We start from the raw sequence: 57,671 nt of genomic DNA, 5'->3' as shown, positions 1-57,671 counted from the left end.
TTTGTCCAGTGGATATCACTCCATTTTTCTGTCGCAAATCCAACCCCATTAAGCATGATGCCCCCCAGAATGAGCTGCATCGTCACCGCCCAAATGGAGTCCAGCTGCTTGCTTTTTTTCTTCATATAAATCGTTCCCAGCGCCCAGCACAATCCTGAGGCCAGACCCAACACAATGCCCAATACAGACAAATGACCTGCCATCCCGCCAGAGCTAATCACGATCACCCCGCCAAATCCAAGAACCAGCCCGATCACCTTCATAGGAAACATACGCTCACCCAACCATAGCCATGAGAATAACCCCAACAAGATCGGCTGGAGGAATACTAAAGTGGAAAATAGCCCGGCAGGCAAATAACGCAGTCCCACCGTCTGCAAACCGTAGTATCCTGCAATATTAAATATGGCCAGCACAAGATAAGTCCACCCATTCTGTCTAAGGCGCAAGGTTTCCCGGTGACGCAAAGCGAATAACAGCAAAATCAAGCCGCCCAGCAAGGTGCGAATTCCCGAAAAGAATAGCGGCGGTGTATCTGGCAAAGCCAGCTTGGTCAACGGCCAGTTGATCCCCCATACCATCACTAATATCAATACAAGCCACAGTGTAGCTTTGGGTGTTAACTTTTTCATAGATGTCTTCTCTCCTCTGGCATTTTCATCATTCTTTGCAAACACTATAAGCATCAGGCCTGTTTGCAAAGCTTTACTTTACTAGCGTATACTGTGAGCACTAATAAATAAAATGAATGTTTCCGATAAGGGAGATAACTTTTCGCTTATGACCATTACCCAAATCATGATCTTTGTCCGCGTAGCTGAAACACTAAATTTCACCCAAACTGCTCACGAGCTGCATATGACGCAGCCCGCAGTTAGCCATGCTATCGCCAGTATCGAAAATGAGCTGGAAGTTCAGCTATTGCTGCGTGATCGCAAAAAAGGCGTACTCCTAACCAATATCGGGCACAAGGTACTGCTGCAATTCCGCATGATGCTGCAAAGCATGGAAAAGGTACAGCAGCAGGTGGCTGCTGAAAAAGGGCTGGACGTTGGCACGATCACCATCGGCGCCTTTCCCTCGGCCTCAGCCTATTTTCTGCCTCCCATTATCCAGCATATTCGCCAGCACTATCCCAACCTTGTTTTTGATCTGCACGAAGGCTCCACGAATGAGGTCAAAGAATGGGTGCATACCCGAGAAATCGAAGCCGGGATCATCCTGCTACCAGATCCACAAGTAGATATAATCCCTTTATGCCAGGATAATATGGTCATCCTCCTGCCGGACGGTCACCCCTTGCAAGCACATGACAAAATAGCTATTCGAGACTTGAATCAGCAGGATATGATCTTTTGCAAGGGCGGACATGAGGTTGCCATTATGGAGGGGTTTGAACGTGAACAAAGCCAGTTACAGGCACAATTCATTACTCACAATGTCAGCACCTTGGTCAGCATGGTCCGACAAGGACTAGGTATGGGTATTGTCTCTTCACTCGCCTTGTCCACGTTCCCTCATGATCTGACCGTCAAGGAAACCACGCCATTGATTACACGCGAGATTGGTATCGCTGTGCCATCTCTGTCTAATGCTTCTTTGGCCGTACAGTTATTTGTGCGCACTGCGCAGGAGCTATTTACGGATTGATACTTAAAACCTTACGAAAAAAATAATTTTTAGGAGGTCACTTTTTATGTGCAGAACAATCAAATCATTGAATACGAGGAAAAACTGCGTAAGGCCACGTTGGCTAGTGATGTGAAGTGCTGGATGGAACCGCCGTAACTATAATTGCGTGTTTCTCTACAAGGAACAGTGGGTAGCGAACCATTGAAGCTGAAATGTGTTATACCCGTGTTTGGCACGAATTTGATGGAGCGGGCTTATCCATTTGTAGATATAGGAATAGCGCTATGCTATACTATAAACAGAAGTTGTACCACGTATCACGTGTCATATAACATATGATACGTGGGTAAAATGAGAATAGCCGCGATGGTTGCACATCGCGACTTTCTGACAAAGGCCGGTGGGCGACCACGGCGAGAATTTCATACTAGGTACGAAAAACCACCGGATAGCTAGGCGCCTAACCTATTCCCGGTGGTTTTTCTTGTCTTTACGTGATTGCTTCCAGGCCTGAACCAAAGTCTTTAGGCCAGTAGTTATACTGACCAACTTTAGCACAACGTCAAGAATCTTCACGATTAGATCAAATGACACGGCGTCACCCCCTCTCGGGCTAGCTTCGCCGCATCTTCCCACCGGTTATTTTGTCCAAATCATTATAGCATAAATGGGAAAATTGGAATATAGAGTAGGAATAGCGAAGAAATACTAGTCGTGAAGTGTCACTTTGTTTTAATAAGGTCAAGTTCAATGTGACTTCGATCGTGCAACCATAGCAGTTCATCCAGTAAAAACGTTAATCCATCCTTTCTGCGTAAACGCTCGATCAACTCTGTAACGACTTCCATAATCTCACGTTGTACATTCTTCGCCAGTTGGAGCCCCCCGCTTTCCCCATCCACATAAAGATGCGGATGATCCTCCTGTTCTACCTTGCGTACATGCCGCAGACACAATATCCCTTTTTCAAGATAAAAGAAATAGCTACGTCCATACAGGACTCCCTCAAATAATTCATACATATGAGGATCATCATCAGGTCCATAGACCATGGTAGCTCTTTTCAATTTAACCGATTCGTTCATAAATAATTACTCTCCTTCCCTTTGCAGCACAGATTTATTTATGTATTGATTATCACAAATTTATACTCTAATTCGTATATACGTTTATTAGTAATAACATATACGACTTTTAGTATAGAGTCAAGATTTATTTTACGGATATTCGTATATTGGATATAATGGATTGGAGGGTGGTGTACATATGAGAACGATTCGGGTTAAATTGAACGAAGTTATGACACAACGGGGACTTACGCAAACCCAACTTTCCGAACTATCGGGTGTTCGTCAGGCTGCTATCTCTGAAATGTCACGTAACATTCGCGAACAAATAAATCTTAAAACGCTTGTGAAAATTGCGGATGCACTGGAAATTGATGATATATCAGAATTATTAGCATTGGAAAACAACAAAAAGGACCATTAATGTTATCGGTCCTTTTCGTTAATTTTTCCTAGAGTTCAATTTGTACAGATACATCAACCTAAGACCTGGAACTTTTTCAAGTCCATAACTTCCCAAGTTTTTCCTGTTGTATCTACAACACCAGTAATTTTAACCTGTTTTTCATTTTTATGAGCATCACATGCACGTTTATAATCATCTTCGATCAATTCTACTTTTACACTATGCTTTTTATTATCATACATGGTTGAAATATTTATAGTTCCGTAGGCTGATCCAGAATTAGATGATAATTTAGAAATAAAACCTTCAATTTCAACGTCTTCTGGTTTCTTCTCCCTCAGTGCCTCAGCTATTGCTTTAATAATATGATAATCAGAAGAATCTAAAGTAATAACATCTGGTAGTTTCTCAGAATTTTCAATCATTTTTGAATATCTTATCTTAGACTCCAGTTTTATCGGCTCATCTTCGGCATAAAGCGATAGTAGTGCTTCACATATATTTGCATTTAAACCTTCATTATAGCCTCTTTCGACTAAATCGTCGAGCTTGTTCTCAGTATCATTAAAACTTTCGATTTGGTGAATTGATTTATGAATTCTTTTCATTACTCTTCTTGAAAAGGGCTCTGTAATTGCTGTATTCTCTTCTATAATGATTTCAACGTCATCGTTAATTAACGATCCTGATTCTACAGTTACAATGTAACTTCCATGGGCAGTTTGGCCTAATTTAAAAAAGTTACTATAACCAATCGCTTTTTGGGAAGCTCTCTTAAAAGCCCTTTGAGGATATTCTTCAGTATAAGCAGCCGAGACGATTAAATTCTTTAGCCCTTTTATTAAATTAGAAGCATAACTTAAAGGTATAGAACCATCCGAAGCAAATGAAGAAATGACCCTAATTTCTAGTTTATCAGCGTCCGATTCGTAGCTATTTATATCCTTTATTATTAATTCGCTACTCCTATTTTCTATAGTACTTAAAGTATTTAAAGCCGAGTAAATACGTTGTTGAAAATCTACAAAAGATTCTTTTGCAGGTAATAAAAGAGTGATGGGTTCAGAATTTTGAATTTCACGAGAGAAGACAAAAACATTGGGATTAGGAAACTCTTCATTAAGACTCCATCCTTTTCTATCCAAATAATTCATAATATTCCTCAATTTAATTAGGCTAGGTTTCATATATCTTCACCCGTTTTTACTTTATTCATTATTTGCCTCAAAGATACCTCTGTTAGCAATTGTTCTTTGGGAATACTCACCCTGACAGTGTTTGCATTTTTAGTTGGTTCCAAACCCTTTAAAGAATACCACCAAGCACAATTCTTCAAAATAGTTCCGTCTTCGGTTATATTTAACCACTGATCTTGATCCTTAGGAAGTACAAAAAGCACTAACATTCTAGGAGCACCCACTTCAGTAGCAACAAGATCATTATAGTTTTTAGCTTCCAAGTCATATTTAATGTAATCTTTTTCATATAGAACGTTTATTGTGGCTTTAAGCTGAATATCAATGCTCCAACCATTGTCGCAATATCTTCCGTTAACATTTTGGATATCTCTAAATATACCATCAAAACCGTAGTCAAAATCAGGACGCGCAAAATTCATTCCGGCTTTATGGGCTACCGCGATTGCATAAGCCTTACTAAGCCCTTCTTTAATGTGGCTTTCAATCATATGTATCTGCACCTCTGTAAATGATAAGTAAATAGTCCTAGGTTTAGGATACCACTCTATAAATCTTAATGGAATACTTTTCTTGAAAAATCATATTTTTAGTCTTCCCGCAGAAATACTTCCAAGTTTTTTATATACTGAACTATAAAATCCTATGCGCTCCTAAAGTCAGCCTGACGGCTATATCTATATCCGCTTTTCAAACTTCTTTAACTCATAAAAAAAACTCCATAACGTTATAGTAGAAACTATATCGTTTATGGAGGGAAAAATTAGCAATCCTGAAACACAGATTCTTGGATTATTGATGCTCATTATTTTTCGACTAACAAGGCTCTTCGCTTGGCTTCCCTGCATCATCACGTGTACGGAAGCTTGAACCACAGCCACATGTAGCTACGGCATTCGGGTTATGAATCGTGAAGCCGCCAGACATCCCGGATTCTTCAAAGTCGATTTCCAGTCCGTCCAGGTAGCGAATGCTTTCTTTTTCCACTACTACTTTCATATCCTGTACGTTCATATATATATCCTGATCTGTCTCATTGTCGTCAAAGCCCATGGCGTACGAAAATCCGGTACATCCACCTGGCGTAACACCCAGACGCAAAAACATATTCGGCGTTTCCTGCTGCTCCAGCATTTCCTTCAAGCGTTCAGCAGCGGAATCGGTGATGTTAATCATGGCTCCATCCTCCTCTTTTACTTCATATTCTCCTTCAGTATACTCCACTATTTGCAGGTGCTCAAGTCATGGAATGTCCTTCCCCTACGGGATAAAAGACCTGTTTTTATACTCATTTGTATTGATCACCTGTGTGGTGAGGTTTATAATAGGTGAAGAGTGTGTAAAAGAAACTGTCGGAAATTTGTCATTTCAATGGCGATGTTTTGAGACATTCATCATTGTAGCCTGGCATTGTAACATTTTTCACATATCATATATCCGCGCTGCCGGGTTCGTACCGACGGAACGGGACATCCTGTGTGCATCAAGCGCTTACGCCGCTGATCAAAGCGGACAGCCTCGCACAGAGCAACTTGAAGGAGGAATGGGCATGTCCACATTAGTTACACCCTTTACAGACCGCAGAATGGCGGAGATTGTAGAAAAGGTACAGAACGGGATTCGTTTGAACCTTGAAGACGGTATATATTTGTATGAAACTGACGATATTCTCACACTGGGTCAGTTGGCTAACGAAGCGAATTTACGCAAAAACGGAAAAAAGGTTTATTTTATTGAAAACATGAGCCTGTACTTCACCAATGTATGCGAAGCGCGCTGCGCGTTCTGCAATTTCCGCAAGGATCAGGGGGAGGACGGCTCTTATACGTTGTCCGGGCAGGAAATGATTGATTATGTAGAGCAGCATATTCATCCGGGTGTAAGAGAATTCCATATCGTCGGCGGTCATAATAATCATGTGCCTTTCCAATACTATGTAGACTCATTGAAGGCGCTAAATGAAAAATATCCTAACGTTACACTGAAAGCCTATACTGCGGCAGAAATTGATTTTTTCACACGTATTAGCGGCTTGAGTATCAAAGAGGTGCTTCAGGAACTGCAAAAGGCTGGGCTTAAAACGCTGACAGGCGGTGGCGCAGAAATTTTGTCCGACGAATATCGCAAGAAAATGCATGTTTCCAAGGCCAACGTGGACCGCTATCTGGAAGTACATCGCACGGCTCACAATCTCGGCATGAGAACCCATACGACCATGCTGTACGGTTCGGTCGAATCGTATCAGGATCGTATTGAGCATATGCTGCAAATTCGTGAATTGCAGGACGAAACGAACGGATTCATGGTATTCATTCCACTATCTATGCAGCCGAAAAGCAAAAATGCCAACATCATGCGCCGCAATTCCGCTTATGAGGATCTCAAAACCATTGCGATCAGCCGCCTGATGCTGGACAATATCGATCATGTTAAAGCCTACTTCATTAATATTGGCCCGCAATTGACGCAGGTCGCGCTTACGTTCGGCGCCTCGGACGTCCATGGCACGATTGTGCGCGAGCAAATCAGCCATGCCGCTGGTGCATTGACTCCAGCCGGTTTGACCCGTAAAGAGCTGATTTGGCTGGTCAAAGGTGCAGGACGCATCCCGGTTGAACGGGATACCTTCTATAACGAAATTGAAGTTTTCGATTAGAAATTCTCAATTACATGTATTTTTGGATTCAAATTTCCCGCGAGCATTTCATCCCCACTACTCACACCATGCAGCGTCAAGCTGTCTCGGAATACTCTGGTTTGCCTGCCACAGGCGGACCAGACTCCGGGTTTTACAACAATAATAAACTCGTGTCTGATCGGAGTGTTGAATTCGTATGTCGCCGGAGTAAGACGTTAATTAACTTTTACGTAACAAATCTTGATACGGCGAGAAGACGAACTTGCTTTTCTGATGAGGCTCCAGACCATTTGCCGGGGACACGGCAGCGAAAGGACGGCGGATTTTGATGAAAAATTTCGTTATTCTGGGGGGCGGCTACGGCGGCCTTACCATTGCCAAAGAATTGCTGGACAAACACATTCCCGACGATGTTCAACTTATTTTAGTGGACCGGATGCCCTTTCAGGGGTTGAAAACAGAATACTACGCTCTCGCGGCGGGTACGGTATCTGATTTTGATTTGCGAGTGCATTTTCCCGATGAGCAGCGTCTGATTCGCAAATATGGGGAAGTCACCTCAATGGATTTGGAGAATAAAATCGTCCATTTTCAGGATGGCGAGCCTTTGCTCTATGATCAGCTTGTGATTGCGCTGGGCTGTACGGACCGTTTTCACAATACACCAGGGGCTGAAGAGTATAGCTGCACGATCCAGTCTTTTAACCATACCCGTCAAACGTATCTGCGCTTGAATGAAATCAAGCCTTATGGACATGTTCATATTGTAGGCGGCGGTCTGAGCGGTGTTGAAATTGCTGCGGAATTACGTGAAAGCCGTTCAGATTTAAATATTACCATTATGGATCGGGGCGAGCGGGTGCTGTCGGCATTTCCGCAACGTTTGTCTGCCTACGTACACGCGTGGTTCAAGGAGCACCAAGTAAATGCACTCAACCATGTTGCGGTTTCCCGTATTGAACCGGGGGCTATTTACAACCATGACGAGCAGATTGTAACCGATGCAGTTGTATGGACCGCCGGGATTCAACCGGTAAAAATGGTGCAGGATTTGGCCGTTCCTAAAGACCCACAGGGCCGCATCGTGCTCAACGAATATTATCAGATACCGGATCATCCCGAGGTGTACGTGGTTGGGGATTGTGCCAGTCTTCCCTACTCGCCAAGCGCCCAGGCGGCAGAGGTGCAGGGCGAGCAGATTGCACACATTGTACGCGACCTGTGGAAGGGCCAAACGCCTCACCCTCATCCTCTGAAGCTGCGCGGCACATTAGGCGCACTTGGCAAGAAGGCGGGGTTCGGCTATGGCTTTATGGGTAGCACCTCATTGCGTGGGCGTGTACCGCGCCTGCTTAAGAGCGGTGTGCTCTGGAAGTCCAAACGCCATTTTGGCTGACCCAATGTCTATATAATCACAAGAAGACCCGCTCTCGGAGCAGGTCTTCTTGCATTTCAATCCAAATCAAGCTGATCCCATGCTTCGGCTTCCTTGATCTTGTTTATAATCACTTCATACAGCAGCTCTGCTGAATCTGCGGAAACAATCTCGCCGTTGACCATCGCATAGGGTTCAGCATTACACTGACCACAATTGCTAAGACAGCCGTATTCGATTACATCATAATCTGGATTTTGCTCCAGCCTGGACATAATTTCATCGGTGCCAAAATGCATATTACTGGTGCAAAATTCGATGATAGGTCTTAACATTTTTTCACCTGCTTTGGCTGACGGGCATTTTAATTTGGCCCGCTTTGTAATATAATAAATAAGGTATAGGAAAGGAGTTGAATTCTAATGAGCGAAACACAAAGCGTTCAAATGTATGACGAAGTAGCAGATGTACTGGATAAGCTCCGTCCGTTCCTGCAACGCGATGGCGGTGACGTTGAGCTGGTTGACGTTGAAGACGGCATCGTTAAGCTGAAGCTGGTAGGCGCTTGCGGTAGTTGCCCAAGTTCCACAATCACGCTGAAAGCAGGGATTGAGCGCGCTCTTCTCGAAGAAGTCGACGGCGTCCAAGAAGTGGTACAAGTATTCTAATGCTTGTTGCATAATGATCATGAGAGTCTTGACTTCGGTAACGAAGCTCAAGACTCTTTTTTGTGTACTGCATCTACCGAATCCAACTCTTAAATGGTCGGCCGAATCGGGTCCAGCCCTCCCGACACATCCATAATATTGCCTGTTATAAAATCCGAGTGTTCCTGACACAAATAGGCGATCACTCGTGCAATGTCCTCTCCACTCCCCGGACGTCCACGTGGTGTCTCTTTATCCTGCATGCCGATGACGTCGGCGATAGACATTTCCTTATTCGCTCCCCGGATATCCCCGGGACAAATCATATTTACCGTAATGCCATACGGAGCTTCCTCCACAGCCAGTGACTTTGTGAAAGACACCAGCCCCACCTTGGCGGCTGCATAGGCAGCACGATGCGGCCAAGCCCTCGCTTCTCCAGCATGACCAAAGCCAAAATGAATAATACGTCCCCATTGCCGGCTACGCATATGAGGCAATACCAGATGATCCAGCAGCATGGTACCGACCAGATTTCCCTGTATCATGGCATGAATCTCGGCTACACTGTAATCCGCAAACAGACGGCGTTCCCGGATGAACGGTCCGGCATTGTTCACCATAATATCTACACCGCCCAGCCGATCCTCGACCTCGCTGATCAGCCTCGTGATATCCTCCTGAATGGAGATATCTCCTTGTAAAGAAAGGCAGCGTACTCCTTTAGACTGGATCACCCGCTTTAGCTCATCGGCTTCAGCTTGACTATGCACATAATTCAGTGCAATATCACAGCCTTCATCAGCCAGACGCAGAGCGGTCATCTTACCTAAACCTTTGGCACTGCCTGTTATGAGTGCGACTTTGTCTCTCAACAGTTTTCCTCCTCTTCACAGAGAACGGTCACCCCCAAGTATAAAATATTTAGGCTTCGCCTACAACTCCAGGAAAAAAGAAACCCCAGTCCTCTTGTTCAAGAGATCTGGGGTTTGCGTTGTTCAACGCGCTTACACTCCCTACTTAAAATGCCGGGATAATCGCGCCTTGATATTTATCTTCAATGAATTTTTTAACTTCCGCTGATTGCAAAGCTTTCATCAGCTTTTGAATCGCTTCGGAATCTTTATTATCAGGACGTGCAACCAAAACGTTCGCATATGGAGAATCCTTGTCTTCCAGTGCCAATGCATCCTTGGTTGGATTCAGATTTGCTTCCAGAGCATAGTTCGTGTTGATCAGTGCAATGTCCACTTCAGGCAACTGACGTGGCAGCATTGCCGCTTCCAAAGTTTTGAAATCCAATTTTTTCGGGTTTTCAGTAATATCATTTACTGTAGCTTCGATATTGCTTTCGTCTTTCAGCTTGATCAGACCTTGTTTGGCTAACAGCAGCAATGCACGACCTTCATTGGTTGCATCGTTCGGAATAGCTACGGTTGCGCCATCTGGAATTTCATCAAGTTTTTTATATTTTTGGGAGTAGATACCGAATGGCTCCAGATGAACGGCACCTACAGACACCAGATTCATTTTACGCTCTTTGTTCATTACATTCAGGTAAGGTACATGTTGATAGAAGTTAGCATCCAGCTGCTTGTCGAACAACTGTACGTTGGGTTGTACGTAATCGTTAAACTGAACGACTTGAAGACGAATGCCCTCTTTTTCCAGCTGAGGTTTGATCGATTCCAAAATTTCCGCATGCGGCACAGGAGAAGCGCCTACTTTCAGCTCAACTTCGCGTGGTGCACCGCCCGTATTTCCAGTTGTTTTTGATGCATCAGATGTCGTGCTCTTCGTGCCGCAAGCAGCCAGCACCGCAATTAATGCCAAGCTTAATACGGCCAATACCCATTTCTTCATGTTATTACCCCTCCAATAGTTTGTAATGTTCAGGATTCAGATGCCTGATCAATAAGGATATCTATATGGTTTCCCTATTTTCGAGTATAATGCCGTACCAGACGATCCCCTGCCATTTGCAGCAGTTGTACCAGTACGACCATCAGCACGACGGCAACGATCATTACAGCCGTTTCATAACGGTAATAACCGTAGTTGATAGCCAGCGTACCCAGACCACCGCCCCCGATCATACCGGACATCGCCGTATAGGATACGAGTGTAACGACGGTAATAGTTAATGCGGCGAGCAATCCCGGCAGTGCCTCACGCAACAGCACCCGGCGGATGATTTGCCCAGTTGAGGCGCCCATAGCTTGCGCGGCCTCAATGACGCCCTTGTCCACTTCACGCAGCGATGTTTCGACAAGACGTGCGAAGAAAGGGGCAGCCCCGATGACCAATGGCGGAATGGTACCCAGCACCCCGGTCGAGGTACCTACCAACGATCGTGTAAAAGGAATAAGTGCAACGATCAAAATGATAAATGGTACAGAACGCAGAATGTTAACGATAAATGATAGTACAATGTATACCACCTTCATCAGAGTCAACGAAGAGCGGCTCGCCAGAAACAATAGTATACCAAGCGGCAAGCCAATAATAAAAGTGAACAGCGCGGATGCCCCAAGCATCTGAAGGGTCTCCACCGTAGAATTCCACAGTTCTTCCCAACTCACTTGCGAAAAATCGAGTTCGCTCATTGTCCGATCACCTCCACATCAAGTCCTTGCCCGGACACTTCACGCAGCGTATGCTCAATATCCTCCTGATTTCCTTCAAAACGAACGATGAGCTGTCCATAGGGTACGTTTTTGATGGTGGAGATGGTTCCCTGCAAAATCGCAAAATCAACGCCGGTCTTACGGGCCGTACGCGAAAGAATCGCATCGTACGTTTTGCTGCCCAAGAAGGAAATTCGTACTACCTGTGCCGATTCGCCGCCACCCGCGGCCGCAATTGCTGCTTGCAATTCCTCGGCATGCTCAGACTCCCGTTGGATAAAGTCCTTGGTAACCTGATGCTGTGGCTTCAAGAATACTTCCGCCACCGGCCCCTGCTCCACAATGTCGCCCTGATGAATCACGCCGACTCGATCACATATGCTTTGAATGACATGCATTTCATGCGTAATCAGCACGATAGTTAAATTAAAGCGCTGGTTAATATCCAATAGCAATTTCAGAATCGACCCTGTCGTCTGCGGATCAAGCGCTGAGGTAGCCTCGTCACACAGCAGCACATGAGGATCACTGGCAAGCGCCCGCGCAATACCTACCCGCTGCTTCTGTCCCCCTGAAAGCTGTGAAGGGTATTTTCCACTGTGTTCCTCCAGCCCAACGAGTTCCAGCAATTCTCGAACTTTCTTGTCCACCTGCTGCTTGGGCGTGTTCACCAGACGCAACGGAAATGCAATATTGTCATATACCGTCGCCGATGATAATAAATTAAAATGCTGAAAAATCATTCCGATTTTTCGGCGCTGCTTCTGTAACTGGGCTTGACTCACAGTGGTGAGATTGACATCATCCACCCATACTTCACCTGAAGTGGGCCGTTCCAATAAATTAATACAGCGAATCAGCGTGCTTTTCCCTGCTCCGGAGTGACCAATAACTCCAAATATTTCTCCACGCTTTATAGAAAGGTTCAACCCGGACAGCGCACTAACGCGTCGGTTCCCTTTGCCATAATGCTTGGTTAATTGCTTAAGCTCTATCAACGTGCTGCGACCCCCTCTACTCTTCCTTATCCTTTTAATCAGCTTTCATCTCTAGGATGTATAATCGCTCAATTTGTGTACACAAATTAAGCGATTTATACAAAAAGAGCCCCTTTCACAGAATGAAAAGGGCCCCGCTATGCGAACCTTTTCTCATCTGTCAAAAACGCTATAACTCTAGCGGTTTTGTAGGAATTAGCACCATCATGTTCCCTCCCGGTGTGTTATACCGGGAAAAAACGGGTTGCCGGGCTTCATCGGGCCAGTCCCTCCACCTCTCTGGATAAGAAAAATATGTTAAACTCCAGCCTTAGCTGTTCGTTAAGTTTGTATTTAGAATCATAATTCAAGCATTTTTCTGAAACTAGATTTCAGTATAGATAGTTTACATAGCTTTGTCAAAGGATATTTTCTAACATAATTATGGACGCACTGCCCGGTTCTCCCATTGTTTCGCTGTATAAGAAAAAACGTTTGTTAACGACCGGCACACCATATCCAAGCCCTGCTGCAAATCCTCCAGATGATGATCCAGATCTTCCAGTTGTATTTTGCCGTACAAAGCACGATGCCGTTGCCAGAGATCATCCTGCATTTCCGTATTCATATAGTGTATCTCCGTATTTCGCCGCTTACGCAGGCGATTGATGGCATCGGTGTATGTGTCCTTAATATCAATCAAATTATCGGTCAATACAGGATGCATTTTGAGGTACTTGAGCTGCCGCAGCACGGTAAAATACGAATAATGCGCCTTATACTGCCCCGTTTTTAAATCATACAGATCATTCATCCAGTTACCCAGCTTATCCAGAATGGAGAATACTCGCACAAACCCATCCTTGTAAAAGAAAACATACAATGCATAATCGGATTTTTCATCCTCGCTCATATCTTCAGCGTATCCGGCCTTCACTTTCATACGGAAAAAGGCGGCAGCATGATGGCTCTGCTCCAGCTCGTCCAGAGAGGACATCAGACCGCGTGTCAAAATATCTGCTTTACGAAAATCGTGGGTCGGATCACCACTGGCCTGAATTTGCCGCTCCAGCAGGTTTAACATGTCTGACATGCTATTCATGGCATCCAGCAGGACGCCCTTGCTCACACGTGGCGGCTCGCCCAGCAGCTTGCGTATCATGCTCACGCCTCCTTATGAATGTAAAATCCGGTTGTTCAATGAATTAGGGCGTCAAGCGAAATAACTCGTCCACCGTTGATCTACAAGCTTAACAATATCCTCACGTGGCAACACTTCATCAGGGTAGCCTGGCTTCATACGCGCATCCACTACAATCGGCAGCTTATAGTTCAGGTGATGCAAACGCACTTCGCTGTCGGCGTACATATCCGTAGCCGGGTTAAAGCGTGTGAATACCGTCCACAGGAACGAGGCTTGGGAGCGAACCACTTCTTTGGCATCGTCCACGATAAAGACGAGCGGCCATTCTTGCTCACCCGCAGCTAATCGCTCCAATACACGCGCTGCCAATTCTGGCTCTTGCTCAAAGGACGCACCTGATACAACAAGGCAGCCTCCGCAGTACGGCTTAATTTCACGAATACCCGGCAGGTCTCCTCCCTCATAGGTACGAGGCAATTCACGTATCGGCTCGCCTACGCCCATCAGAATCGCTTTACTGCCGTGATTCAGCTTGCGGCCCGTATAATCAAGTGTATCGTGGGACGTATGATTGAAAATGAACAAATCCCTTGCTGGATTAAATCGCTCCAGAATCGTTTCCAGCAGCAGGTTAAAATCGGATAAATCAATAACCCGATCTGTCAGCATCAGGAATTTGGTTAATGACAATTGGCCTTGGCCCAAAATGGTAAAGCCAGATACCAGCGCTTCACGGGAGTAGCTTTCACGCACAACGGCCGCTGCCAGCGCATGTACGCCCGTTTCGGCATAAGCCCACAAGGACTTGACTGAGGGCATCACAAGCGGATAGGCAGGCGACAACAGACGCTGTAAAAATTCGCCGAGATAGTAATCCTCCTGACGTGGTTTACCTACAATGGTTGCCGGATATATAGCATCCTTGCGGTGATACATATGCTTGACATGAAATACAGGGAAATCATGCTGTAATGAGTAGTAGCCAAAATGATCGCCAAACGGTCCTTCCGGACGGCGTTCATGAGGCGGTACATAGCCACTGATCGCAAATTCGGCCTCTGCCGGAATCCGGTGACCACCAAGCGGGTCTTCTGTCATCGGCAGCTTGCCTCCCATGATAAGCGAGGCCAGCAACAGCTCAGGCAGGTTCTCCGGTGCCGGAGCAATCGCAGATGCAATCAGAGCAGGCGGTCCACCGATGATTATCGTTGTAGGCAATGGCTCATTACGCAGCTCGGCTTCATGATAATGAAAGCCGCCGCCTTTATGAATTTGCCAGTGAATTCCTGTCGTCTGATCATCATAAATCTGAATACGGTACATACCGAGATTATGATCCTTGGAATGCCCCGGCTTTTCGGTATATACGAGCGGAAGCGTAATGAACGGTCCTCCATCCTCATGCCAACTCGTGACTCTAGGCAGTGGAGCCAGCGGAGCCTCTGTCCGCCGAACTCCCAATATAGGAGCCTCGCTATGGGATACCGTTTTCAGTCCTACTTTTAGCATGTCCTTAATGAGGCCACGTTCATTCCATAAAGCTTTGGGGGTAGGTGGAAGCAGGGTTTTGGTCGCTCCAACAATCGCATCCATCAATTGCTCCGGACGAGGACCAAAAGCCATGTCTACACGACGATTCGTACCAAACAGATTACTAGCTACCGGAAAAGGAGTTCCTTTTACATTCGTGAACAGTAGTGCCGGTCCTTCTTCCTCAATCACTCTCCGATGGATCTCGGCCAGCTCCAAATAAGGATCGACAGGCGCTTCTATAATTTTAAGATGATTTTCTTTACGCAGCGCTTCAATGAATTGGCGCAAATTCTGGTAGATCAACTGACGACTCCTCCTAAGCAAATCAAGCCCTCGAGAAACTCGTGGGCCTGGTTTGTTTCTTATATGCTATTATACGTGTTTAAACGCCCCTTGGGCAAAATATCCGTTTGACTATCCAAGAAATGCTTAGGTACGTTGGATTTGCGCCGGAACAAGGTTGCGATCCGGCGACAATTGCCATACACGATAACTCAGATAAACCAAAATGGAGAACAACGATGCAATCACCAGCATATGTCCTAGCACGACAAACATGTAAATTTCAGGTCTGGTAACGTACAGCAAGCTAATTCCAATAATGACCTGGAGTGTTATTAGCAGTACCGAAACAGCTCCCAATGTACGAATGTCCCGGTGATTCGGGTGATAGCGGTATGAGTAGTGACCCACGGCCAAGATAATGACGAACAGCAGACCGGCTGATATCTGATGAAGCAGCAGTGGAGATATAAAGCCCCCGATATTTATAACCTTCTGGATGACCGAGTGACTGAGCAACGCCCCTGAATAGATAGCAATATAGGTATAAATCGTCGATAGCCATATAAAGTTACGAAAGCCCCGACTGACAGACCCAGGAATCAGACGCGGGGTGTAGCGTGAATCCGCATGCTCCTGCCAGGCCCCCAGCGTCATCATGGTCGCACTGGCAAATGCAATAAGCGCAAAGCCAAAATGAAGTCCCATGACTGCCGCCGATTGGGAGAAGACGACAGCCAACGCCCCCATCGCACCTTGTATGATGACAAACATGAGCGTTAACAGCGAGAATAGCTGCAAATCCTTCCGGTGCTTCATAAACAGCAAAAAGCCGACAAATGAGGCGATAGAAAGAATCCCGGCCATGGCACTTACGGAGCGATGAGAGAACTCAATAAGGGATGCGATCGTATGTGCCGGAACCAGCTTACCATTGCAAAGCGGGAAGTCCCGTCCACAGCCCAGTCCCGAATCGGTCCGCGTCACAACACCTCCACCGAAGGTAGCCAAAAACATGACAATACATGTTACGAGTGCCAGCCACTTTAATATTCTGATTTTGTTATTCAAAGAACTCACCCGTATCCTTCCAAATATAATATTTATTCACTATATATGTTGTGAAATGATCACTTAAAGTAATTATAACTGATATATCGTTCCTTGACATACGCGTTTTGTTGACAAAATGTGAACGTGTCCGTAAGAAAACCGCCTCCTTTATCAGGAGGCGGTTTTCTGATTGTCTTGATGATTATGGTTCCCTTCGGAGTCATGCATATACTGCATCCATTATTTGGCCAGGTTAGCGTGAACTTCAACAGCCCGATCCAAAAATTGCTCGATTTCTTCACGGGATTTACGCAGTCTGTTGACCAGACGTACCAGCTCGCGCCCTTCGCTGTAAGCGATAAAGCTGGGAATACCCAACACATTTTGCTCTTGGCTGACGCTTTCGGCCTGCTCTACATCAATTTCAATTAATGTAAGCTTGTCTGCATATTGTTGCTCTACATCAGGCATAAACGGATCAATAAAATGGCAATCCCCACACCAGTCCGCCTTAAACACAGCCACGGTTACGCCAGAAGTTGATATTGCCTTATTAAAGTCTTCATGAGAGACGATTTTTTGCATACATTTTTCCTCCTTAGATTCGGTTGTAAAAAAGAGCTTACTCCTCTATTGTAACGCTAAACAACGCTTTTGATAAGACAAGTACGGTTTTGGGCATACTAATGCATATACCGGAGTGAATCTGAATACCGTGAAAGGAGGTTATCAAGACATGTCTCTCACCGAATGGTTCCATGTAGCAACAAAGCAGCTTCAAGGCGGGCTAAAGCTACTCGGTTCTGTTCCGCGTGTTGCGGAGGAGGCTTGGGAGGGCAAACGGGCGGCCTGGACTGAATCCCGCAAGTTGCGTTATCCACTGCGTGAGCTGCCATGGGATTATCATGCCGCACAGGCCGCAATGGATGAAGCTGAAGCGCTAATGATGACGAACGGACCAGCTACGCGCCCCTCTTCTCTGAATATGCCCTTATGCGAAACAGACTGTGAGCTGCTGGAGCAGATCAAGAACGCTACTGCGCACGAGAACCGCAGCAACATCACACGAACTGCAGCTTACCTCGAATGCTATCGTGGCTATCCGGAATTGCATTGGGCACTATTGGCTCATCTCGTTTCTCGTAATGGCGGTTATAATATGACCGATCTCAAAGGCAGCCTGATCGGCAATCTGTTCAACGAGCAGGAAAAGGAGTGGCTATATCGGCTACTGGAGCGCTGCAACGCCCTTATTTTTCAGGATGCTTATCCGCAGCTGCAACTTTACATGCACAGCCGTCATTTGGGGCGAAGCTGCTTTCATTTATTGCCCTATTTTCACGTATCGCCATTCATGAGACCCTTTTGGGAACGCTTCTGGGCTTGGCGGGATAGCTCTCTATTGACCGTTGCTCTCATTATTAACGAACAAAACTATATTGAGGGGCGCGTTGTAAAAGATCCTTATTTTCAAAAATTTGTAATGCACAAGCCTGGCTTTTATTTGCATGATTGGCTTCAGCTCAACCAGGTGATATTCCCACTTGGGTTGAACGGCGGACTCGCAGGACTTGTGATGGAGCGTTTTGGCCATCTGGACGAGCGAATTGGCTTTGGGAAAAGTCTTTATGCCATCCTGTTCGGTCACCAGCAGGTGCTGGATCAAGTGTCAGCATTCGTTGCCAGCGTGCCGCATACGGGTTCTCGTAGCGACTATTGGCCCGGACTGTTTACCCCGAACGAACAAAAAGCGTTGCATTCTCCGAAAGAGAGCGCAACGCTTTTAGCCCATGAATGGCTACTGCCAGGACAACGTCTGTACAGCCCGGAATTGAACGCCGTCTGGTCGGATACGGCTTATGATCCAATTCCCCGTTACGACTGGTTTCAGGCAGGCTCCACGCTCGGGCATCTGAGCGAGCCAAGACGACCACTGTTATTTGCTATGCGGCATGAGCATCGCCATAGCATCCAAAAAACAGCAATGGCCCACGACACCCATGCCAGCCTGCGGCCTTTCCACTAACAAAGCCGAAAGCTATCTATGCTTCTTAGCCTTGTTGTCCTGAAGACTCACGCTGAAGACGCATCAGCGGACGCAGTACCTTTTGCAATATACGTGGATAATTGCCGAGCTCGTCTCTGCGAAGCACACCCAGCACAACCAGCAGGATCAGGTAACATACCAGTACAACCGCTCCGGCAATACAGCATGCGATTAAGAAGGCCACGCGTGCAGGCAAAAGATGAACCAGCAAAATGCAAGCTTCATTCACACCGTATCCGATGGCTCCCGAGACTACGACTGTCACCAAAAAACCTGCCCAGCGTCGGCCCATGATGGAGAAGGAAACGATCCCTTTGAGCACTCTCAAGTTCAACAGCGTTATCACGAGGAAACATAATCCGGTCGCAGCAAGGATGCCATAAATTCCAAGCCAGCTAGCCAGCAGCCAGCTTGCCACAGATTTAACCAAGATACCAAACATAACATTAACCATTGAAATACGCGGCTTGCCCATACCAATTAAAATTGAGTTGGACGTCATCATTGTAATCTGGAATATCGTCCCAAGTGTTAAAACAGCGATAATCCCGCTTCCTCCAAGCGAGCTGAACAGTAAGCCATTAATGGAATAGGCGGTTACACATAAAGCCAGCACAATCGGCATTCCGGTCAAAATAGAGATACGCAAGGCCAGCGTCATCTGATTTTGCAAATGGCGTTCATCCTTGCGGGCAAAAGCCGCCGAAATGATCGGAATGAGCGATGTGCTAAGCGCAATGGCTAAAATCGGCGGAATTCCCGCCACACTTTGTGCCCGCGACCCTAGATAACCCAATTGGGTAGTGGCCTGATCCAATCCAATCTGACCAGACAGCAGTCTAACCACAATCGACGTATCAATAAAATAGACCGCCGGAACCGTCAGGGATGACAATACGATGGGAATAGACAGGGTGAAAATGTCTTTGTAAATGCGCAGCATCGGCAGCGCGGAGCTTTCCTCCTGGAATTGCTCCTGTCGATCCTTGTGATCCTGGCGACGCAATTTCACCGTGTAGTACAACATAACCGCCAGTGCGGCGATGCTCCCCATGACACCCCCAAAGGATGCCCCGGCCGCAACCTCACGGTCTCCATAACCCAGCTTCAAAATAATAAAAGCGAGTATAATAGCGGTCGCCACCCGTGCAACCTGCTCCACAATTTGTGAAATTCCGCCTGCGGTCATATTGCCTCGTCCTTGGAAGTACCCGCGCATCATGGCAATGGCGGGAAACAACAGCAAGGCTGGTGCCAAAGCCTGAATAGCCAAAGCGGACTGTGGAACCCCTGCTACATGCTTAGCAAAATAAGGCGCTCCAAAATACAGCACCGCAGTGATGACAATGCCTGCCACGGCCGCAAATAACAAAGCCGCATGATACACACGTCGCGCCTCCGAAGGCCGGTTCAGCGCATAGCGCTCCGAAACCATTTTGCTTAATGTACTAGGAATGCCGGCTGTAGCCACAGTTAGCAGCATCAAATAAGCATTGTTCGCAATGGTAAACGAGGCGTTCCCCACGGAACCGAGCAAATGCTCCAATGGAACACGCTGTACCAGGCCAAGCACTCTGGCCACCAAGGCGGCGGCAGCTAAAATAAGCGTGCCTTTAAGGAATGTTTCTTTATTGGACAAAATGCGTTCCCTTCTTTCTTGCTGTTCACATGCATGCAAAAGCCCCGCGAAAGCAGTCATGGCCTGAGCCATCACCGGTGCGGAGCCGCATGTCGATTCTGTCTCTGCAAATCATAATAACGAGTTCTCCGTTATAACACCCAAATCAAGAATACTAAAATCATAGCAAGCTGCAAAATCACTTTCATCACAGTGCTGGTAAACAGGCCCAATACGGAGCCGAAGCCTACTTTTATGGCTCGATCCAGCGGAGCTTTGCCAATCAGCTCACCCAGCACAGCACCGATAAATGGCCCCAAAATCAGGCCGAATGCCGGAATAACGAAGGGCCCAATAATAATCCCGACCGTGCTGAGGATCGCCGACAGACGCGAACCGCCAAATCGCTTGACTCCCCACGCATTAACAGCATAGTCCGCAACAAAAAGTGCAACCACGATTAGTGTTTGTATAATCCAAAATAACTTACTATATGAAGAAAACGAGAAAAACCAACCGTACACAAAAAAAGCAAAATAGATAGCGAGCGCCCCCGGCAATACGGGATATACCGCCCCGGCCATGCCAACAATGAACAGCACGACAATAACAATCCAGCCTACAACGTCCATGGGCCCCCTCCTTCTTGTCCATTCATCCCATATGCAGCCTCATGCGTTCTATTAAAACGTTCTAGTAAGCCGTTCTTTTAAACAAGTATATAATCACGGATGACTTCTACGATACCGTCGTCATTGTTGGACGCCACGACCAGATCAGCCGCTTCTTTTACCGTGTCCTGAGCATTGCCCATCGCTACACCTAGTCCAGCCGCTTGAATGACGGCCAGGTCATTCAGACTGTCGCCAACCGCAACCACCTGGTCCATTGTAATTCCCAACAGATCGCACACTTCAGCGATTCCACTTGCTTTTGATATGCCAGCCGGGTTAATTTCCAGATTCGTCATTGAGGAGTTGGAAATTTCAAGTCCTCCCATATCCTGAAGCTGGAGTAAAATTTGATGGCGAATTTCGTCATTTTCCGTATTATAACCAAATTTGAGCCATTCCTGTGTGTCTAATGTATCAGGCCAACGGTCTTTGTTATATAATTCCTCTGTTGAGTAAGCCCAAAACCAGGAGTCTGTTTCAACAGCAATCTGGTGCATCTTGCGAACAAGCTCCCGATCAAGCAAATAACGGCGCCACAGCTCATGAGGTGATTTCCATACCTCACTGCCGTTTACCGTTACCATTGGCGTTTCCAAGCCGAGCTGCTGGCCATAGGGCAGAGCATACATCGCTGCCCGTCCGGTAGACAGGCATACATGAATTCCCTCATGAATCGCCTTGTTAATCCAGTTAATCGTATCTAGGGTAATCTCCTGATTGTCGTTCAGCAGAGTTCCATCCATATCGAGCGCCAGCAGTTTGTATTTATATTGGTTCTCTCCCATAGTTTCTCTTCCTCCTGTAATGTCCCATATGTCCAACGACATTTTACCATGAAAAAGAGAAGCCCACAAAAGAATTCAAGTCCTTACTTCGATGTCTGCGGCTTTTTTGGGGTACCATCCAGCCCGTATACCTCGTCATACGCATCAAATATTTTACGTGCCACCGGCCCGGCGCTCGTCGCGCCAAAGCCCCCTTCGGGAATAATAACCGCTACGGCCAGCTTCGGATTTTGCCGCGGTGCAAAAGCGATGAACACCCCGTTATCTTTAACAGCACGTCCCACCACCTGCTCAGAAGTCCCTGTTTTACGTGCATAATCATACGGAAATCCGTTAAAAGCTTTGACATCTGTAGCCATACCGCGAATGATCGTATTCCAGTACGTTTCGGGAAAAGCGACCACATTCAGCACCTTTGGCTTCAATTCACGCACGAGATTCCCTTGATCATCCACAATCTTGCTGGCCAAATGAGGCTGCATACGCTTGCCCTTTGTTGCCAGTACAGTCGTATATTGAGCCAGCTGCATCGTCGTGTATTTCCCTTGTTGGCCGAAGGATGCCTGCACCAAGCGCGTCAGCGCACTTTCCTGCTTGCTCATATACTCAAGTCTGCCCGCCCATTCGCCCGGCAAATCTACTTCAGTCGGCACGCCTAATCCAAATTCCTTCATATACTTGTCCCATACATCAATCCCCTGATGCATCCCTACATTACTTCCGTATTTGTCATACAGCGGCTTGCCGATCATATCCACCATAAACGTATTGGATGAAAATTCAATGGCTTTGTCTGGGGTCAAACTACCGTACACATGTCCGCCCGAATTACCGACACGGCTGGATTGATTTTTTCCGTAATACGCGCTCCCTGTATCCAAATAAGTTTGTCCAGGTGAAAACAAGTTTTCCTCCAACCCGATCAGCACCGTCAACGGTTTAATAGTTGAACCCAGCAGCACGGAGGACTCCGGGTGCGGACCCGATTTTCCACTCGGTACAGATTTAATCGTTCCGTTCCCCATTTTATGCTGAATTTCACTATATACCGAAGGCGAAGTACTTCCAGTTTTCCATACATTAGGGTCATAATCCGGCATACTGGCCATCGCTACGACATTTCCTGTCTCGACCTCCATCGCTACAGCAAAGCCCGTGGTGGCATCTTGGTGGAGCTTTCCGGATACCGGATGAGTATGAAGCCAGCGAAGCTGATCCATAATCGCCTGCTCGGTTTTTTGCTGAATTTCCTTGTTGATGGTGGAATAGAGATGATGTCCTTTTTGCGGAGGAGTCATCGATTCAACGCCCTCCGGCATGCTGCTCGGATTGACTTCTACCGTTTTATAGCCGTTTTTTCCTCTCAGCTCGTCCTGGTACTGCAGCTCCAGACCATCATATCCGACCGTTTCACTTTCCAGGTAAACCTGTTCTGGTCTTAGAACCTCCGAATTGGCTTGGTGCAGCTCTTTATATTTGGTTCGATTCGCACGTGCTCCTTTGAACTTATACATATATCCAATCGCTTGGACCGCTACCCGATCCGGGTCATAATGGCGGACACTTTCTTCTACTACCTCCACACCGGGAAATTCCTTTTTGTGCTCCAGAAAATATGCAATCTCCTCCCGGCTCAAGTCGGATTTGACCAAACGCGGGGTAAATCCCCTATATTGATTATAGTCCGGGTCCAGGCGTTTCTTAATTTCCGCTGCATCAAGCTTTTCCCCATCTTTATGTCCCAATTTATTTAGTTTGGCAGCGAGCTTATCTGCAAAAACATTAAGCTCAGGAAGCAGCCTTTCCCCAGGCTTACGGACCTTCTCTGCACGCTTGCTATAATCCTTGGACAAGGTTACATACAGGGATTGTACCGGAGCTGAATACGCCAGTTTCACCTTACCCGTAGAGTCATAAATCGTGCCACGACTCGGAGCTAACGGGACATTTTTGGTATTCACGGACTGCTGCAGCCCCTTTAGCTCCTCGGATTGTACAAACTGCAGTACAGCTAGTCTGGTAATGATAAGGGCAAACAGCACAAAAGCACTGAAAAAAATAAGGTTCATTCGAAAGGTCGTCCGTTTTTTGTATGTCTCCTCGTTCTCTTCATTATTTTTCTTTTTGAATGAAAATTTTTTATCCAAACCACTTTTGTCCATACAGTCTGATCAATACTCCTTTCACTGGATCTCATATTCCTGATCCTACCATAAGTAGCGCAAATAACGATGAATTTAACGATGACAATTTTGTAAGAAATCATACAAAAAAAAAGCTTCCCTCAGCATAAGCTAAGAGAAGCTTTATAAAATGAAATTATTGTATGAATTGATTATGGCTGTTTGACTGTATTAGGGTCGGTTGTCGTGGCATCCTTTTTCTTCGGAACACCGTCCAGACCATATACTTCATCATAAGCATCAAAGATTTTACGTGCCACAGGTCCGGCGCTAAAAGCCCCGAAGCCTCCTTCAGGAATGACAACGGCTACGGCCAGCTTCGGATTCTTTCGAGGTGCAAAGGCGATAAATACCCCGTTATCCTTCAGCTTGCCGCCTACGCTTTGCTGCGATGTACCTGTTTTGCGGGCAAAGTCATAAGGGAAACCATTAAATGCACTGACGTCGGTCGACATCCCACGTATAACCTCATTCCAATAGGCATCCGGGAAATCCACTTCATTCAGCACTTTAGGCTTAATAGTTTGAACCACATTGCCGTTGGTATCTTTAATTTGGCTGACCAGATGCGGCTCCATCCGTTTGCCCTTGTTTGCAATCATCGCTGCATATTGCGCAAGTTGCATAGGTGTATATTTACCTTGTTGCCCAAAAGATGCATAAACCAATTTGGAAAGTGCTGATTCTGTTTTGCTCCTCGCGTACTCCCGATACCCCAGGAACTCACCAGGCAAGTCTACTCCAGTAGGAACGCCTAGTCCAAACTCCTTCATGTAACGGTCCCATACGTTGACGCCCTGGTCTTCTGAGGTGTTATTAATATATTTGTTGTATAAGCGCTTGCCAACCATGTCGACCATAAATACATTGGAGGAATGGCGAATCGCGGAAGCTGGGTCTAACGAGCCGTATACATGACCAGATGAGTTTCGCACCCGCGAAGAGTTGTTACGTCCGAAATAAGCCGCACCTGTATCTTGGTAATACGTATTTGTTGTAAACAGTCCTTCTTCCAATCCAATAAGAACAGACAACGGTTTAATAGTTGATCCAAGAAGTACAGTAGAATCAGGATGCTGTCCAGATTGACCAGATCCAACGTTCTTAATTGTACCGTTTTGATAAACATGTTCAATCTCTTTATATTTTTCTGTCGAAATATTACCGGTTTGCCAATAGTTAGCATCATAATCCGGCATGCTCGCCATGGCTACAACATTACCAGTATCCACTTCCATAGCAACCGCAAAGCCGGTTTTGGCATAAGGGTGTGTACTACCAGATACAGCATGGGTATGCAACCATCTCAATTGATCCATAATAGCATTTTCCGTCTTAACCTGAATCTCTTTGTTAATCGTTGAATAGATATTATCTCCTTTTTCCGGAGGAGTAACGGAATCTACACCTTCCGCCATATTGCGCGGATCTATCGGGACGGTTTTATAGCCATTTTTTCCTCGTAGCTGTTCTTGGTATTGCAGCTCCAGTCCATCAAAGCCGACAGATTCATTATCCATATATATGAGGCCAGGATCACTATCAGCGGAGAGAGACTTCTGAATTTCTTTATATTTAGGCAACGTTTCACGCGCACTTTTATAGCTTTTAATGTAGCCGACCGTTTGGACAGCCACCGTATCAGGATCATAATGGCGTACCGTTTCCTCTACGACGTCTACCCCTGGAAATTCGCTCTTATGCTGCATGAAATAAGCGACTTCTTCTTTACTGAGATTCGTTTTAATCAGACGGGGCGTAAAACCGCTAAACCGTTGATAGTTTCGATCCATCGCATCCATAATTTGTGCAGCCGTCATTTTCGGTTCGTCTTTATTCCCATATTCAGCAAAGCGATTCGCCAGCCTTTGCGTCATATTCTCCAGCTCAGGCAACAGCTTTTTATCAGGATCACGCTTTTCTTCCACGCCGTCACTATAATTCTTGGAGAGTGTGATATACAGCGATTGTACAGGTGTAGAATACGCCAGCCTGTTCTGCCCGGTTGCATCGTAAATCGTTCCGCGAATCGGCGTAAGCGGTACATTTTTAGTAACATTACTGGCCTCCTGCTGCTTAAGCTGAGGTCCCTCTACAAATTGAAGTATCGCCAGTCTTACAATGATCACTGTAAATATAATGAACGAGCTGAAAAAAAACAGATTGATCCTGAAGCTGAATCTTTTTCGGTCGGACGACTCGTTGTCTTTTCCCTGCTCGTTGTCCATCTTTCTCATGTGCCCTTCTCCACTCCTTTTAAATCACTTTATCCTTGACATGGGTCTGGGCAAAACCAGGCGGATTAAACCAATCTCCGCTTTGCGCCCAGGTCGGGTCTAGCGGTACCCACTGATGCGAGCCGCTTAAATATACTTCATTCCAGGCATGTGGTCCATAGCCTCCCTGTCCGTTATACCCGAGCCCGGTTACAACCTTGACCTGAAGCCCCTGAGATCGGGCCATCACCGCGTACAAGCGAGCATAATCAATGCAGACTCCCTTACGTGTATCAAATGTATCCCTTGGGGTCTGCTCATGCCATTCGCCCCTTTGCTCATAATCTTCTACCTTGCCATAGTCATAGCTGATGCGGGTGCCTACCCACTCATACAACGCTCTGGCTTTTTGCTCATCACTGTTAGCCCCTTGTGTAATTTTGGCCGCAGCCTGACTAATATCGTTCGGAATATCCCGGTCGATCATTTCATATTTACGCTGCAAAATGCCGTTCAATTCCTTGGTGACGGCCCGCGTAAATACGGGCAGCTTATCCTTAATCAGCGTACCGGATAACGGTTCAATGACCGACTGCGCTCCCTGCTTATAGATGGGTGAAGCCTGAACATAGCTACTAAACGCGCTGTCCGGGTATAAGCTTACACCTATGAACAACAAGGCTATCACCATGATGGCGCGTGCTCCGCCGATCACCGTACCAATCCCGGCCCCGGCCATCCTGCTGAAAAAGCCTGATTTTTTTTGCTGCTCACGAACAGGGGAATCCGACCTGCCACCTGCTACCAGCACATAAATCGCACGTAGTACAAATTGAGCGATCGCATAGCTGAGCATAAATAATACGGCAAACCGCAGTAGCGGAAAGCCCTCTAGCCCAGCAACAAGCGTATAATAAAATTGCTCGATCCCACTCAGTCCTCGCTGCGGCAAGTGCTCCATGTAAGCCGCCAGCCATTGCTGCACCTTCGGTGAAAGCCACATGGCTAACCCGAGCGAGCACAAAATGCCCGCCACGGTGAGTATGCCATCCACAATGAGACTAAACAGCGCACCTACAGATCTGGAAGCTCCTCGCCTCCACCCCTGTATCAACGACAACAGTACGATGGCGATCAAAAACACCGTCACGCCATTCCAATGAAGAATAGACTCCAGCCAGGATGGATTCATCGTGTTCCTCCTTTCTTACGGCGACTGCGGCGACTGTGTAATAGCCGAGCCTTTCGCACTTTCGATATATTTCTTGACAGTATCACTCATACTCCACTCGCCCAGCGACATTCCCTGAAACCATACCTTGACCTTGTCACCTTCAAACGGTCCTTTTACTTCCAGATTAGAGCTGGTTACTGAAAATGTACCATCCCCGTTGGAGGTGTATTTGGCATGTTGGGCCTCTTTTATCATCATGTTCAAAGCTTCGCTCTGAACCTTGTTAATCGCATCATCCTTTGCCTGAGTAACTACCTTGCCGACCTGTTCAAAGGAAATACCGCTGTAGATTAGCAAGCCTGCAATCACCACAATGACGATCAGCCATTTTACAAGAACTCTTACAACCTTCAATATAACAAGCAATAGGACAAGCCCAATCAATATATACAGCCAGTTATCCTGAACGATCTGCCAATTATGTTCCAAAAACTCTGTCCAGACGTTTTTATCCATTTTCGCTACACTCCCGTTTTCAACTACATGATTCAAATTGCAAAATTGTCTCTGTAATTATACATGATTCCATGATGTCCTGTCAGCTTAGCTCTTTTCCACTGCATGTTCATTCAAATCTTGTCCGAATAAAATGGTCTATGTTCGTCCACTCCCGCGTACAACTTAGGAAGGGCAAATACGCAGCAGCATGAAAGTTTACATTATTAGGGAAAGGGGGTCATCCACTTGAAAACAGCACTCTGGCTGTATCTCTTTTTGTTTATTGCCTTTTTTGACCTGCATGCACAATATCCTATTCTGACACCATTCGCTATTTCCCTGGGTGCAGCACCTACCTTTATCGGCTGGATGATGGGGATTTACTCCCTGACTCACCTGCCTGGTAATTTGATGGCCGGTCCCATGGTCGACAAGAACGGCAGCCGTCGATATATTATGTTCAGTCTGACAGCCGCAGGCATTATCCTTATCATTCAATCGTACATCCACACCCCGTGGGAATTACTTTTTCTGCGTGCGATTAGCGGTTTTGTGCTGGCCTTTTTGTCCCCGGCCTGTCTGGCTATGTTAGCACAGCTATCCGATCATCCAGTTACACAGGGCAAATATATGTCGGGACACGGCGTCGTCCACACGCTGGCCTCTGTCCTGTCTCCAGCGGCGGGAGCGTTCATCGTAGCCAGCTTCGGCTTTAGCGAGACATTCAGCTCGCTGGGCATCATTCTCGTAATCACGGGACTGATGGCGTATTTCTCTCTGCCTAAAGCAACCCCTGCTCCACAGGCCCAATTATCTGATGGACAAACGATATCTGCTCCATCGTCCGGGTCACAGCCGCTTGTACCATTCAATTGGCGTTATCTGTTCCTGCCTTTTGTTTTGGCGTGTGCACAAGGCATTTTATTTTATGAGATTCCATTGAGGAATAACGGTTCTGCGTCCATGATGTCCACCGGACTGCTCTTTTCTATTATCAGCTTGGGAGCGCTCTGTACGCTCAGCCTGCTTTTTTTAAACAAATATTCACCAATGATTCGGCTGATTTGCGGCATTATTCTGATGTCCCTAAGCTTCTACGCACTCGCCATCGTACCCGAAGCAACAATCGGCATTATACTTTTTATTTTGGGGACCGCCAAAGGTGTGATTTTCCCTGCACTGGCTTCCCTCTTTATACGGCTTGGAGGTACACGTCTGGGGAAAACCTTTGCACTGCAATCTATTGCGACATCCATTGGTTCCTTTGCCGGGCCTGTCCTGGCAGGTCAGCTGCCGGAGCATCTTTCTCCGTTTTTTGTCGCATTCTTAATTCTAATGCTCGGTTTGCTACTTATTCCTGTTAAGCGCTTATTTTCGGCACCGCCATTATCTACCCCAGGGCCTTATCAGTCCAGCTAATCTCCAAAATATAGCTATCTTTACAGCCCAAAATGCTGCTCCAGAGGGCAAGCGCACAGTACCTGATGTCCCTACACACATAGACTAATTTGACTAACCATTAATTAAAAAAGGGAGGTGCAGCCTGTGAGCCACTGTCATCCTTGCCCTATTTTTGGAACTTCAACCGGCACCATTCTTGTTCTCTATGTTCTTCTTGTGATCATTCTCCGTACTTGCTGGATTTAATACCTGAATTGCCCTAACATGCCGTCCTTGTACTCATGCCTGCCACTTCTGGCAGGCTGTTTTATTGTTTTTTGCATGAGAACCTCGTTTAGAGCTACACTATACACATATTTATTCATTTCCCGGGGAATTTCGAGCACATGCATCAAGCAGGGGGTGGGCAAGATGGCAATTACCATCATTGTCGAAGGAAAAAATGACCGCAGTAAACTTCGCCGATTACTTGACCCGGAGGTCCACATTTTGTGCACCTTCGGCACGTTAAACTCTACAAAACTGGAATCCCTCCGCAAGCGTGCAAAGCATGAGGAAATATACTTATTTATGGACAACGATAACTCTGGGAAGAAAATACGAGGGGTGCTTGCAGACACGTTCCCGGATGCACATCATATGTATACCCGCAAAGGGTATGCCGGCGTGGAAGGTACTCCGGATGAATACTTGATCGCTCAATTGGAGAAAGCAGGGCTGGAGGAATATATTATATATCCGCCCGTTCTTTAGTCTAAAAAAACAAAAAAGCTGTCCGCAGGCTACTTTCATGCCTGATAGACAGCTATAGGATACATCTAACAAATGGTACTAACGATCATGTTAGAACTTATGAACCGTATCAACGATCATCAGCAGGAAGCTGAGTGTTAGATGATTGATGGAAAAGAAAAATACTTTTTTAGCCCAGGAATCCGTTTCTTCTTCCTTAATCGTAAAACCTTTAAAGGCATAAAATGCCCAAAGCACAGACAGTAACACGGACACAATCATGAAAATCATACCGGCATATCCATAAGCATACATCAGAATGGGTACCGGAATGAGCAGCACAATATAAGGAATCATTTGAATCTTTGTCCGATGAATGCCCTTCACGACCGGCAATAATGGAAATCCTGCCGCACGATATTCCTCAACTCTGCGGATCGCAAGTGCCCAGAAGTGAGGCGGTTGCCATAAAAACAATAGTGCGAATAAGAGCCAAGCGCCCATGTCAATACGACCGGAAGCAGCCACATAACCGATCACAGGAGGCATCGCCCCAGAAATACCGCCGATGGACGTACTCCATGTAGATGATCGTTTTAACCAAAGTGTATAAATACCGACGTAAACCAACATGCCAAGTATACCCAGTAGCCCTGCCTTGATGCCTGAGAAGGAGAACAGAGCAGCCAACCCGGCAATACCCAAAATAATAGCGTAAGACAACACCGTTGTAGGAGTCAGGCGCCCTGTTGGCAGTGAGCGATTACGTGTACGTTCCATCTTCATGTCCAACTCACGATCAAAATAGTTGTTAAAGACACAAGAAGAGGCCATAATCAACACCGTACCTAAAAGTGTAAGAATTAACTTTATATAGTCAACGTCCCACTGTGAAGCCAACCAGAAACCACCAAAGGCTGCAACCAGATTTGTACGAAGAATGCCTGGCTTGGTGACTGTAATAAAATCTTTCCATGTGCCCGCTTTACCGGGTGGTTTAGATTTTACAGAGTAAGTAGCTGCATCCGAAGAAGTCTTATAACTAATATTATCCATTGTGAGTAACTCCCCCTTAGAGATGTATGAATTCGGGAGTAAGTTGAACTCCGATATAAATTTTATCATACACTCCCCCTAAAAAGTTTGACAGAAAACGCACAAAACGTTCACAAATGAATGGCAAATCGACCCTGCTGATCGTTTACAGTAAATTTGGGTAGTAATAATCACAGGATAAATTCAAAGGAGCGACAGATATGGATACAGCCACACACTTTGTCATGGGAGTCGGATTGGCCGGGCTGGCATACACTGATCCTGCCGTCGCCGGAGATCCAAAGCTGGCGGCAGTTGTTCTGCTCGCTACGGTCGTAGGTTCACAAGCTCCGGATTTTGACACCTTGCTACGATTAAAGAACAATGCAGCCTACATTCGCAATCACCGTGGACTGTCGCATTCCATTCCCTTCTGGTTGATATGGATTTTGTCCATAACGGGACTGATTTGCCTTATTTTCAGGGATGTGCCCCCTGGTCATGTGGCCCTATGGGTAACGATTGCCGTTTGCCTGCATGTATTCACCGATTTATTTAATACGTATGGGACACAGGCATTTCGGCCGTTTACGAACAAGTGGATATCCTGGAATATCATCCACATCTTTGATCCCTTTATTTTTGGCACCCACGTTGCTGCGATTATGCTATGGATCACCGGGTTGATTTCACCCGCTCCCTTGTTTATTACGCTGTACGTCATGATCGGCGTGTATTACATTTGGCGGACCTGGAGTCATTTTCGGATCAAAAATGCAGTACGTGATATGGACAATGAGCGCCAGCAAGGAGACACCTATTATATCATTCCCACCGTTTCTTGGAAGCGGTGGCATGTGGTAAAAGCACATCAGGATGGAAGCTATGACATTGGCGGACTAAACGGTAAGCATTTGTTTTGGACGAAGCATGCGGTTCCATCCACACATCCGGCTGCAGAAGCATCCAAATCCTATCGTGATGTGCAGGCATTTCGTTATTTTTCTTCCTTTGCCGTTGCCGAGGTAGAAGAATTGGAATGGGGCTACATTGTGCGATGGGCAGACGTAAGATACCGCCACCGTAAACAATATCCATTTGTCGCCGTCGTCGCGATGGATAAACAGTTCGGGCTGATCAACAGTTACATCGGCTGGCTCAGTCATGAAAAGATGCAAAAACGTCTCTCTCTGCATACAAATTAATAATGCTGGCAAACAGCAAGCCTTATAAACGACAAACAGCAAGTCTCCTGTGATCTCGGAGCTTGCTGTTTTTTTCGAAAAAATCACACCTTCATAAAGACCTAGATGAAAGCGCCCTCTTGACGAAGCGGACTTGCGTGATTCACAATGGTTATAAGTCATGCGCACAAAAAATCCGGAGCATGATCGCTCCGGATTTTCTTCATCACAGTTGCTCATAATACAGCTTCCAAGATGGAGTGCTTATGTGTATTACTGCAAGCGGCTGCTGCCAGACAAGGATTGTTCTGCTTGTTGGACCAGCTTTTTCGTGATGTAGCCCCCAAGTGATCCCGTTTCGCGGGAAACGACATTACCAAAGTAACCGTCCTGAGGGATGGTGATGCCCAGTTCTTGAGCGGCCTCATATTTTAATTGTTGTAAAGCGGCGTTGGCCTGCGGTACTTGCAGGTTGTTTGAACGACGTCTGCTCATATTTGAATCTCCTTTCAGTTCTTTGTGAGTGAGGTTCATTGCAAGCTTGCAAGATTATTATGGCTCGCTTACACCTACTTATTCCTGAAATTCATCATTCAAAGCTGGAGGTTTTTACCATGAGCAAAGGTTTATCCCTGTGGTTCGCCGTTTCATCCATTGCCCTGCTGACAGCAGCCGCTATATCAATCAGTTATTCCGCATGGCTTGCCATTTTACTTGGATTTCTTTCTGTAGGCAACATCGGCTGGGGTTTCGTGATCAAGGCCCGCCTTCGCCGCTCCTAGCCCGCCCTATCACATCACCTGATTGTCCGTTGGCTGCCTGATGCGTTGACTATGTGTGCTTTTAGCGTAGTTGGGGCAGAAAGCCCATGCGCTCTTTGACCGCAGTCAGCGTGACTTCAGCGGCTTCTCGTGCACGTTCTGCGGATTGAGCCAAAATACGTCCAATTTCACCGGATTCCCGGATATCGTGGTATCGCTGCTGAATTGGCTCAAGCGTAGCTACAACAGCCTCTGCCAGTTCTTTTTTGAACGTGCCGTACATCTGACCTTCAAAGCGATCCTGTACTTCCTGAAGCGACAAGCCGGAGCATTGGCTATAAATGCCCATCAGATTGCTAATTTCCGGTTTACCTGCCGGATCATATCTAACCTCACTACCAGAGTCGGTAGTAGCTCGGCTGATTTTTTTGCGTATGACTTTCGGTTCGTCCAACATAGCAATATAGCTCCCGGCATTCGGGTTGCTTTTGCTCATTTTTTTGGATGCATCATCCAGGGACATAATTCTCGCCCCTACTTCAGGAATGTAAGGTTCGGGAACCGTAAAATAATCTCCATAGCGGTGATTAAAGCGGCCTGCCAAATCACGTGTCAGCTCCAAATGCTGTTTCTGGTCTTCACCTACAGGGACAAGATCTGCATTGTAGATTAAAATGTCTGCTGCCATCAGCGATGGATATACGAACAGTCCTGCTCCTACGGAATCCTTGCCAGCGGCTTTATCCTTGAACTGGGTCATACGCTCCAGCTCGCCCATATTCGTCAGTGTTGTCATCAACCATCCCAATTCAGCATGCTGAGGAACATGGGATTGTAAGAAGACGTTGGATTTCTCCGGATTAATACCTGCCGCGATAAATAATGCTGCCACTGCCTCTGACTGCTCGCGCAATTGAGCCGGTTCCTGCGGTACGGTAATCGCATGAAGGTCTACAACCATGAAGTAACATTGGTGATCCTCTTGCAATTTTACAAAATTTTTCATAGCACCGATATAATTGCCCAATGTAAGTTGTCCGCTGGGCTGAATGCCTGAAAGTACAGTTTTCACGTTCATCATTCCTCCTAAGGTTTAATTTATTTTGAATGCAAAAAGGCCCCGCATCCTCAAGGGACGCGAGACCGTGGTACCACCCTTATTCATTGCCGCCAGCCCAAATACTTGTTGGGACTATGCCCATTGGCCGTCTGCAATCTTAAAGCTCCGTTAACGGGGAGTAATCGGCCGTCATACTTAGGATGATCAAATCCTGTTCTGTGCGGCACTCCAAGGTCCATTCAGCAATACAGGCTCACCGGTTCTCATCCACCACCAGCTTTCTGAAGAGCTTGTGCAAAGCTTACTTGTCCTCATCATCGTGTTATCCATGTCATTACTTTCTAAATTACATTTAATGATAATTCCGTATAATGTTATTGTCAAATGACGATTGTGCCCTGCGATCAAAAATCTGTTATCATAATGACACAAAGCTTCAACCGATTATAGTGGACAAAGGAGCATGGAATATGAAACAAGTGACCAAAGAACACTGGAATGGTTACGACACGTATGTTTTACATAGCCCTGAACTGGAAGTTACGATGATCCCTCGCCTTGGAAATAATATTATTTCAGTGCGTGATCTGAAGCTGAACCGGGATGTCGTGCGGCGTCCGGGCGAGGAAGAATTGGCTTTTTATTTGCAGAAGCCTTATCATTTTGGCTTGCCAATTTTGATCCCACCAGGCAGAATTCGCAAAGGACAATTTGAGTTTGACGGTGTTTCATACCAGTTTGACCGTAACACGGCCAATGACAATCATATACACGGCCTGCACCGAAATCAATCCTGGCGCTGCAGTGATATTGAAGAGGATGAGGAAGGCTGCAGCGTAACTACCGAGCTTCTGACAGAAAGTGATCCGCACTGGATCGAACAGTTTCCCATTCCTTTGCGCCTGGAGATGACCTACCGCTTGCAGGGACCAGTATTAAGTCAAACGCTGCAAGTAACGAATCTGGGAGAAAAAGCAGCGCCCTTTGGCTTGGGTTATCACACCTGGTTTATGGTGGACGGTGAACCTGAACGGTGGCGCCTGAAGCTGCCTGTGAACGGAGTATATGAGCAGGATGTTGAACAGCTCCCTACGGGTATAATTTCTTCTTTAGGTGAATTGGAACACCTCTCTTCAGGGCTTTCCCTGAAAGGAACGAATCTGGATACTCTGCTGCGGGCATCGGAGGGTCCTGCCGAAGCTCGATTGACTCGTGATGACGGTTATCAGATTCGCTACACAGCAGATGAGCAATACTTTAAGTATTGGGTGTTGTACACCAAAGGTGAATGCGATCAATATCTCTGTATTGAACCTTATACCTGGCTGTCTGATGCACCCAATTTATCAGACCCTGTCGGAGAAGGCGGATTGATACGTCTGGAGCCTCAGCAAGCGATCAGCCTCAAAACTCAGATTCATATTCACCAACCATAATTCCCCTTTTTCAACTTTCCTTCCTTCGGCGCATATTTTCATAACACTGTCGCATACTAACCTCATCACAGCCGAAGGAGGTGACTACACATGTATGAAGCTAATCAAGGCAATCAAGGCAGAGGCCGTCGCAGCAATACGCTAATCGTTCCTCAAGCCAACAACGCACTGCAACAATTGAAATATGAAGCTGCGCAAGAACTGGGCATCACCATTCCGGCAGACGGTTACTATGGTGATATGCCATCCCGTGAAGCTGGTTCTCTGGGAGGCTATATCACTAAACGCTTAGTACAGCTGGCCGAACAGCAATTATCAGGTCGTTCAGGTCAATAAGCGTCATTATTCCACATGAGCATTCCGTTCATTGTAATTTAACAAAATGCGCGTTATGACGGGCATATAATAAAGGCGGTCTTCCTAGGAAGACCGCCTTTCCTTTTACTCCTTTATGGATGATTATTCCGAATTGGCCGCTCGATCTCGGTATGTAGGCTTGTTATAACGGATCATGAGATTCGCCATGTTATAGTTTGATTCCAGCGTGGCATCCACCAGAATAGTCCCCTGTCTGACAGCAAAATCAAAAGCAATCTCACCGTGGGTCCAGCTACGCTTGTGATTTAACGTGTCCAAGGCCATACGGCGAAAATCCTCACGATGCTTCGGAGATAAACCCGGCTCTACTGCGGCAAATGTGCCACCTTTCCCAGCAATAGGATTATGTCTGATCCCAAATTTTCCAATCACATTGTTGCGTATTTGTACAAATACGATGCCTGACGACAAACCCGCCAGTTCATTATCCAGTTCTTTTAAAACGATATCCAGCTGCCTTATTAACGAGAATTGACCTAAATCATCCATCATAAAAGCCCTCCTATATACCTGTTTTCAAATTTTTAATAGGTCTTACGGCTCAATTATATGTGAATATTTTTAATGTTACAATCAAAATCAACATAAATGGGTATTTATAACTATTTTCTAAGTATATCCACTAATTCAAATTTCACCAATAGGTAATATTTATAACGCTTCGACACATTGTGACGTTATTCTTCGTTTTCTGCAATAAGTACAAAAAAGGCCTCCCTTGCGGGAGACCAGCTTGAAGCATATATCTGTTATTCTGTCATTTGCAAAAATTGCTCAACATCCTGAATGGTAACTTGCGCAGCATTACGCCAGAAGTCGGCCTGTGTTAGATCAGTACCCAAATGCTTGGATGCCAATTCTTCCACTGTCATGCGACCTGTATCACGTAGTAAAGCATCATACTGATCGGCAAAACCATTAGGATTCTTTTTCGCAAAAGCGTAAATTCCTGCACTGAACATGTACCCGAATGTATACGGGAAATTGTAGAATGGCGTATTCGTAATATAGAAATGCAGCTTGGATGCCCAAAAATGAGGGTGCACCTCATCCAGAACACCGCTGAATGCTTCACGTTGCGCTTGCTCCATTAACTCGCTCAACTGCTGCGCTCCTACGATCCCTTTTTTCCGCAATTCGTAAAAACGGGTTTCGAACAGGAAGCGAGCATGAATGTTCATGAAGAAGGCTACACCGCGCTGGATTTTATCCTCCAGCAAAGCTACCTTCTCCTGACCTTCGGCAGCTTCCAGCAAAGCATCTGACACAATAAGTTCTGCCAGCGTCGATGCCGTTTCTGCCACGTTCATGGCATAATTTTGATTCAACGGATGTAATTCGTTCATTACATGCTGATGATATCCGTGTCCCAATTCATGGGCCAGTGTCGAAACGTTGGATGGTGATCCGGCATAGGTCATAAAAATCCGGGTCTCTTTGCTCAGTCGCAAGGATGTACAGAAGCCACCCGGACGTTTTCCTGGACGATCCTCTGCTTCGATCCAGCTTTTCTCAAAAGCCATTTGGGCAAAATCAGCCATTCTTGGACTGAATTTACCGAATTGCTCCACAATTGTTACAGCTGCATCGTCGTATGGGATTTTAGTGGTTGATGTTCCCAATGGAGCCTCAACGTCATACCAGGACAGTTTCTCTAACCCCAGCAATTTCGCCTTCCGCTCTAAATATTTGACCACAATTGGCTTCGTTTCATTAATAACCTGCCACATGGTATCGAGCGTTTGCGCTGACATACGACTGATTTCCAGCGGCTCCTTAAGCACGTCTGTCCAGCCCCGGTTTTCATATAACTTGAGACGGAAGCCTGCCAGGTGATTCAGCGTATCCGCACAGTAGTCCTCTACCTGAGTCCATGCCTCTTCCCAACGTGCAAACACGTCCTGACGCACGCTACGGTCCGCTTCATCCAGTTTATTAGCCGCTTGCCCAACAGACAGATTTACGATCTCGCCATTCTCCGGTACAGGGATTGTCATATTTTTGACAATTGTATCATAAAAGTCACCCCAGCCATGGTAGCCGTCTACACCCAAATCCAATGCAAGGCTCTCCAGCTCTGGAGCCATTTTTTCCCGCGCTTCGTTTCGGTATTCAGTCAGGACAAAAGATATCGGCTTGATGGCTTCACGCTCCATCCACTTCTGCCAAATGTCTTCACTCGTTTGTGCCAACAGGTTCTGAAAGGATACCAAAGCACTTTTCCCCTGTGCGTACAGTGTGTTCACGCGTGCCCCCAGTTGGACAGCAAGCTTGTCATGCTGATTTTGAGCAGTGAGACAAGAAACGAAGGAGCCTGCCTGTGAGGCCCCATTAAACAGCTCCTGTAAGCTATTCAGCACACTATCCAGACGCTCGGTATCCAATACCGTTTGCGGTACCTTCGCAGCTTTAAGCTGAGATTGCAACTGTTGAACTTTGCCCTCCAGTTCCTCCAAAAATGCATGAAATGAAGCTGAGGAGGAGCCTCCGCTGAATATAGATTCCAGATCCCATGTTTGCTTTAACGGTGTTTTCATAATAGTTCCACCTTTCTTTTTGGCGAATTGATGTGGTTTCATATACAATAAAGCTACATCGTGATGATAAAATCACTACAATTGGGAGGAATACAGGATGAGACCCTTACAAATTTCGCCGGAAACGGCTGTGAAATTATCCGAAAAGCTTGGCATTCCGCTGGAACACCTTATGCATACACCCCAGCACATTTTGATGCAAAAGCTGGCCGAACTGGCTAAAGAAGAAACCATTGACCCGAACGGCGGAGAGTCGGACAAATCATGATCCCTTTTGACAAAACCTGGCCTTACGACATTGTCATGGGAGACGTTTATGTACAGTCTTGTCCGTTTTGTGACCATGAGAATGTGTTGCTACCCCTAAAGCCAAAAGAGCTAAAGCTCATCCATGAAGGTATGAAAAAGCTGCTTGTGTTCCCGTGCTGCCATAACAAGATAACCTTGGTGGATTGTGACGGCGATTATTTGCTGTCAGACACCACACTTCGCCATCATTAATTCATGAGGCAGTTGCAAGACAACTTATAAGACAAGATAACTCGTCTTAAAAACAAGGTGTGAACCATGAGCCTAAAGCGGCCATAGTACACACCTTTCTTTTTTTCAAGAAGAGCTTGCGCCCTGCATTTCCTCCGGCAAACTGATATCCTTAGCCAGCATTTGCTCTCGCAGCACAGCCCATTGTTCACGGGAAGCACGGATCATCGCTGCATCCATAATTTTCTTATCATTAATGACCCGCGAAAACCAGCGTACCGCTTCATGAAAATTACCTATACGCCGATGCAATTCTCCAATCAGATAGAGAAGCTTGGCATTATTCGCTCCGACACCCTCCAACTCATAGACTCGGATGTAAGAATCCAGACTAAATTGGAGAAAACGAAGCTCTTGTTCCTCATTTCCCTGGTATCGGTACATCCATGCGATATGCTGCAATAGACTGGATATCACCCGTTCCTTTTCTCCGATCGACTGCGCACAGAGTAGACCCAGTTTATACGTCTCTAACGCATCTTCCCAGCTACGGTGACCGCCATATTCACGAGACTGCCAGCGGTTACCAATTTTTTCTTTGAATAACTTGTTTTGCTGATCACTCAGCTGAACGGTAGAATGCTCTGTCGAAGTAAAGCCACAATGAGGACAGACCCGGACAACGTAAAAGTCGGGATTTTCATTTTTGTAATACGCACAAAAGTCTGAGTCAGTACGAATGGCCTTTTTTAGGCTTGGTCTGACCCGGGATGTCTGAAAATCTTGTTCACAATGCGGGCAAACGATTTTAATCTGATATAACGGTTCAAGTTCCAATGTGTTTACAACCCTCTCCAAAATTCGGCAATCTCCGTAAGCTTACGGGGTATTTACAAAATGATGCGCAGGACCAGACAAACGGTTAAGTATAATTGAACGAAGCGGCTCCTCAATGCCCGCATCCGTTAACGCACCCGCCATACAAGACAACCATGCCTCTGCTCGCTCCTCCGTTACGGGAAACTTCATATGTCTAACACGTAACATCGGATGACCATATGCATCGGAAAACAGTGACGGTCCTCCAAAAAACTGGCTCAGGAACATGAACTGTTTTTCCTTTACAGGTTCCATGTCTTCAGGGAACAGAGGACTTAACAACGGATCTTTATAAACTCTCGGGTAGAAGGCTTCAATAATAGCACGAACACCTTCCGCTCCCCCAAGGTTGTCATAAATGCTCAGGCTAGGATTCACTTTTCCCCAACTTTCTGTGCTATGGTAATAAATATACACCCGTATTATAACAAAAAACAAAAAATGACGCTTAAATAAGCGCCATCTTATCATTTTTCTCATTCTACTAATAACTTCGCCAATCCTCTTCACCGGGATGAACGCGAGAGACACGAATAACATACACAAAAGCACATACAAGCAAACCGGCAACGATACTCATCCTGATCACTCCATCCTTAAGATTATGGATCGTTGTTTTCCTATTTTAGCATACTCTTTACAAAAATACAGCCTTCCATGAAATCGCTTTCTTTATTTTTTTGTACTCTTTGTCCAGCCCAAACATAGGAATAATAGTACAACTCCAAAGGAGGGGCCTCTATGTCGCTGTACCGTCGTTACTCGCTTCCTCTGCTCATTCTTGCATTGCTATCCCTATTTGTGCTTATGGCCGCGCACCCGCAGTCTTCACTGAATGCCGGACTTCGGGGTCTTGCAATCTGGTGGGACGTGCTTTTCCCTTCTTTATTCCCATTTTTCGTAATTTCCGAGCTACTCCTCGGTTTCGGGATTGTTCATTTCATTGGTGCACTACTGGACCCGCTAATGCAGCCTTTATTCCGCGTACCTGGCTGCGGAGGGTTTGTTGCTGCTGTCAGCTGTGCATCCGGCTACCCGATTGGGGCCAAACTAACAGCTAAGCTGTGGGAACAAAAATGGATTACCCGCATTGAAGGAGAGCGCTTGGTCGCATTTACGACTTCCTCTGATCCCATCTTTCTGATCGGCGCGGTTTCCGTTGGCTTCTTCCATCAGCCGGAAATTGCACTCGTGCTGGGCGCAGCCCATTACGGTGGTGTGCTGCTCATCGGCCTGCTCATGCGCTTCCACGGTAGCCGTTCAGAGAATGCCGATATTCATAGCAGGCAACCTAAACCAGCGTTCGGCAGCATCTTGGAAGTAAAGACAAAAGCTTCTCCGGCACAGCGGCCTGGGCAGATGCGTCAAGCCCTGTATGCCATGCATGCAGCACGCTTGGAAGATGGGCGTCCGTTTGGCGAGCTGCTCCGTCAGGCGATTACTTCCTCACTACGTCTTATTATTGTCGTAGGGGGGCTGGTTGTATTCTTCTGCGTCATTCTGGAGGCTTTGACGAACTCAGGTTTAATGAGCGGGCTTCGTCTGATTACGGCAGGCTTATTGACTGCATGCGGTCTTCCTCCTACGTTAACGGAGTCCATTGTGGGTGGTATTTTCGAGGTTACGCTAGGGGCACAAGCCGCAGGTGAAGCCACAGGAGCGGCGTTACCGTTCAAGGTAGCCGCAGCAGCCTTTATTCTCTCTTGGGGCGGGCTGTCCGTTCATGCGCAGGTCGCAAGTATTTTAAATATGACGAATCTGCGGTATATGCCGTTCCTGCTGGCTCGGGCTGCGCACGGTGTTATCTCGGCAATGCTGGCTCTCTTGTTATGGCGTCCACTAATGGGCCAAGGAAGCTCGCCTGTGTTTCACCCGATATATGATATCGCATGGTCTCCCGGCTTTTCGTCTGCCATGCTGTTGCAAAGCCTTCTGTTCCTTGCCTGCCTGCTGGCAGGGATGCTGACTCTCTCCTGCTTGAGCGTCGGAACAAGTCACTTATTCGCACGGCTCAGAAGAACATACAGGCAATGAACGATTGTGTTCTTGCTCATAATTGATTATGATCGGTATATATACCCATGACAAAGGAGCTTTTCATCTTGAGATATTATGTTCTGGATCGCGGGGATCAGCACTCCATGGACTTGAGTCAGCAATTTCACCGTCTTGCCCAAGAAAAGAATTTCAAGCTGGATGCCGAATCGCCGGAAATCGTCGTGTCTATTGGAGGCGATGGTACGATGCTTCATGCATTTCATACCTTCATCGACCGAATTCCGGATATTGCCTTTGTTGGTGTACATACCGGTCATCTGGGCTTTTACGCTGATTGGCATGCGGACGAGCTGGAGGAGCTGATCAACCTCATGAGCCAAAGCGGATCTAAGGGACCGCTTAACCCGAGAATCGTCAAGTATCCGCTGATTGAATTGGAAATTCACAAAAAGTCTGGAAATGCCTCTTTTATCGCCTTGAATGAATTTACGTTAAAAGGCGTAGATGGCACTGTTGTTGCCCAGGTAGATATTAACGATATTACCTTTGAAATGTTCCGTGGTGACGGTATATGCGTTTCTACGCCTTCCGGAACGACCGCCTATAATAAAGCACTCGGCGGAGCGATGGTTCACCCAACCATTGAAGCATTGCAATTAACGGAGATCGCTTCCATTAATAACCGTGTGTATCGCACGCTGGGATCTCCTTTGCTTCTGCCCAAACACCACCATTGTGATATTTTCTCACGAAAGGATCAGCGTCTTTTATTGACTGTAGATCACTTGAACTTTCCTGTGGACGATCTGATCTCAGTTCGCTGTCAGGTTTCAAGTCAAAAAATCAGCTTCGCCCGTTATCGTCCTTTTCCCTTTTGGGATCGGGTACGTAATGCTTTTCTCAATTAGAACCTGTAAAAGAGCCGACTTCGGCTCTTTTTTTAATCGAGTAGGAGGTTCGGGACTTTCACCCTAAAGATATCGCCCTTACTTACAAACAAAACGGTTCCTGAAACTCAGGAACCGTTTTGTTGTGGAGCTATGAAGGTTTTATTCTTTTTGCTGATTTCAGCTCTTTCAGTTCTCGCAGCAGGCCCCGCCTGACGCTGGCCTTCGGAATCCCGAGGGACACGGGCTTGACGTCCCTCCCTGTTTTCCCTGGATTGACGCTCAAAGCGTGATCCACGGGATTCCTTCTTATCGAAATTCCCTTGCTGACGCTGTTTCCGTGGCTCCCGAGCCTGCTGCCCATCTCCCGGATTGCGTCCATCCTTTGCTTCACGCGGTTCTCTCGGCTGACGCAATTCACGGGTTTCACGTGACTCACGCTGCCGGTTTCCTTCACGACCTTCTCTGGGTGGACGACTTTCCCGAGCTTCACGTGGCTGGCGCTCACGTGCTTCCTGGGCTTCCTTCGATTCCTGACGTTGCAATTCGCGTGGTTCACGGGCTTCTCGTGCTTGCTCCGTTAGCGGCTCCTCCGGTATCGTGGAATCCTGCCGCGATGGCGTCCATTCCCGTTCTACAGCTGTATGCTGCAATGTTTCTTGCTGCTCTTCGGCTTCTATCGTTCCCGCTTGTTCCTTTTGAGCATCCACCAGCTGTTGGATATCTGGGGAAATGGATTCTTCATTGCTTTCGTTCTTGTTGAGCACCTCACGGCTTTTTTGCAGTACAAAATAGGCACAGCCGAAATTGCAGTATTCATTAATGTAATCGTCCAGTGCCACTATGGATGTATCCTTATTGGCTTTGGGATGCCCATCTCGATAAAAACCCTTCAGACGCAGCTGATTGTAACCCCAATCGCCAATAATATAATCATAGCGGTCCAACACTTCACTATATCGATCACGAAACGCTTCGGGGTTCCACCCGTTCTTGTGATCCTGCAACACTTCATAGTTTTTACCACCGATTTGAAACAAGCTAATCTAACCGCCTTTCCCGGATCAAGCCTGCGAAAGGGCGCTTTTTTCCTTATGCTGAGCGGCGGACTTCACCTGCTCATGCGCTTGGTAGGAGCTGCGGACCATCGGACCGGATTCGACGTGGCTGAATCCCCGCTGTAATCCCTCTTCCTTTAACTTCGCAAAATCTTCCGGTGGATAATATTTTTGTACATATAAATGTTTTTCGGTTGGTTGTAGATATTGTCCAATTGTCATAATATCACAATCAACTTTTCGCAGATCATCCATGGTTTGCAGGATCTCGTCCCACTCTTCTCCGACACCCAACATGATGCTTGATTTGGTCGGAATGGACGGATTTAATTGCTTTGCACGTTGGAGCAGTTCCAGAGAGCGATGGTATTTGGCTTTGGCCCGTACTTTGTCGGACATACGCTCCACAGTTTCAATATTATGATTCAAAATATCCGGCTTGGCATCCATAACGATCCGCAGCGATTCAATATCGCCCATAAAATCGGGAATTAATACTTCTACACTGCATAAAGGCAGTCGGCGGCGAATGGCACGAACTGTCTCTGCAAATATAGTGGCGCCCCCATCCTTCAAATCGTCGCGAGCCACACTGGTTACAACACAGTGCTTCAAGTTCATGTTTTCAGCTGCTTCCGCAACACGTTCAGGCTCCTGCAGGTCCAGCTCCGTAGGCATCCCCGTATTCACTGCGCAAAAACGGCACGCACGCGTACAAATATCACCCAAAATCATAAATGTCGCTGTCCTGTTGGCCCAGCATTCATATATATTAGGGCATCGTGCCTCCTCACATACGGTATGTAATGTCTTGGAACGCATCATGCTCTTGATTTCCTGGTAGTTATCGCCTGTCGTAAGCTTAATACGAATCCAGTCGGGTTTTGCTTCCTTCACTTTTTTAGACAATGGTATAGACCTTCTTTCTGGTGAGCTTAAGCTGTCATTGCCTTACATTATAGCATGAAAGCGATGGAAAAACTCCATTCATTGTTCCCTTTTTGATATAACATTGATGCCGGAAAAGTAAATTCTTTATATGGATAAAAGCAGTACATATGGCTCAATCTAAACCAAAGCGCTTCTGCTCATGAATGGATTATAGTCAGAATTTACCAGGGTGATCAAGCCCTCAATAGGAGGTTGATTCACGTGCCTTATCTTACGCGGACAGCCCGCACTGTTCGTCTGTTATCGCTGCTGTTATGTGCAATTACGCTGACAACATCCCGCCCGCTTCCTGCTTATGCCTATGACGAGCAATTACAACCATCTTCATCTGGAAGCACCCCAAAAGCAACAGTAAATTCTCCTCCATCTCAGTCTTCATTGTATACGACAAGACTTGCCTTATATCAATCCATCGAAGCCCTGACAGGGATTCCTTGGTACAGGCTGGCTGCGGTCGATCAATATGAACGTACACTTACGGTGGCTCATCCCAAAGATCGCAAGCATACGGAACGGATCACGGGTATTTTTATTACAGGACCTATCTGGTCCGGCCTGATGAACCCCGATTCGGATGATCAAAATCCGCGCTCCATTGAAATATTTTCAGGGCTGGGACAAGATGGTTCAGGCGATGGGATTGCTGACCGCGATAATGACAAGGACTTACTGTATAGCATCGCTTCTTATCTCGGAAAATATGGGAACAATGAGGATGAATTTGGTATTGCCGTATGGGAATATTACCATAACAGCCGCGCAGTGCAAAGAGTTCAGCAGTTTGCCAAGCTATATCGGACCTATGGCAGGCTGAATCTGAACAGTCAAGCTTTTCCGCTTCCTTTAAGCAGCCTCTACAGCTATCGCAGTACTTGGGGAAGTCGTCGCAGTTGGGGCGGTTACCGTATACATGAAGGGACTGATCTGTTTGCTGGCTACGGAGTTCCGGTTCGCAGTACCTGCTACGGCGTAGTGGAAATGAAGGGCTGGAATCCATTCGGAGGATGGCGGATCGGTATTCGAGATCTCAACAACCGCTATCACTACTATGCACATCTTTCCGGCTTTGATAAAACTATCCACAAAGGGGATATCGTTGAGCCTGGGCAGACGGTTGGCTGGGTCGGAAGTTCGGGCTACGGAAAGCCGGGTACCCAAGGCAAGTTTCCACCGCATCTGCACTATGGTATATATCGGGACAATGGCTGGAACGATTGGTCCTACGATCCGTATCCGTTATTAAGACAGTGGGAGCAGACCGAGCGCAAAGCACAAACAGGAAAAGTAAAGGGGCCTCCTCGTAAGGCCCCCTCTGTTTTATGGTGTTTGAGACTGACGGATGGAATTTTCCTCTTCCTGTACCGCTGGAACACTCTCTATACCGGAATCTGGAGTGCCGCCGCTCTCTATTTTATGTGGAGGTAGCGCCAGCTGTGGAGCGACTGTACCATTTTTACCAATGGGCTTGCCCTGATTGTCATAGTAATACATCGGAACATTGCCCACCACCAGCAAATAAGATACCGGGATTTCTGTCTCCACAATCTGAGGCTGCATCTCAAACGGGATGACTACAGACACCTCCGTCGTAATCCGAATGTACACCTCCACCAAGATCATGTTAATCCCCGCATCCTGTTGACGCGTGTCTAAATCCACCTTGATTGCTCCATGCGGCTCCACCTTTAGTGGAACCTTCGGGCCATATGTGGCCAGCAGCGGACTGCCCAATGCCTGACCGATTGGAACGCTCTCCTCAAAATCGCTCATGCTGTCCATAGTGGCCTTGACTGCTTTGAGCGTATTTGACGTAATTCTCATATGCTCCGCATAATTCAGAGAAAAACCGGACGTTCTCCCTTGTGCATCCGTTCTCCATTCGATCAGATGATCAGCCGTCTCGCCCTGCTCTACCTGTGCCGTAATCGCTGAATTGATAGCCTCTGTCGCCATTTGCTTGACACGTACTTTTGCCAAATGCATCATGGGCGGCTTCAAATGCTGCTCCACATAAGCAGCGGCCTGTATGATCACTACCAGCAGCGCCAGTACCACAATAAAAAATACTCTGCGTCTGTCGCGTCGCCTTCTGTTGGGTCCGCTGTACCATTGCGGTCTTCTCATCATTCGATCCCCCCGCAGCGATGAACTTACCCTACAAGAATATGCGAACGACACACAAAAAAGAAGCCGCCCGTCCGGCAGCTCCTGTGATGGAAAAAATATATGCTTGCTGAGAATGTTAATAAGAGTCCAGCCTGTTATCTGAAAATGTGATCAATCTTGTCGATATCTGCCTGACTCAGTTGGACATTCAATGTTTTCAAATTCTCCAGCACCTGCTCCGGCTTTTTCGCCCCTGGAATGAGGGCATCAATCGAGTCGCGCGTCAAATACCATGCGAGCACAACATGAGCCACCTCAGCATGTAATACATCGGCAATCTGCCGCACCTGCTCCACCTTTTCCAGATTGCGGACAAATGTTTCTCCCTGGAACAATGGATTGTTCACTCTAATATCCGTGAAGGTTGTATCCTTCGTATATTTCCCACCCAGCAAGCCGGCTGCCAGCGGGAAATAAGGCACGAATGAAATGCCATTAGCCTTGGTGTAAGGCAGCAGTTCCTTTTCCGCTTCACGTTGGAGCAAATTATATTCGGATTGAAGCACATCTACATAGCCGTCGCTATTGGCATCCTTCAACTGTTCAATGGAGAAATTAGATACGCCAATCGCTTTAATCTTACCCTCGTCCTTGAGCTTTTTCAGTTCTCCGACCGCATCTGCCTTCGGCGTTGCTTCGTCCGGGAAATGAATATAAAACAAATCAATATAATCCGTTTGCAATCTTTTCAGACTGGATTCGACTGAGTTACGCAAAAATGCCGGTGAGTTGTCAAAAACAACCTGTCCATTCACAAATTTGTGTGCTCCCTTGGTCGCTATCACAACTCCATCACGATGGCCACGTTCTTTCAATACCTCACCAATCAACCGTTCCGAGTGTTCAGGTCCGTAAAAAAAAGCCGTATCCAGAAAATTGATGCCGTTATCCAAAGCTGTGCGAACGACCTCTTTGCCCGTTTCGTCGTTCAGACCGGAAAAAAGATTATGTCCTCCCACTGCATTTGCACCCAAACCGATTGGTTTTACATATAAATCTGTTTTGCCAATACGCACTTGCTCTGCCAATTCACGTCATCTCCTTTTCGAAAGTTACTTCCATTTTAATATTAGATTCCAGAAAAAGCAAAGTGCGTATCCGGCTGCTGCTCCTATCCTTTAATCCTATTTTCTTTTTCGCTTCATATTACGAATGATCGTTTTGGTTGCCTGATCCACCCGGTATGATTCTGTGATCTTTTGCAGTGCTTTATTGAACGTAAAATCATCCAATGTACTGTTTTGCAAGTAATTCATCGTAATCTCCGGCAGCTTGATAAAACAGATGGATATCGCCCATGCTACCGCCATTTGTACATAATAATCCTCACGATGTGTCTGATCCAGTAATTCAAGCACCTGGTTAATATACGGTTCCTCAATATAAAAATTGAGAAGCATGACCACGCCAAACCGGATTTCATACTCTTTCTTGGAGAATAAATAGGGCTGTATAAACTCCCATACCCGTTCCTTATGGTTTTTCGTAAACTTCAATCCGGCACAAAAGCTGTCGCATACTGACCAATTGTCAATTTTAGGAACAAACGTGGTAACATAACTTAACGCTTCCTCTATATCCGTTTTCACATAGCCAATAACCATACCTTGCAGCATCACTTCTTCAAAATATTCACTTTCAGCAGTTTTCAGGTAAAGACGCCAATCTTCTTTAGCAATATCCTGAGCCAGCTTACGCAGCACCGGAAGACGTACGCCCAGTACATTATCAATGGTCGGAAGCAATGCAGCCGTGAATTTCTGAAAGTCCGTATCTACGTATGACAGTATTTGTTCTCTGATTGTTTTTTCCAATAATCTCCGCTCCCTGATCCTTAAACTAACGAAATGAAATGCTCCACAAGTAAATCGAGGCTACCGATCCATAGGGCGAATAAACTCTTCTATACTCCTCGAACTGATCCTTGGTAAGCGTATCCAGATTGTACAACTTCATCATTCCCCGCCGAATAGCGATATCGCCCCAACTGACGACGCCTGGACGCTCCATACAATGAATCAGTATCATTTCAGCCGTCCAAGGGCCTATCCCCTGCAGCGAGGACAGCTTTTGGATCACCTGCGTATCGGAGAGTTCATATAATTCCTGTAAATCCAATAAGCCCTGCTCTATCGTTTGGGCTATGTTCAGGATACATATGGCCTTTTTCATGGTTATGCCACAGCTTTGAATATCCTGAGCGGCCTGGATGGCTATATTTTGTGAAGTCATCGCACCTAACTTCTTCTGCATTCTTGCCCATATGGTTTCAACTGCCTTGGCAGAAATAAGCTGTCCAACAATGGCATGAACGAGCGCGGCGAACAGATCGGGAATGACCAACCGTTCCACCTTACCCATTTGCGACATGGCTGCACCAAGTATGGGATCGGCGTTTTGTAAATAATGGATTTCCTTTTGCCCATAGTCAAAGTTTTTGGTCATTACGGTTTGCATCGGTTCCCCCTCTTCAACCCAAATCAGGTATAAATCCTTCCTTGCTCACGTAGAGCTGCTCTTCCCGGAAAACATGAAGAAAACGCTCATACACCGTCTTATAGGCGGCCGGGTGATACCAGTCTTCCAGCCCCAATGACTCGTACAACGCGCCGATATTTAAGCTTCGTGTCCGCCTTCCCCCACTGCCGTCTCCCATAAAGTAATCATCAATACAGACACGGTTGACCAGAGGCAAAAGCTTGTCGGCAAAATGCTCACTGCTTGGAAGCATCGGAGCGATTGTGGCCTGTGCCGGTACTCCTGCTTCCTTTAACAGCTGCAATGTTTTAAAACGGGCCTGAATGGGAGGCGCATCCGGTGTGAAATGCTTGCGGATATCTTCGCGATCTGTTTCAATCGTCATGCTCACCCGTACACGGCCTTCTAATCGGTACAGCAAATCAATATCCCGCCGTACCAGTGGACTGCGCGTCTGCACAAACAGGAAATCCGGCGGATCTTCCACCATCACCTTCAGTAATGAACGGGTCACCTCTTCCTTGTACTCGACAGGTTGGTAAGGGTCTGTGCTGGATGACATAAAAATCGTGACTTTCCCCTTCGATTTGGCCCTGCGAAGCTCTTTGCTAAAAATATCTGCAGCCTGATTTTTGATATCTACCCAAGTCCCCCAAGCCTCCTTCCGGAACGTGGAGACTGGCAACTGGCGCACATAGCAATACGAGCAGCCAAAGGTACAGCCTGTATACGGGTTCAACGAGTGTGTATACCCTGACAGGAAGCCTGTCCCTTTATTCAGAAGCGTCTTGGGATTTTTGTAAAAATACTTATTTTTCATCATTAGCCTCGTTCAAGCTGCAAAAGCTTTACCTTCATGTCCAAACCGCCACGATATCCGGTCAAAGCCCCATTTTTGCCGATAACCCGGTGGCATGGAATGGTAATCAAAATCGGATTAGCACCGATAGCAGCTCCCACCGCACGAACAGAGGCAGGCTTTTGGATCGCATGGGCAATGTCCGAATAGGATTGTGTCTCCCCATACGGAATATTACACAGGGCGTTCCAAACCGCCATTTGGAACGCAGTCCCCTGAAAGTCAAAAGGAATGGTAAAGCTTGTACGCTCTCCTTGGAGATATTCAATCAGCTCCTTGGCGTAGGGCTGTAAGGACGCAACGTCCTCGACTAAAGAACTGCCGGGAAACCGATTCTCTGCCCATGAAATCAATTCAGCTACAGGTTGATTGGGCGAGCCTACATAACATAATCCTCCAGATGTAGCTGCAATATATATATTCCAATCCTCATGGGTCAACAATGACCAATAGATTGTCTTATTCGTTTTTTGATTTGCCATACTGTATACCTCCATTTTGTGCTTGTTTGGATTGGAGCTGACGATATTGCAAAGGAGTGCAGCCCATGTTCTTTTTAAATAACGTAATAAAGTAAGGGGTATTGGACAAACCTACGCTCTTCCCTACCTCCGCCACGGACTTATCCGAGCCAATGAGCTGTTTCTTCGCTTGCTCCAATCGGGTTTTCTGAATGTATTCCATTGGGGTTTTATGCATAATCCGCTTGAAGGTACGGTGTAAATGATACGGGCTTCCATGACTCATCTCAGCAAGAATGTGCAATGTCAAATTTTCCATATAGTGAGAATTCACATATTCTGTAACCCATACTATCCATTCATGATCAGGCAAACGTTGTCCTGTTGGTTTGCACCTTTTGCATGGTCGAAACTGTTCCGCCAAAGCCTCCTCTGCTGTTTTAAATAAACGAATGTTTTCTCTTTTGGGAGGGCGGGATTTGCAGGAGGGACGACAAAATATTCCTGTTGTCTTCACGGCGTACCAAAATACGCCGTCATAAGACTTGTCATTTTCCACAATAGCTCTCCACTTGTCGTCAGTTATAGACAAATTGGATATTGCCATTAAAATCACCTCTCTCGTGCAATGTGGCCTCTACATATCTATGTCTAAATTATAAACCAAATGGTGAACATATGTACCCCTTTTGGAATGTAAAGGCAAGATAACGAAAAAAGATGACTCCAATGGAGCCACCTTTGACTTGATCTTACTTTTCTGTCTTCCTTAGGCTTGAAGCTTGCCCGGTTCAACGGTAATCGCCTTCTCATCAACAGGCTGTTGGTATTCCTTGGACCAATACTCGGCATTGAGAATCCCAACCTTCTCCGGGTCGAACACCGGGTCTAGTCCTTGCTTGCGCTGCCGTTCGTAATCCTTAAGCACGCGGAAGGCTGGTTTGGCCAGCAGAATCATAGCGATTAGATTCACCCAGAGCATAATACCGACGCCCATATCCCCCAAGGTCCACGCCAAGGCTGATTCCTTGACCACCGTTCCGTAGAACGTCGAGCCCAGGATAACCAGCTTTAGGATGAACATGGGCCATTTGGCCTTATGGTCGGAAACGAGATATGCCATATTTGTTTCAGCGATATAATAATAAGAGATAATGGTTGTGAACGCGAAAAAGAACAATGTAATCGCCAGCAGACTGGAGCCGAAGCCCGGAAATACCGACTCAATAGCAGCTTGCGTATATTGGGTCCCCTCTTCAACACCGGGAAGATTTTGCACAATAAAATGACCGCCGGGTCCCTTTACGTTGTACATACCTGTAAACAAAACCATAAAAGCCGTAGACGTACAGACCAAAAAGGTATCTACGTACACAGAAAATGCCTGAACCAGCCCCTGTTTTGCCGGATGGGAGACTTCCGCAGCGGCCGCGGGATGCGCACCAGAGCCTTGACCGGCTTCGTTAGAATAAATCCCCCGCTTTACGCCCCAAGCAATAGCCGTTCCTACCATACCGCCGAACACAGAATCCACACCAAAGGCACTGCGAAAAATCAGCGAAAATACTTCGGGCAACGCAGTAATATTCGTCATCATAATATAGAAAGAAACGAGAATGTAGCCGAGTGCCATAAACGGAATGACAACCTGAGCGACATTGGCAATCCTTTTTACACCGCCAAAAATAATAAGCGCCAGCAAAATGACCAATAGAACCCCTGAGACTTTCATATTCATTCCAAACGAACTATGGAATGCTACGGCAATTGAGTTCGATTGGGTTCCCGGCAAAAGCAAACACATAGCCACCAACGCGACAACCGCAAAAATGACGGCAAACCATTTTAAGCCTGTTCCTTTTTCGATATAAAAGGCTGGGCCGCCACGGTACAGACCATCGCGCCTTACCTTATATATTTGAGCCAGTGTGGATTCAACAAAGGCTGTAGCCGATCCGATAAAAGCCATGACCCACATCCAAAATATCGCCCCCGGTCCGCCCATGCCGATAGCCAAGGCAATACCTGCTATATTCCCCGTCCCTACACGACCCGATAGCGCCATTGTAAAAGCCTGAAAGGAGGATACACCTGCCTCGGAACTCTTTCTTTTGAATACCAAAAGGATCATTTCTTTAAGATGCCTGATTTGGAGGAAGCGAGTCATAATTGAAAATAACAATCCTACTCCCAAACAGACATACACCACTGGATTACTCCAGATGATGCCATTCACTGTCTCTATCCACTTCTCTAGCATTCCTTGCAATTCCCCCCGCTAAGTCGATGGCTTTCTAGTCTTTGTTTACAGAAAATTTTCATAATTACAAAAAATTATAGTTCAGTTTTTATCACCGTACAAGTTAATTTAATTGACATATTGTCAATTACAGGTGGACTTATCGGATACACCAAATGACGACAAAAAAGCTCTGATGATCCGGGAATGTGGATCATCAGAGCTTTGTCCTTAAGACATTCAGGCAATGCCCTCTTTCTCATTTGTAGCGCTAAACAGTTTTAACAGCAGCTCCTGCTCCCTTACTTGACCTTGGGAGATAGGAAGGATTTCAGTATATTCGGAAGAATTCGTAATGATAACTGGCGTAATCGTAGGATACCCCTCTGCCCTGATTTGCTCAACATCAAACTCGAGCAGCAGATCCCCGGCCTTTACCTGATCGCCTTCTTTGACATAGGAAGTAAAATGTTTACCGTCCAGCTTGACCGTATCTACTCCGACGTGAATCAGAACTTCTGCACCATGATGCGAAACAATCGCAAGCGCATGTTTTTTCTTGAACGCTACCGTAATCGTTCCGTCGAACGGGGCTACAACTCTGCCCGTTATCGGTTGGATGGCAATGCCTTTGCCCATAGCTTCCGAAGCAAATGCAGGATCAGGAACCTCCGACAGAGCCACCACAGTTCCTTCAATCGGGCTAGGTATCTGCCTTCATCTGAAGCCAGCGCTAAACCGGGTAAAGTACGGGATGAACATCCGAAACCCCATGCTGGATCATGTCAAGAGCAACTATCCTTTGGCTTTTCAGGCGGGAGTCATTGGCGCCAAACTGATCGAGAGCAAGCTGAATATTGCGATCCCGGAAGCGGAGATGGGCTATCTGGCCATTCACATCGGAGCAGCCATCGAAAGACAGCGTATGAACACCCGGTCAAAACGCTGTCTGGTCGTCTGCACTTCAGGAGTCGGAAGCGCCCGGCTGCTCAAGTACAAACTGCAAAGCACTTTTGGCAGCCGGCTTGAAGTGGCGGGTACAACGGAATATTACAAGCTTCAGCAGGTTCCCCTCCATGACATTGATTTCGTGGTGAGCACCATTCCCATTCAGCTGCCATTATCCGTTCCAGTCGTGGTGGTGCAGACGCTTCTTGGCGGCAGTGATATGGACAAAATTGAAAGTTTGCTGGCCGGTGAAGCCGAGTTTAATTTTGACTACATCCGAGAGGAACTCGTATTTCTGAGACAAAATTTTACGCCCCGATCATGGAAGCAATAACCACCATGGACAGTGAACTCGTATTTCTGAGACAAAATTTTACCACCAAGGAAGAGGTCATCTCTTTTCTGGGCCAAAAAATATATGCTGAAGGGCTAATCCGCTCTACCGAAGGCTTTATTGGACTCGTTCTGGAACGAGAACAAGCTGCACCCACGGCTTACGGGAATTTGGTAGCCATTCCTCACCCTATTATTCCGCAAAGCAATCAAACCGTATGGGCGGTCTGCACCCTTCAACAGCCTATCGATTGGGGCGACAAACCAGTGCAATTCATCTGTCTCCTCAGCATTGAAAGAAACGGCAAAGAGCCACCTGCCAAAATGTATAAACATCTCATGGAACTGGTCGACAATTCGGATATAATCCAGCAGATATTAAAATGCGAAACATACGAGGAATTCTCCAGGATTATCGTTAAATATAAGCTGTATTGATACCAAGCTCCGCAGTGCATCCGGCTGATAGTCACAGAACAGGTGCTGCTTCGGGGCTTTTTGAAATGGAAGTAGTAGTAATGAATGAATTTCCGCTACTGGCGGAAAAGGCTTGGGTTTAGATCTCGGCAGTAAACCTTTACACTGTACGATTTTACGGTCATTGACCTGGAGAACCGTCGTTTTGGCACAGCTTCAATCTCTGTGCAAGAGCAATTCACGATCATCAATATGCATGATTTCGAAGCGGATGTCCTACTGATCGGCATTAGATAACCGATGAATTGCTGAAAGGAAACCGGCTGCTCCCCCAAAAAGCCCAGACCGAATAAGGTCGGGCTTTTCATAATGAAGGCGAACCGTGGCTGTGCAAATCCACAATTCAGCAGAGATTGCTGATGGGATTGTACGAGATAGCCGTTTCGCAAACGTTAGTTTTTAGTTGCATTTCTCTAATGTCAATCATAGCCCCTGCTTGTTTCAAGAAGTTAAAGCCGAGTATTCCGTCGATTTCCATGCCATAATCCATAAACAGCGTACTGGCAGAACCTGTGTCAAGTAGCACCTTCCCCAGCTTTAATTTCCTTCCCCTAAAAACAACTGTCACGCTTACGAAGGGAAGCCCATAACTTTCCGTTATATTCGTCTTGGTTCTCTAATCCCCACATATCGTTCTCGAGCCACAACCTTAGGACGGGAGGTGTGAAAAAAACAATACTCTCTGTGAGGGTCTTCCTGGTGCAACTCACTGTACCGCTTCAATGTTTTGGTAGAGTCCTCATAGGAATCGATCACGGACATCTCTTCAATAAAACGCTGGCCTTCCTTAGAATAGGCCTTGGTCGCCTCAAGAATGACCCATTCATTAGGAAAACGCTCCTGAACTTCATCCCATCGCATCTTGGACATCTCCGGTTAAATGTTTGCCGTTATTATAGCATCTCGAGCCAAATCTTCTAAACCAAAGTTAGACCTCCGCCCGATCTCTGAAGTTCTTTTATAAAGCGGTATCCTTCCAGAAAACCGACAACAAAGGCTTCCTCCTTTCAAATCTACTATAATAGTGTTTTCTATTTGCTAGATTTAAAACAATGAATAGTGAAAGGTACTACTTATTATAAATAGCAAGGCGAAACATATATTCTTTTTCATGCTCACATACAGTAAAATGTATTTGAAGAGAGGTGCAGGCTGAATTACTCTCTCTAGAACTCCTGATAAACCTATTGGAGAAGGCACTTAATTTAGACTAAAAGCGTACTGAACCCCTGTCCGCAGGCAACGCCACAAAAGCTTAGTTACAGGTGTAGTCACAGTTTTGATCGGACTCCCCTTCACAGAATTCTCTTCGGGACGTCTTGAGACAGCAAGGAGGATGGGAATAAAACGTTGAATTAAGAAGGAATTAATGGTCACTACATGCCTGTCTACTGTAAATGAAACAAACAGTATTGATAATATGATAATCAAAGGGGAAATAAGGTATGAACAAATTTGGTTTGTATACAAAATTCATCGCTTACGAAGGTCAACGCGACATTCTGGTTGAAATGCTGTTGGAAGCTGCAAGTGGTATGGAATCAGTTGAAGGTTGCGATCTATATGTGGTAAACATTCCTGAGAATGACCCTAATAGCATTTGGGTGACGGAAATATGGAGTGATCCTTCAACTCATCAAGCATCGTTGTCTTTAGACGAAGTAAAAGTACTCATCCAGAGAGCAAGACCGCTCATTGCCGGGATAGAGCAAATTAAACTTCGCCCGCAGGGTGGAAAAGGAATCTAGTTTGTTAATCAAACGGGCAAGCAAAAATAAGAGCAAAACATAAAAATCATTCCCCTGTTGAAAACAGGGAAATGCACATAGTGGAGTGTATTCATTACATGGATTCCGGCTTCTCTAGGGCTGTCCCCTTCCGTACTCCACAAACTCGTCCACCGTCACGATCTGGCCGGGCCAATGTAATACGGATGCCAGTTGACTTACAGGCGGAGCCTAATGGCTTTGGCCCGGATCATCAGGCTTCCTTCCGTCTCCACCCCACGCGAACGCCGAGCGTCCATAATAACATTCAGCTGTTGCCGCATCTGCGGAATGATTTACAGAGTAGACATAATCACGTAAGTGACCTTCTTCGGCGTTCCCAGTTTTTCCAATGCAATAATCAGATCTTTCGTCTTTGTAATTTGGAAGAACAAGATAATCGAGGCTGTGATGGCAACGATCTTAAACGTTAACAACAGAGTGTAGCTCAAGCCTTCCTGTTTCAGAATGAATATCCAGCCTGACCAGAGAACCATATCACCCGGGTAGAAGAAGCCCTGAATAATAAAAATAAAGAGAATGATCAGCGTAACACCTTTAAAAAAGGCTGCAAAAACCTTTGAAAACGCCAGCCAGCAATGCAATGACCATACATATCGGAAGAATGGCATATTGATAAGTATATCCCGGTACGATCAGAATGGAGATTAGTACAAAAAGTACACCCAACAGCTTGGTTGTCGGATAAAGTTCAAGAATGGACTTTTTCACTTCACCTGATCTACCTTCCGGTTCATTTTTTGGGAACGCATATTAATGTCGCCGTAATGCATTTTATTCCTGGAAAGTTATCTTGAAATTGGACAGGAATTTTTTATTGGTTAAAGCCGCGCTGCCTCATCGCCTCAAATAATAGCACTGTAGAGGCCATCGCTGCATTTAGCGATTCTGCTTGCCCCTTCATCGGGATGAATACCGATTCATTGACCATGCGTGCGGTGGCATCGGAAATGCCTTGGCCCTCGTTGCCAATCACGAGCCAGGTGGAAACACGCAAATCCACGGCATAGCATGACAGGCTCGCGTCCAGCGAGGTGCTGATCAAGCGGGCCCCCTTGCCTTGAGCCTGCGGCAAAAGCTCCTCCAGGCTGCCCTCGATCACGGGCAGGTGAAACAACGATCCCATCGTGGAGCGGATCGTTTTCGGGTTATACAGGTCGGCGCAGCCATGACCCAGAATAACGCCAGCAGCTCCGGCGGCGTCCGCACTGCGAATGATGGTGCCTACATTGCCGGGGTCCTGCACCCCGTCCAGCACCATCACCAGCGCATCCGGTTGCTCCAGCAATGTCGCAAATGCGCTGCGCTCCTCCTTACGCACGATGGCGAAGACGGACTGTGGCGTCTTCGTGTCGGTACATTTGGCAATGACCG

General features: G+C 46.4%; 60 protein-coding genes, 3 pseudogenes, 1 riboswitch and 1 other annotated feature (1 of these 65 running past the window's edge). Of the genes and pseudogenes, 21 read left to right on the top strand and 42 right to left on the bottom strand.

The annotated features are described in order from the left end of the window. Positions 1-632 carry the 5' portion of a DMT family transporter gene (locus L693_RS0122135; protein WP_025720061.1) on the bottom strand. 298 nt of this gene lie to the left of the window's left edge, so only the first 632 of its 930 coding nucleotides appear in the window; its start codon is at positions 630-632; the stop codon falls past the left edge of the window. A gap of 148 nt (positions 633-780) precedes the next feature. On the opposite strand from L693_RS0122135, the gene L693_RS0122130 reads away from it, so the two are divergent. Beyond that, a complete protein-coding gene (locus tag L693_RS0122130; RefSeq protein ID WP_025720059.1) occupies positions 781-1,650 on the top strand; it encodes a LysR family transcriptional regulator in 870 nt (289 codons plus the stop codon). Between the two features lie 704 nt (positions 1,651-2,354). Here L693_RS0122130 and L693_RS0122115 read toward each other — a convergent pair. After that, a complete protein-coding gene (locus L693_RS0122115) occupies positions 2,355-2,717 on the bottom strand; it encodes a hypothetical protein (protein WP_025720057.1) in 363 nt (120 codons plus the stop codon). 181 nt (positions 2,718-2,898) lie between these two features. On the opposite strand from L693_RS0122115, the gene L693_RS0122110 reads away from it, so the two are divergent. Then, entirely contained in the window at positions 2,899-3,123 is a 225-nt protein-coding gene (locus tag L693_RS0122110) for a helix-turn-helix domain-containing protein (RefSeq protein ID WP_025720055.1), read from the top strand. Positions 3,124-3,176: 53 nt separating this feature from the next. On the opposite strand, the gene L693_RS0122105 is transcribed toward L693_RS0122110, so the two are convergent. The 3 genes from L693_RS0122105 to L693_RS0122095 all read right to left on the bottom strand — a co-directional run bounded on the left by L693_RS0122105 (position 3,177) and on the right by L693_RS0122095 (position 5,477). Then, positions 3,177-4,259, bottom strand: a complete 1,083-nt coding sequence (locus tag L693_RS0122105; RefSeq protein WP_155983903.1) for a hypothetical protein — start codon at positions 4,257-4,259, stop codon at positions 3,177-3,179. A 29-nt stretch (positions 4,260-4,288) separates the two neighbouring features. Next, positions 4,289-4,792 (bottom strand): DUF4365 domain-containing protein, encoded by a 504-nt coding sequence (locus L693_RS0122100; RefSeq protein ID WP_025720052.1) that lies wholly within the window; start codon positions 4,790-4,792, stop codon positions 4,289-4,291. A gap of 325 nt (positions 4,793-5,117) precedes the next feature. Next, the gene (locus L693_RS0122095) at positions 5,118-5,477 is read right to left on the bottom strand and encodes a HesB/IscA family protein (protein ID WP_007431955.1); all 360 of its coding nucleotides are present in this window, start codon (positions 5,475-5,477) and stop codon (positions 5,118-5,120) included. Positions 5,478-5,850: 373 nt separating this feature from the next. Between L693_RS0122095 and mqnE the strand changes: the two genes are divergently transcribed. Together mqnE and L693_RS0122085 are read left to right on the top strand one after the other, a co-directional pair. Then, on the top strand, positions 5,851-6,957 hold the full coding sequence (gene mqnE / locus L693_RS0122090; RefSeq protein WP_025720050.1) for an aminofutalosine synthase MqnE: 1,107 nt from the start codon (positions 5,851-5,853) through the stop codon (positions 6,955-6,957). Positions 6,958-7,267: 310 nt separating this feature from the next. Further along, positions 7,268-8,335, top strand: a complete 1,068-nt coding sequence (locus L693_RS0122085; RefSeq protein WP_025720048.1) for an NAD(P)/FAD-dependent oxidoreductase — start codon at positions 7,268-7,270, stop codon at positions 8,333-8,335. A 56-nt stretch (positions 8,336-8,391) separates the two neighbouring features. On the opposite strand, the gene L693_RS0122080 is transcribed toward L693_RS0122085, so the two are convergent. After that, a complete protein-coding gene (locus L693_RS0122080) occupies positions 8,392-8,649 on the bottom strand; it encodes a YuzB family protein (RefSeq protein WP_025720046.1) in 258 nt (85 codons plus the stop codon). Positions 8,650-8,736: 87 nt separating this feature from the next. Between L693_RS0122080 and L693_RS0122075 the strand changes: the two genes are divergently transcribed. Further along, entirely contained in the window at positions 8,737-8,982 is a 246-nt protein-coding gene (locus tag L693_RS0122075; RefSeq protein WP_013311836.1) for a NifU family protein, read from the top strand. 89 nt (positions 8,983-9,071) lie between these two features. Here the strand turns inward: L693_RS0122075 and L693_RS0122070 are convergent, their stop codons facing one another. The 8 genes from L693_RS0122070 to L693_RS0122035 all read right to left on the bottom strand — a co-directional run bounded on the left by L693_RS0122070 (position 9,072) and on the right by L693_RS0122035 (position 17,162). Next, a complete protein-coding gene (locus L693_RS0122070; RefSeq protein WP_025720045.1) occupies positions 9,072-9,836 on the bottom strand; it encodes an SDR family oxidoreductase in 765 nt (254 codons plus the stop codon). 145 nt (positions 9,837-9,981) lie between these two features. Next, complete coding sequence (locus L693_RS0122065; protein ID WP_025720043.1) at positions 9,982-10,824, bottom strand: MetQ/NlpA family ABC transporter substrate-binding protein; 843 nt, start codon at positions 10,822-10,824, stop codon at positions 9,982-9,984. Positions 10,825-10,898: 74 nt separating this feature from the next. Beyond that, complete coding sequence (locus L693_RS0122060; RefSeq protein ID WP_025720042.1) at positions 10,899-11,567, bottom strand: methionine ABC transporter permease; 669 nt, start codon at positions 11,565-11,567, stop codon at positions 10,899-10,901. Continuing rightward, positions 11,564-12,586 carry a methionine ABC transporter ATP-binding protein gene (locus tag L693_RS0122055; protein WP_025720041.1) on the bottom strand — a complete coding sequence of 341 codons (1,023 nt, stop codon included), beginning with the start codon at positions 12,584-12,586 and terminating at the stop codon, positions 11,564-11,566. Before L693_RS0122055 ends, L693_RS0122060 begins: the two co-directional genes overlap by 4 nt. Before the next feature lie 150 nt (positions 12,587-12,736). After that, positions 12,737-12,876, bottom strand: a riboswitch (SAM riboswitch). Positions 12,877-13,007: 131 nt separating this feature from the next. Continuing rightward, a complete protein-coding gene (locus L693_RS0122050; protein WP_025720040.1) occupies positions 13,008-13,727 on the bottom strand; it encodes a Cthe_2314 family HEPN domain-containing protein in 720 nt (239 codons plus the stop codon). Between the two features lie 51 nt (positions 13,728-13,778). Further along, on the bottom strand, positions 13,779-15,545 hold the full coding sequence (locus L693_RS0122045) for a UbiD family decarboxylase (RefSeq protein WP_025720038.1): 1,767 nt from the start codon (positions 15,543-15,545) through the stop codon (positions 13,779-13,781). Between the two features lie 126 nt (positions 15,546-15,671). After that, on the bottom strand, positions 15,672-16,604 hold the full coding sequence (locus L693_RS0122040) for a COX15/CtaA family protein (protein WP_025720036.1): 933 nt from the start codon (positions 16,602-16,604) through the stop codon (positions 15,672-15,674). A gap of 213 nt (positions 16,605-16,817) precedes the next feature. After that, entirely contained in the window at positions 16,818-17,162 is a 345-nt protein-coding gene (locus tag L693_RS0122035) for a thioredoxin family protein (RefSeq protein ID WP_016820001.1), read from the bottom strand. Positions 17,163-17,313: 151 nt separating this feature from the next. Between L693_RS0122035 and L693_RS0122030 the strand changes: the two genes are divergently transcribed. Then, the gene (locus L693_RS0122030) at positions 17,314-18,603 is read left to right on the top strand and encodes a DUF2515 family protein (protein ID WP_025720033.1); all 1,290 of its coding nucleotides are present in this window, start codon (positions 17,314-17,316) and stop codon (positions 18,601-18,603) included. 25 nt (positions 18,604-18,628) lie between these two features. Here the strand turns inward: L693_RS0122030 and L693_RS0122025 are convergent, their stop codons facing one another. The 7 genes from L693_RS0122025 to L693_RS0121995 form a co-directional block, all read right to left on the bottom strand. After that, positions 18,629-20,263, bottom strand: a complete 1,635-nt coding sequence (locus L693_RS0122025) for a putative polysaccharide biosynthesis protein (protein ID WP_025720031.1) — start codon at positions 20,261-20,263, stop codon at positions 18,629-18,631. Between the two features lie 131 nt (positions 20,264-20,394). Continuing rightward, the gene (locus L693_RS0122020) at positions 20,395-20,874 is read right to left on the bottom strand and encodes a DUF456 domain-containing protein (protein ID WP_025720029.1); all 480 of its coding nucleotides are present in this window, start codon (positions 20,872-20,874) and stop codon (positions 20,395-20,397) included. 77 nt (positions 20,875-20,951) lie between these two features. Beyond that, positions 20,952-21,701: a Cof-type HAD-IIB family hydrolase gene (locus L693_RS0122015; protein WP_025720027.1), complete on the bottom strand. Its 750-nt coding sequence runs from the start codon at positions 21,699-21,701 to the stop codon at positions 20,952-20,954. 83 nt (positions 21,702-21,784) lie between these two features. Continuing rightward, entirely contained in the window at positions 21,785-23,863 is a 2,079-nt protein-coding gene (locus tag L693_RS0122010; RefSeq protein WP_025720025.1) for a peptidoglycan D,D-transpeptidase FtsI family protein, read from the bottom strand. A 173-nt stretch (positions 23,864-24,036) separates the two neighbouring features. After that, positions 24,037-26,121, bottom strand: coding sequence for a peptidoglycan D,D-transpeptidase FtsI family protein (locus L693_RS0122005; RefSeq protein ID WP_025720024.1), 2,085 nt, complete (start codon positions 26,119-26,121; stop codon positions 24,037-24,039). A 19-nt stretch (positions 26,122-26,140) separates the two neighbouring features. Next, the gene (locus L693_RS0122000) at positions 26,141-27,292 is read right to left on the bottom strand and encodes a transglutaminase domain-containing protein (protein WP_025720023.1); all 1,152 of its coding nucleotides are present in this window, start codon (positions 27,290-27,292) and stop codon (positions 26,141-26,143) included. Between the two features lie 15 nt (positions 27,293-27,307). Further along, the gene (locus L693_RS0121995) at positions 27,308-27,790 is read right to left on the bottom strand and encodes a hypothetical protein (RefSeq protein ID WP_025720021.1); all 483 of its coding nucleotides are present in this window, start codon (positions 27,788-27,790) and stop codon (positions 27,308-27,310) included. A 228-nt stretch (positions 27,791-28,018) separates the two neighbouring features. Between L693_RS0121995 and L693_RS0121990 the strand changes: the two genes are divergently transcribed. The 3 genes from L693_RS0121990 to L693_RS0121985 all read left to right on the top strand — a co-directional run bounded on the left by L693_RS0121990 (position 28,019) and on the right by L693_RS0121985 (position 29,926). After that, entirely contained in the window at positions 28,019-29,191 is a 1,173-nt protein-coding gene (locus L693_RS0121990; RefSeq protein WP_025720020.1) for an MFS transporter, read from the top strand. Positions 29,192-29,341: 150 nt separating this feature from the next. Then, positions 29,342-29,419 carry a YjcZ family sporulation protein gene (locus tag L693_RS31685; RefSeq protein WP_231503732.1) on the top strand — a complete coding sequence of 26 codons (78 nt, stop codon included), beginning with the start codon at positions 29,342-29,344 and terminating at the stop codon, positions 29,417-29,419. A gap of 165 nt (positions 29,420-29,584) precedes the next feature. Beyond that, entirely contained in the window at positions 29,585-29,926 is a 342-nt protein-coding gene (locus tag L693_RS0121985) for a toprim domain-containing protein (protein WP_025720019.1), read from the top strand. A gap of 90 nt (positions 29,927-30,016) precedes the next feature. On the opposite strand, the gene cyoE is transcribed toward L693_RS0121985, so the two are convergent. Next, the gene (gene cyoE / locus L693_RS0121980) at positions 30,017-30,961 is read right to left on the bottom strand and encodes a heme o synthase (protein WP_025720018.1); all 945 of its coding nucleotides are present in this window, start codon (positions 30,959-30,961) and stop codon (positions 30,017-30,019) included. A 200-nt stretch (positions 30,962-31,161) separates the two neighbouring features. Here cyoE and L693_RS0121975 point away from each other — a divergent pair, with 200 nt between their 5' ends. After that, positions 31,162-32,145, top strand: a complete 984-nt coding sequence (locus tag L693_RS0121975; RefSeq protein WP_025720017.1) for a metal-dependent hydrolase — start codon at positions 31,162-31,164, stop codon at positions 32,143-32,145. Between the two features lie 252 nt (positions 32,146-32,397). On the opposite strand, the gene L693_RS0121970 is transcribed toward L693_RS0121975, so the two are convergent. Beyond that, positions 32,398-32,619 (bottom strand): alpha/beta-type small acid-soluble spore protein, encoded by a 222-nt coding sequence (locus L693_RS0121970; protein WP_013311857.1) that lies wholly within the window; start codon positions 32,617-32,619, stop codon positions 32,398-32,400. Positions 32,620-32,738: 119 nt separating this feature from the next. Here L693_RS0121970 and L693_RS30765 point away from each other — a divergent pair, with 119 nt between their 5' ends. Beyond that, entirely contained in the window at positions 32,739-32,906 is a 168-nt protein-coding gene (locus L693_RS30765) for a hypothetical protein (RefSeq protein WP_167518651.1), read from the top strand. 61 nt (positions 32,907-32,967) lie between these two features. Here L693_RS30765 and trpS read toward each other — a convergent pair whose 3' ends face one another. Beyond that, positions 32,968-33,957: a tryptophan--tRNA ligase gene (gene trpS, locus L693_RS0121960; RefSeq protein WP_025720015.1), complete on the bottom strand. Its 990-nt coding sequence runs from the start codon at positions 33,955-33,957 to the stop codon at positions 32,968-32,970. Between the two features lie 56 nt (positions 33,958-34,013). After that, positions 34,014-34,272 (bottom strand) — a binding site (T-box leader). A 143-nt stretch (positions 34,273-34,415) separates the two neighbouring features. On the opposite strand from trpS, the gene L693_RS0121955 reads away from it, so the two are divergent. Both L693_RS0121955 and L693_RS0121950 read left to right on the top strand, forming a co-directional pair. Next, the gene (locus L693_RS0121955; protein WP_025720013.1) at positions 34,416-35,381 is read left to right on the top strand and encodes an aldose 1-epimerase; all 966 of its coding nucleotides are present in this window, start codon (positions 34,416-34,418) and stop codon (positions 35,379-35,381) included. 90 nt (positions 35,382-35,471) lie between these two features. Further along, positions 35,472-35,717 carry an alpha/beta-type small acid-soluble spore protein gene (locus L693_RS0121950; protein ID WP_025720012.1) on the top strand — a complete coding sequence of 82 codons (246 nt, stop codon included), beginning with the start codon at positions 35,472-35,474 and terminating at the stop codon, positions 35,715-35,717. 123 nt (positions 35,718-35,840) lie between these two features. Here L693_RS0121950 and L693_RS0121945 read toward each other — a convergent pair whose 3' ends face one another. Continuing rightward, the gene (locus tag L693_RS0121945; RefSeq protein ID WP_025720011.1) at positions 35,841-36,248 is read right to left on the bottom strand and encodes a hypothetical protein; all 408 of its coding nucleotides are present in this window, start codon (positions 36,246-36,248) and stop codon (positions 35,841-35,843) included. A gap of 260 nt (positions 36,249-36,508) precedes the next feature. Continuing rightward, positions 36,509-38,296 carry a M3 family oligoendopeptidase gene (locus tag L693_RS0121940; protein ID WP_025720010.1) on the bottom strand — a complete coding sequence of 596 codons (1,788 nt, stop codon included), beginning with the start codon at positions 38,294-38,296 and terminating at the stop codon, positions 36,509-36,511. Between the two features lie 97 nt (positions 38,297-38,393). On the opposite strand from L693_RS0121940, the gene L693_RS29550 reads away from it, so the two are divergent. Further along, positions 38,394-38,564 carry a YycC family protein gene (locus L693_RS29550; RefSeq protein WP_081752189.1) on the top strand — a complete coding sequence of 57 codons (171 nt, stop codon included), beginning with the start codon at positions 38,394-38,396 and terminating at the stop codon, positions 38,562-38,564. Beyond that, positions 38,561-38,797 carry a hypothetical protein gene (locus L693_RS0121930; protein ID WP_025720008.1) on the top strand — a complete coding sequence of 79 codons (237 nt, stop codon included), beginning with the start codon at positions 38,561-38,563 and terminating at the stop codon, positions 38,795-38,797. The genes L693_RS29550 and L693_RS0121930 overlap by 4 nt, the downstream gene beginning before the upstream one ends. Before the next feature lie 105 nt (positions 38,798-38,902). On the opposite strand, the gene L693_RS0121925 is transcribed toward L693_RS0121930, so the two are convergent. Together L693_RS0121925 and L693_RS0121920 are read right to left on the bottom strand one after the other, a co-directional pair. Next, on the bottom strand, positions 38,903-39,613 hold the full coding sequence (locus L693_RS0121925) for a DUF2225 domain-containing protein (protein ID WP_025720007.1): 711 nt from the start codon (positions 39,611-39,613) through the stop codon (positions 38,903-38,905). Between the two features lie 42 nt (positions 39,614-39,655). Then, entirely contained in the window at positions 39,656-40,033 is a 378-nt protein-coding gene (locus tag L693_RS0121920) for a globin domain-containing protein (protein WP_025720006.1), read from the bottom strand. Positions 40,034-40,396: 363 nt separating this feature from the next. Between L693_RS0121920 and ylbJ the strand changes: the two genes are divergently transcribed. Both ylbJ and L693_RS0121910 read left to right on the top strand, forming a co-directional pair. Further along, positions 40,397-41,689, top strand: coding sequence for a sporulation integral membrane protein YlbJ (ylbJ, locus tag L693_RS0121915; protein ID WP_025720005.1), 1,293 nt, complete (start codon positions 40,397-40,399; stop codon positions 41,687-41,689). 68 nt (positions 41,690-41,757) lie between these two features. Continuing rightward, complete coding sequence (locus L693_RS0121910; RefSeq protein WP_025720004.1) at positions 41,758-42,561, top strand: NAD kinase; 804 nt, start codon at positions 41,758-41,760, stop codon at positions 42,559-42,561. Between the two features lie 107 nt (positions 42,562-42,668). On the opposite strand, the gene L693_RS0121905 is transcribed toward L693_RS0121910, so the two are convergent. Further along, positions 42,669-43,580: a YutD family protein gene (locus L693_RS0121905; protein WP_025720003.1), complete on the bottom strand. Its 912-nt coding sequence runs from the start codon at positions 43,578-43,580 to the stop codon at positions 42,669-42,671. A gap of 24 nt (positions 43,581-43,604) precedes the next feature. Continuing rightward, on the bottom strand, positions 43,605-44,507 hold the full coding sequence (lipA, locus tag L693_RS0121900; protein WP_025720001.1) for a lipoyl synthase: 903 nt from the start codon (positions 44,505-44,507) through the stop codon (positions 43,605-43,607). 243 nt (positions 44,508-44,750) lie between these two features. On the opposite strand from lipA, the gene L693_RS29545 reads away from it, so the two are divergent. Further along, positions 44,751-45,974: a M23 family metallopeptidase gene (locus L693_RS29545; protein WP_081752188.1), complete on the top strand. Its 1,224-nt coding sequence runs from the start codon at positions 44,751-44,753 to the stop codon at positions 45,972-45,974. On the opposite strand, the gene yunB is transcribed toward L693_RS29545, so the two are convergent. From yunB to L693_RS29540, 9 genes and pseudogenes are all read right to left on the bottom strand, one after another. After that, positions 45,867-46,676 (bottom strand): sporulation protein YunB, encoded by an 810-nt coding sequence (yunB, locus tag L693_RS0121880; RefSeq protein WP_025719993.1) that lies wholly within the window; start codon positions 46,674-46,676, stop codon positions 45,867-45,869. The two genes, L693_RS29545 and yunB, sit on opposite strands and share 108 nt — an antisense overlap. Before the next feature lie 134 nt (positions 46,677-46,810). Continuing rightward, entirely contained in the window at positions 46,811-47,743 is a 933-nt protein-coding gene (locus L693_RS0121875) for an aldo/keto reductase (RefSeq protein WP_025719990.1), read from the bottom strand. A gap of 96 nt (positions 47,744-47,839) precedes the next feature. Beyond that, positions 47,840-48,529, bottom strand: a complete 690-nt coding sequence (locus L693_RS0121870; protein WP_025719988.1) for a DNA alkylation repair protein — start codon at positions 48,527-48,529, stop codon at positions 47,840-47,842. A gap of 25 nt (positions 48,530-48,554) precedes the next feature. After that, positions 48,555-49,172, bottom strand: a complete 618-nt coding sequence (locus L693_RS0121865; RefSeq protein ID WP_025719986.1) for a DNA-3-methyladenine glycosylase family protein — start codon at positions 49,170-49,172, stop codon at positions 48,555-48,557. 13 nt (positions 49,173-49,185) lie between these two features. Further along, entirely contained in the window at positions 49,186-50,013 is an 828-nt protein-coding gene (locus L693_RS0121860) for an SPL family radical SAM protein (RefSeq protein WP_025719984.1), read from the bottom strand. Between the two features lie 2 nt (positions 50,014-50,015). Continuing rightward, positions 50,016-50,534, bottom strand: a complete 519-nt coding sequence (locus L693_RS0121855) for a methylated-DNA--[protein]-cysteine S-methyltransferase (protein ID WP_025719982.1) — start codon at positions 50,532-50,534, stop codon at positions 50,016-50,018. Continuing rightward, positions 50,512-51,120: a bifunctional transcriptional activator/DNA repair enzyme AdaA gene (locus L693_RS0121850; RefSeq protein WP_025719979.1), complete on the bottom strand. Its 609-nt coding sequence runs from the start codon at positions 51,118-51,120 to the stop codon at positions 50,512-50,514. The genes L693_RS0121855 and L693_RS0121850 overlap by 23 nt, the downstream gene beginning before the upstream one ends. Before the next feature lie 162 nt (positions 51,121-51,282). Then, on the bottom strand, positions 51,283-52,773 hold the full coding sequence (locus tag L693_RS0121845) for an alanine/glycine:cation symporter family protein (RefSeq protein ID WP_025719977.1): 1,491 nt from the start codon (positions 52,771-52,773) through the stop codon (positions 51,283-51,285). A 219-nt stretch (positions 52,774-52,992) separates the two neighbouring features. Beyond that, positions 52,993-53,466, bottom strand: a pseudogene (locus L693_RS29540) (PTS sugar transporter subunit IIA); the annotation flags it as partial. Here L693_RS29540 and L693_RS32490 point away from each other — a divergent pair. Together L693_RS32490 and L693_RS31670 are read left to right on the top strand one after the other, a co-directional pair. After that, positions 53,456-54,471: pseudogene (locus L693_RS32490) on the top strand (BglG family transcription antiterminator); the annotation flags it as partial. The pseudogenes L693_RS29540 and L693_RS32490 sit on opposite strands and share 11 nt — an antisense overlap. Positions 54,472-54,618: 147 nt before the next feature. Next, positions 54,619-54,747: pseudogene (locus L693_RS31670) on the top strand (DUF4038 domain-containing protein); the annotation flags it as partial. Between the two features lie 360 nt (positions 54,748-55,107). Here L693_RS31670 and L693_RS0121820 read toward each other — a convergent pair. Beyond that, positions 55,108-55,371, bottom strand: coding sequence for a hypothetical protein (locus L693_RS0121820; protein WP_025719967.1), 264 nt, complete (start codon positions 55,369-55,371; stop codon positions 55,108-55,110). A gap of 584 nt (positions 55,372-55,955) precedes the next feature. Between L693_RS0121820 and L693_RS0121815 the strand changes: the two genes are divergently transcribed. Then, positions 55,956-56,258, top strand: a complete 303-nt coding sequence (locus L693_RS0121815; protein ID WP_025719966.1) for a putative quinol monooxygenase — start codon at positions 55,956-55,958, stop codon at positions 56,256-56,258. A gap of 314 nt (positions 56,259-56,572) precedes the next feature. Here L693_RS0121815 and L693_RS31665 read toward each other — a convergent pair whose 3' ends face one another. Next, entirely contained in the window at positions 56,573-56,908 is a 336-nt protein-coding gene (locus L693_RS31665) for an energy-coupling factor transporter transmembrane component T (RefSeq protein ID WP_231503730.1), read from the bottom strand. Between the two features lie 203 nt (positions 56,909-57,111). Continuing rightward, positions 57,112-57,671 (bottom strand): TrmH family RNA methyltransferase (locus L693_RS0121805; RefSeq protein WP_025719964.1); only part of this gene is annotated, 560 nt, incomplete at its 5' end.

Origin of the sequence: Paenibacillus sp. 1-18, from assembly GCF_000520755.1 — a bacterium.
In the GTDB taxonomy this organism is placed as follows: Bacteria; Bacillota; Bacilli; order Paenibacillales; family Paenibacillaceae; genus Paenibacillus; species Paenibacillus brasilensis.
Note: the sequence above shows the minus strand (reverse complement) of the source record. Positions and strands in the feature narration are given on the sequence as shown.

Coding starts and splice junctions, on each gene's coding strand:
- mqnE (WP_025720050.1), top strand. CDS start 5,851: ATGTCCACATTAGTTACACCCTTTACAGACCGCAGAATGGCGGAGATT.
- L693_RS0121945 (WP_025720011.1), bottom strand. CDS start 36,248: ATGGATGATTTAGGTCAATTCTCGTTAATAAGGCAGCTGGATATCGTT.
- yunB (WP_025719993.1), bottom strand. CDS start 46,676: ATGATGAGAAGACCGCAATGGTACAGCGGACCCAACAGAAGGCGACGC.
- L693_RS0122030 (WP_025720033.1), top strand. CDS start 17,314: ATGTCTCTCACCGAATGGTTCCATGTAGCAACAAAGCAGCTTCAAGGC.
- cyoE (WP_025720018.1), bottom strand. CDS start 30,961: ATGGATAATATTAGTTATAAGACTTCTTCGGATGCAGCTACTTACTCT.
- L693_RS0121985 (WP_025720019.1), top strand. CDS start 29,585: ATGGCAATTACCATCATTGTCGAAGGAAAAAATGACCGCAGTAAACTT.
- L693_RS0121860 (WP_025719984.1), bottom strand. CDS start 50,013: ATGAAAAATAAGTATTTTTACAAAAATCCCAAGACGCTTCTGAATAAA.
- L693_RS0122130 (WP_025720059.1), top strand. CDS start 781: ATGACCATTACCCAAATCATGATCTTTGTCCGCGTAGCTGAAACACTA.
- L693_RS0121815 (WP_025719966.1), top strand. CDS start 55,956: ATGAACAAATTTGGTTTGTATACAAAATTCATCGCTTACGAAGGTCAA.
- L693_RS31665 (WP_231503730.1), bottom strand. CDS start 56,908: ATGCCATTCTTCCGATATGTATGGTCATTGCATTGCTGGCTGGCGTTT.
- L693_RS0122080 (WP_025720046.1), bottom strand. CDS start 8,649: ATGTTAAGACCTATCATCGAATTTTGCACCAGTAATATGCATTTTGGC.
- L693_RS30765 (WP_167518651.1), top strand. CDS start 32,739: ATGAGCAAAGGTTTATCCCTGTGGTTCGCCGTTTCATCCATTGCCCTG.
- L693_RS0122100 (WP_025720052.1), bottom strand. CDS start 4,792: ATGATTGAAAGCCACATTAAAGAAGGGCTTAGTAAGGCTTATGCAATC.
- L693_RS0122020 (WP_025720029.1), bottom strand. CDS start 20,874: ATGGACGTTGTAGGCTGGATTGTTATTGTCGTGCTGTTCATTGTTGGC.
- L693_RS0122075 (WP_013311836.1), top strand. CDS start 8,737: ATGAGCGAAACACAAAGCGTTCAAATGTATGACGAAGTAGCAGATGTA.
- L693_RS0121955 (WP_025720013.1), top strand. CDS start 34,416: ATGAAACAAGTGACCAAAGAACACTGGAATGGTTACGACACGTATGTT.
- L693_RS0122115 (WP_025720057.1), bottom strand. CDS start 2,717: ATGAACGAATCGGTTAAATTGAAAAGAGCTACCATGGTCTATGGACCT.
- L693_RS29550 (WP_081752189.1), top strand. CDS start 38,394: ATGAGACCCTTACAAATTTCGCCGGAAACGGCTGTGAAATTATCCGAA.
- L693_RS0121820 (WP_025719967.1), bottom strand. CDS start 55,371: ATGCGATGGGATGAAGTTCAGGAGCGTTTTCCTAATGAATGGGTCATT.
- L693_RS0121940 (WP_025720010.1), bottom strand. CDS start 38,296: ATGAAAACACCGTTAAAGCAAACATGGGATCTGGAATCTATATTCAGC.
- L693_RS0121845 (WP_025719977.1), bottom strand. CDS start 52,773: ATGCTAGAGAAGTGGATAGAGACAGTGAATGGCATCATCTGGAGTAAT.
- L693_RS0122035 (WP_016820001.1), bottom strand. CDS start 17,162: ATGCAAAAAATCGTCTCTCATGAAGACTTTAATAAGGCAATATCAACT.
- L693_RS0122050 (WP_025720040.1), bottom strand. CDS start 13,727: ATGATACGCAAGCTGCTGGGCGAGCCGCCACGTGTGAGCAAGGGCGTC.
- L693_RS0121855 (WP_025719982.1), bottom strand. CDS start 50,534: ATGGCAAATCAAAAAACGAATAAGACAATCTATTGGTCATTGTTGACC.
- L693_RS0121930 (WP_025720008.1), top strand. CDS start 38,561: ATGATCCCTTTTGACAAAACCTGGCCTTACGACATTGTCATGGGAGAC.
- L693_RS0122060 (WP_025720042.1), bottom strand. CDS start 11,567: ATGAGCGAACTCGATTTTTCGCAAGTGAGTTGGGAAGAACTGTGGAAT.
- L693_RS0122095 (WP_007431955.1), bottom strand. CDS start 5,477: ATGATTAACATCACCGATTCCGCTGCTGAACGCTTGAAGGAAATGCTG.
- L693_RS0121995 (WP_025720021.1), bottom strand. CDS start 27,790: ATGGATAAAAACGTCTGGACAGAGTTTTTGGAACATAATTGGCAGATC.
- L693_RS0122065 (WP_025720043.1), bottom strand. CDS start 10,824: ATGAAGAAATGGGTATTGGCCGTATTAAGCTTGGCATTAATTGCGGTG.
- L693_RS0121950 (WP_025720012.1), top strand. CDS start 35,472: ATGTATGAAGCTAATCAAGGCAATCAAGGCAGAGGCCGTCGCAGCAAT.
- L693_RS0121970 (WP_013311857.1), bottom strand. CDS start 32,619: ATGAGCAGACGTCGTTCAAACAACCTGCAAGTACCGCAGGCCAACGCC.
- L693_RS0122085 (WP_025720048.1), top strand. CDS start 7,268: ATGAAAAATTTCGTTATTCTGGGGGGCGGCTACGGCGGCCTTACCATT.
- L693_RS0122010 (WP_025720025.1), bottom strand. CDS start 23,863: ATGGACAAAAGTGGTTTGGATAAAAAATTTTCATTCAAAAAGAAAAAT.
- L693_RS0121865 (WP_025719986.1), bottom strand. CDS start 49,172: ATGCAAACCGTAATGACCAAAAACTTTGACTATGGGCAAAAGGAAATC.
- L693_RS0122005 (WP_025720024.1), bottom strand. CDS start 26,121: ATGAGAAAGATGGACAACGAGCAGGGAAAAGACAACGAGTCGTCCGAC.
- L693_RS0122015 (WP_025720027.1), bottom strand. CDS start 21,701: ATGGGAGAGAACCAATATAAATACAAACTGCTGGCGCTCGATATGGAT.
- L693_RS0122105 (WP_155983903.1), bottom strand. CDS start 4,259: ATGAATTATTTGGATAGAAAAGGATGGAGTCTTAATGAAGAGTTTCCT.
- ylbJ (WP_025720005.1), top strand. CDS start 40,397: ATGTCGCTGTACCGTCGTTACTCGCTTCCTCTGCTCATTCTTGCATTG.
- L693_RS0122000 (WP_025720023.1), bottom strand. CDS start 27,292: ATGAATCCATCCTGGCTGGAGTCTATTCTTCATTGGAATGGCGTGACG.
- L693_RS0122110 (WP_025720055.1), top strand. CDS start 2,899: ATGAGAACGATTCGGGTTAAATTGAACGAAGTTATGACACAACGGGGA.
- L693_RS0121850 (WP_025719979.1), bottom strand. CDS start 51,120: ATGGCAATATCCAATTTGTCTATAACTGACGACAAGTGGAGAGCTATT.
- L693_RS0121975 (WP_025720017.1), top strand. CDS start 31,162: ATGGATACAGCCACACACTTTGTCATGGGAGTCGGATTGGCCGGGCTG.